General features: G+C 73.8%; 58 protein-coding genes and 1 riboswitch (1 of these 59 only partly in view). Of the genes, 13 read left to right on the forward strand and 45 right to left on the reverse strand.

Translation table 11 applies throughout. The annotated features are described in order from the left end of the window. Positions 1 to 491: 491 nt before the first annotated feature. Entirely contained in the window at positions 492 to 1775 is a 1284-nt protein-coding gene (gene tyrS / locus NFX44_RS31315; protein WP_262287265.1) for a tyrosine--tRNA ligase, read from the reverse strand. 103 nt (positions 1776 to 1878) lie between these two features. On the opposite strand from tyrS, the gene NFX44_RS31320 reads away from it, so the two are divergent. The 4 genes from NFX44_RS31320 to NFX44_RS31335 all read left to right on the forward strand — a co-directional run bounded on the left by NFX44_RS31320 (position 1879) and on the right by NFX44_RS31335 (position 4259). Next, a complete protein-coding gene (locus NFX44_RS31320) occupies positions 1879 to 2268 on the forward strand; it encodes a PaaI family thioesterase (protein ID WP_262287207.1) in 390 nt (129 codons plus the stop codon). Positions 2269 to 2351: 83 nt separating this feature from the next. Continuing rightward, positions 2352 to 3578 (forward strand): NRAMP family divalent metal transporter, encoded by a 1227-nt coding sequence (locus tag NFX44_RS31325; RefSeq protein ID WP_262287208.1) that lies wholly within the window; start codon positions 2352 to 2354, stop codon positions 3576 to 3578. Beyond that, positions 3575 to 3955 (forward strand): hypothetical protein, encoded by a 381-nt coding sequence (locus NFX44_RS31330; protein ID WP_262287209.1) that lies wholly within the window; start codon positions 3575 to 3577, stop codon positions 3953 to 3955. The genes NFX44_RS31325 and NFX44_RS31330 overlap by 4 nt, the downstream gene beginning before the upstream one ends. After that, positions 3942 to 4259, forward strand: coding sequence for a PRC-barrel domain containing protein (locus NFX44_RS31335; protein WP_262287210.1), 318 nt, complete (start codon positions 3942 to 3944; stop codon positions 4257 to 4259). The genes NFX44_RS31330 and NFX44_RS31335 overlap by 14 nt, the downstream gene beginning before the upstream one ends. A gap of 2 nt (positions 4260 to 4261) precedes the next feature. On the opposite strand, the gene NFX44_RS31340 is transcribed toward NFX44_RS31335, so the two are convergent. From NFX44_RS31340 to NFX44_RS31350, 3 genes are all read right to left on the reverse strand, one after another. Further along, complete coding sequence (locus NFX44_RS31340; RefSeq protein ID WP_262287211.1) at positions 4262 to 5632, reverse strand: hemolysin family protein; 1371 nt, start codon at positions 5630 to 5632, stop codon at positions 4262 to 4264. 125 nt (positions 5633 to 5757) lie between these two features. Continuing rightward, the gene (locus NFX44_RS31345; RefSeq protein ID WP_262287266.1) at positions 5758 to 6384 is read right to left on the reverse strand and encodes a YgjV family protein; all 627 of its coding nucleotides are present in this window, start codon (positions 6382 to 6384) and stop codon (positions 5758 to 5760) included. Positions 6385 to 6394: 10 nt separating this feature from the next. Further along, the gene (locus tag NFX44_RS31350; protein WP_262287212.1) at positions 6395 to 6898 is read right to left on the reverse strand and encodes a GNAT family N-acetyltransferase; all 504 of its coding nucleotides are present in this window, start codon (positions 6896 to 6898) and stop codon (positions 6395 to 6397) included. Between the two features lie 161 nt (positions 6899 to 7059). On the opposite strand from NFX44_RS31350, the gene NFX44_RS31355 reads away from it, so the two are divergent. Continuing rightward, the gene (locus tag NFX44_RS31355; RefSeq protein WP_262287213.1) at positions 7060 to 7356 is read left to right on the forward strand and encodes a hypothetical protein; all 297 of its coding nucleotides are present in this window, start codon (positions 7060 to 7062) and stop codon (positions 7354 to 7356) included. On the opposite strand, the gene NFX44_RS31360 is transcribed toward NFX44_RS31355, so the two are convergent. After that, positions 7326 to 7802: a cyclic nucleotide-binding domain-containing protein gene (locus NFX44_RS31360; protein WP_262287214.1), complete on the reverse strand. Its 477-nt coding sequence runs from the start codon at positions 7800 to 7802 to the stop codon at positions 7326 to 7328. The genes NFX44_RS31355 and NFX44_RS31360 overlap by 31 nt on opposite strands. 208 nt (positions 7803 to 8010) lie before the next feature. On the opposite strand from NFX44_RS31360, the gene NFX44_RS31365 reads away from it, so the two are divergent. Then, a complete protein-coding gene (locus tag NFX44_RS31365; protein WP_262287215.1) occupies positions 8011 to 8907 on the forward strand; it encodes a universal stress protein in 897 nt (298 codons plus the stop codon). Between the two features lie 107 nt (positions 8908 to 9014). Then, entirely contained in the window at positions 9015 to 9905 is an 891-nt protein-coding gene (locus NFX44_RS31370) for a universal stress protein (RefSeq protein WP_262287216.1), read from the forward strand. A gap of 48 nt (positions 9906 to 9953) precedes the next feature. On the opposite strand, the gene NFX44_RS31375 is transcribed toward NFX44_RS31370, so the two are convergent. The 5 genes from NFX44_RS31375 to NFX44_RS31395 form a co-directional block, all read right to left on the reverse strand. Beyond that, positions 9954 to 10580, reverse strand: a complete 627-nt coding sequence (locus NFX44_RS31375; protein WP_262287217.1) for an FMN reductase — start codon at positions 10578 to 10580, stop codon at positions 9954 to 9956. Then, positions 10577 to 11716 carry an LLM class flavin-dependent oxidoreductase gene (locus tag NFX44_RS31380; protein ID WP_262287218.1) on the reverse strand — a complete coding sequence of 380 codons (1140 nt, stop codon included), beginning with the start codon at positions 11714 to 11716 and terminating at the stop codon, positions 10577 to 10579. The genes NFX44_RS31375 and NFX44_RS31380 overlap by 4 nt, the downstream gene beginning before the upstream one ends. Positions 11717 to 11854: 138 nt before the next feature. Next, complete coding sequence (locus NFX44_RS31385; RefSeq protein ID WP_262287219.1) at positions 11855 to 12130, reverse strand: ubiquitin-like small modifier protein 1; 276 nt, start codon at positions 12128 to 12130, stop codon at positions 11855 to 11857. Further along, positions 12131 to 13213: an exo-alpha-sialidase gene (locus NFX44_RS31390; protein ID WP_262287220.1), complete on the reverse strand. Its 1083-nt coding sequence runs from the start codon at positions 13211 to 13213 to the stop codon at positions 12131 to 12133. Between the two features lie 82 nt (positions 13214 to 13295). After that, on the reverse strand, positions 13296 to 13913 hold the full coding sequence (locus NFX44_RS31395) for a DNA-3-methyladenine glycosylase (RefSeq protein ID WP_262287221.1): 618 nt from the start codon (positions 13911 to 13913) through the stop codon (positions 13296 to 13298). A 91-nt stretch (positions 13914 to 14004) separates the two neighbouring features. Between NFX44_RS31395 and NFX44_RS31400 the strand changes: the two genes are divergently transcribed. Together NFX44_RS31400 and NFX44_RS31405 are read left to right on the forward strand one after the other, a co-directional pair. Further along, positions 14005 to 14430: a DNA-binding protein gene (locus tag NFX44_RS31400; RefSeq protein ID WP_262287222.1), complete on the forward strand. Its 426-nt coding sequence runs from the start codon at positions 14005 to 14007 to the stop codon at positions 14428 to 14430. Positions 14431 to 14437: 7 nt separating this feature from the next. After that, positions 14438 to 14791, forward strand: a complete 354-nt coding sequence (locus NFX44_RS31405; protein WP_262287223.1) for an MmcQ/YjbR family DNA-binding protein — start codon at positions 14438 to 14440, stop codon at positions 14789 to 14791. Between the two features lie 27 nt (positions 14792 to 14818). Here the strand turns inward: NFX44_RS31405 and NFX44_RS31410 are convergent, their stop codons facing one another. From NFX44_RS31410 to NFX44_RS31520, 23 genes are all read right to left on the reverse strand, one after another. Beyond that, on the reverse strand, positions 14819 to 16648 hold the full coding sequence (locus NFX44_RS31410; RefSeq protein ID WP_262287224.1) for a glycoside hydrolase family 15 protein: 1830 nt from the start codon (positions 16646 to 16648) through the stop codon (positions 14819 to 14821). 40 nt (positions 16649 to 16688) lie between these two features. Continuing rightward, the gene (locus NFX44_RS31415) at positions 16689 to 17498 is read right to left on the reverse strand and encodes an SDR family oxidoreductase (RefSeq protein ID WP_262287225.1); all 810 of its coding nucleotides are present in this window, start codon (positions 17496 to 17498) and stop codon (positions 16689 to 16691) included. Between the two features lie 202 nt (positions 17499 to 17700). Next, positions 17701 to 19164 carry an argininosuccinate lyase gene (gene argH / locus NFX44_RS31420; protein WP_262287267.1) on the reverse strand — a complete coding sequence of 488 codons (1464 nt, stop codon included), beginning with the start codon at positions 19162 to 19164 and terminating at the stop codon, positions 17701 to 17703. Positions 19165 to 19178: 14 nt separating this feature from the next. After that, positions 19179 to 20384, reverse strand: coding sequence for an argininosuccinate synthase (locus NFX44_RS31425; RefSeq protein ID WP_262287226.1), 1206 nt, complete (start codon positions 20382 to 20384; stop codon positions 19179 to 19181). After that, on the reverse strand, positions 20381 to 20896 hold the full coding sequence (locus NFX44_RS31430; RefSeq protein WP_262287227.1) for an arginine repressor: 516 nt from the start codon (positions 20894 to 20896) through the stop codon (positions 20381 to 20383). Before NFX44_RS31430 ends, NFX44_RS31425 begins: the two co-directional genes overlap by 4 nt. Next, complete coding sequence (gene argF / locus NFX44_RS31435) at positions 20893 to 21816, reverse strand: ornithine carbamoyltransferase (protein WP_262287228.1); 924 nt, start codon at positions 21814 to 21816, stop codon at positions 20893 to 20895. Before argF ends, NFX44_RS31430 begins: the two co-directional genes overlap by 4 nt. Then, positions 21813 to 23024: an acetylornithine transaminase gene (locus NFX44_RS31440; protein WP_262287229.1), complete on the reverse strand. Its 1212-nt coding sequence runs from the start codon at positions 23022 to 23024 to the stop codon at positions 21813 to 21815. The genes argF and NFX44_RS31440 overlap by 4 nt, the downstream gene beginning before the upstream one ends. Further along, positions 23021 to 23908: an acetylglutamate kinase gene (gene argB / locus NFX44_RS31445; protein ID WP_262287230.1), complete on the reverse strand. Its 888-nt coding sequence runs from the start codon at positions 23906 to 23908 to the stop codon at positions 23021 to 23023. The genes NFX44_RS31440 and argB overlap by 4 nt, the downstream gene beginning before the upstream one ends. Further along, on the reverse strand, positions 23905 to 25077 hold the full coding sequence (gene argJ / locus NFX44_RS31450) for a bifunctional glutamate N-acetyltransferase/amino-acid acetyltransferase ArgJ (RefSeq protein ID WP_262287231.1): 1173 nt from the start codon (positions 25075 to 25077) through the stop codon (positions 23905 to 23907). The genes argB and argJ overlap by 4 nt, the downstream gene beginning before the upstream one ends. Beyond that, positions 25074 to 26075: an N-acetyl-gamma-glutamyl-phosphate reductase gene (gene argC, locus NFX44_RS31455; RefSeq protein ID WP_262287268.1), complete on the reverse strand. Its 1002-nt coding sequence runs from the start codon at positions 26073 to 26075 to the stop codon at positions 25074 to 25076. Before argC ends, argJ begins: the two co-directional genes overlap by 4 nt. 92 nt (positions 26076 to 26167) lie before the next feature. Further along, the gene (locus NFX44_RS31460; protein ID WP_262287232.1) at positions 26168 to 27361 is read right to left on the reverse strand and encodes an MFS transporter; all 1194 of its coding nucleotides are present in this window, start codon (positions 27359 to 27361) and stop codon (positions 26168 to 26170) included. Continuing rightward, positions 27358 to 28779, reverse strand: a complete 1422-nt coding sequence (locus NFX44_RS31465; RefSeq protein ID WP_262287233.1) for a hypothetical protein — start codon at positions 28777 to 28779, stop codon at positions 27358 to 27360. Before NFX44_RS31465 ends, NFX44_RS31460 begins: the two co-directional genes overlap by 4 nt. Then, on the reverse strand, positions 28776 to 29876 hold the full coding sequence (locus tag NFX44_RS31470) for an ABC transporter substrate-binding protein (protein WP_262287234.1): 1101 nt from the start codon (positions 29874 to 29876) through the stop codon (positions 28776 to 28778). The genes NFX44_RS31465 and NFX44_RS31470 overlap by 4 nt, the downstream gene beginning before the upstream one ends. Before the next feature lie 165 nt (positions 29877 to 30041). Next, on the reverse strand, positions 30042 to 32591 hold the full coding sequence (gene pheT, locus NFX44_RS31475; RefSeq protein ID WP_262287235.1) for a phenylalanine--tRNA ligase subunit beta: 2550 nt from the start codon (positions 32589 to 32591) through the stop codon (positions 30042 to 30044). Positions 32592 to 32631: 40 nt separating this feature from the next. Further along, complete coding sequence (gene pheS / locus NFX44_RS31480) at positions 32632 to 33705, reverse strand: phenylalanine--tRNA ligase subunit alpha (RefSeq protein WP_262287236.1); 1074 nt, start codon at positions 33703 to 33705, stop codon at positions 32632 to 32634. Between the two features lie 171 nt (positions 33706 to 33876). Continuing rightward, positions 33877 to 34761, reverse strand: coding sequence for an RNA methyltransferase (locus NFX44_RS31485; RefSeq protein WP_262287237.1), 885 nt, complete (start codon positions 34759 to 34761; stop codon positions 33877 to 33879). 32 nt (positions 34762 to 34793) lie between these two features. Then, positions 34794 to 35186: a 50S ribosomal protein L20 gene (gene rplT, locus NFX44_RS31490; RefSeq protein ID WP_030335718.1), complete on the reverse strand. Its 393-nt coding sequence runs from the start codon at positions 35184 to 35186 to the stop codon at positions 34794 to 34796. Positions 35187 to 35218: 32 nt separating this feature from the next. After that, on the reverse strand, positions 35219 to 35413 hold the full coding sequence (gene rpmI / locus NFX44_RS31495) for a 50S ribosomal protein L35 (RefSeq protein WP_262287238.1): 195 nt from the start codon (positions 35411 to 35413) through the stop codon (positions 35219 to 35221). A gap of 19 nt (positions 35414 to 35432) precedes the next feature. Further along, positions 35433 to 36083: a translation initiation factor IF-3 gene (infC, locus tag NFX44_RS31500; RefSeq protein ID WP_262287239.1), complete on the reverse strand. Its 651-nt coding sequence runs from the start codon at positions 36081 to 36083 to the stop codon at positions 35433 to 35435. Between the two features lie 317 nt (positions 36084 to 36400). Further along, a complete protein-coding gene (locus tag NFX44_RS31505) occupies positions 36401 to 36874 on the reverse strand; it encodes a PH domain-containing protein (RefSeq protein WP_262287240.1) in 474 nt (157 codons plus the stop codon). Then, positions 36871 to 37833, reverse strand: a complete 963-nt coding sequence (locus NFX44_RS31510; RefSeq protein ID WP_262287241.1) for a DMT family transporter — start codon at positions 37831 to 37833, stop codon at positions 36871 to 36873. The genes NFX44_RS31505 and NFX44_RS31510 overlap by 4 nt, the downstream gene beginning before the upstream one ends. Then, positions 37830 to 38675: an ATP phosphoribosyltransferase gene (hisG, locus tag NFX44_RS31515; protein WP_262287242.1), complete on the reverse strand. Its 846-nt coding sequence runs from the start codon at positions 38673 to 38675 to the stop codon at positions 37830 to 37832. Before hisG ends, NFX44_RS31510 begins: the two co-directional genes overlap by 4 nt. Before the next feature lie 44 nt (positions 38676 to 38719). Continuing rightward, positions 38720 to 39001 (reverse strand): phosphoribosyl-ATP diphosphatase, encoded by a 282-nt coding sequence (locus NFX44_RS31520; RefSeq protein WP_315974656.1) that lies wholly within the window; start codon positions 38999 to 39001, stop codon positions 38720 to 38722. A gap of 86 nt (positions 39002 to 39087) precedes the next feature. On the opposite strand from NFX44_RS31520, the gene NFX44_RS31525 reads away from it, so the two are divergent. Together NFX44_RS31525 and NFX44_RS31530 are read left to right on the forward strand one after the other, a co-directional pair. Beyond that, on the forward strand, positions 39088 to 39660 hold the full coding sequence (locus NFX44_RS31525) for a helix-turn-helix domain-containing protein (protein WP_262287243.1): 573 nt from the start codon (positions 39088 to 39090) through the stop codon (positions 39658 to 39660). Beyond that, positions 39657 to 40922, forward strand: a complete 1266-nt coding sequence (locus NFX44_RS31530; RefSeq protein ID WP_262287244.1) for an MFS transporter — start codon at positions 39657 to 39659, stop codon at positions 40920 to 40922. Before NFX44_RS31525 ends, NFX44_RS31530 begins: the two co-directional genes overlap by 4 nt. 139 nt (positions 40923 to 41061) lie before the next feature. On the opposite strand, the gene ribH is transcribed toward NFX44_RS31530, so the two are convergent. From ribH to rpe, 7 genes are all read right to left on the reverse strand, one after another. Beyond that, on the reverse strand, positions 41062 to 41559 hold the full coding sequence (gene ribH / locus NFX44_RS31535; RefSeq protein WP_262287245.1) for a 6,7-dimethyl-8-ribityllumazine synthase: 498 nt from the start codon (positions 41557 to 41559) through the stop codon (positions 41062 to 41064). A gap of 2 nt (positions 41560 to 41561) precedes the next feature. Next, positions 41562 to 42830: a bifunctional 3,4-dihydroxy-2-butanone-4-phosphate synthase/GTP cyclohydrolase II gene (locus NFX44_RS31540; protein ID WP_262287246.1), complete on the reverse strand. Its 1269-nt coding sequence runs from the start codon at positions 42828 to 42830 to the stop codon at positions 41562 to 41564. After that, a complete protein-coding gene (gene pnuC, locus NFX44_RS31545) occupies positions 42827 to 43525 on the reverse strand; it encodes a nicotinamide riboside transporter PnuC (RefSeq protein ID WP_262287247.1) in 699 nt (232 codons plus the stop codon). Before pnuC ends, NFX44_RS31540 begins: the two co-directional genes overlap by 4 nt. Next, on the reverse strand, positions 43522 to 44133 hold the full coding sequence (locus tag NFX44_RS31550) for a riboflavin synthase (protein ID WP_262287248.1): 612 nt from the start codon (positions 44131 to 44133) through the stop codon (positions 43522 to 43524). The genes pnuC and NFX44_RS31550 overlap by 4 nt, the downstream gene beginning before the upstream one ends. Before the next feature lies 1 nt (position 44134). Then, on the reverse strand, positions 44135 to 45196 hold the full coding sequence (gene ribD / locus NFX44_RS31555; RefSeq protein ID WP_262287249.1) for a bifunctional diaminohydroxyphosphoribosylaminopyrimidine deaminase/5-amino-6-(5-phosphoribosylamino)uracil reductase RibD: 1062 nt from the start codon (positions 45194 to 45196) through the stop codon (positions 44135 to 44137). Between the two features lie 170 nt (positions 45197 to 45366). Then, positions 45367 to 45539: riboswitch (FMN riboswitch) on the reverse strand. A gap of 81 nt (positions 45540 to 45620) precedes the next feature. Continuing rightward, a complete protein-coding gene (locus NFX44_RS31560; RefSeq protein ID WP_262287250.1) occupies positions 45621 to 46577 on the reverse strand; it encodes a response regulator in 957 nt (318 codons plus the stop codon). A gap of 1 nt (position 46578) precedes the next feature. Next, complete coding sequence (rpe, locus tag NFX44_RS31565) at positions 46579 to 47259, reverse strand: ribulose-phosphate 3-epimerase (RefSeq protein WP_262287251.1); 681 nt, start codon at positions 47257 to 47259, stop codon at positions 46579 to 46581. Positions 47260 to 47518: 259 nt separating this feature from the next. On the opposite strand from rpe, the gene NFX44_RS31570 reads away from it, so the two are divergent. Next, a complete protein-coding gene (locus NFX44_RS31570; protein WP_262287252.1) occupies positions 47519 to 48406 on the forward strand; it encodes a septum formation family protein in 888 nt (295 codons plus the stop codon). An 88-nt stretch (positions 48407 to 48494) separates the two neighbouring features. Then, positions 48495 to 49385, forward strand: a complete 891-nt coding sequence (locus NFX44_RS31575) for a septum formation family protein (protein ID WP_262287253.1) — start codon at positions 48495 to 48497, stop codon at positions 49383 to 49385. Between the two features lie 43 nt (positions 49386 to 49428). Here the strand turns inward: NFX44_RS31575 and NFX44_RS31580 are convergent, their stop codons facing one another. The 5 genes from NFX44_RS31580 to NFX44_RS31600 form a co-directional block, all read right to left on the reverse strand. Further along, positions 49429 to 51171, reverse strand: coding sequence for a M28 family peptidase (locus NFX44_RS31580; protein ID WP_262287254.1), 1743 nt, complete (start codon positions 51169 to 51171; stop codon positions 49429 to 49431). A 213-nt stretch (positions 51172 to 51384) separates the two neighbouring features. Further along, on the reverse strand, positions 51385 to 52941 hold the full coding sequence (locus tag NFX44_RS31585; protein ID WP_262287255.1) for an RsmB/NOP family class I SAM-dependent RNA methyltransferase: 1557 nt from the start codon (positions 52939 to 52941) through the stop codon (positions 51385 to 51387). After that, entirely contained in the window at positions 52938 to 53864 is a 927-nt protein-coding gene (gene fmt, locus NFX44_RS31590; RefSeq protein WP_262287269.1) for a methionyl-tRNA formyltransferase, read from the reverse strand. Before fmt ends, NFX44_RS31585 begins: the two co-directional genes overlap by 4 nt. Positions 53865 to 53869: 5 nt before the next feature. Next, the gene (gene def, locus NFX44_RS31595; RefSeq protein WP_262287256.1) at positions 53870 to 54430 is read right to left on the reverse strand and encodes a peptide deformylase; all 561 of its coding nucleotides are present in this window, start codon (positions 54428 to 54430) and stop codon (positions 53870 to 53872) included. 42 nt (positions 54431 to 54472) lie between these two features. Beyond that, a protein-coding gene (locus NFX44_RS31600; RefSeq protein ID WP_262287257.1) for a cytochrome P450 crosses the window boundary here: on the reverse strand, positions 54473 to 55011 show its 3' end. It continues 736 nt past the right edge of the window; only the last 539 of its 1275 coding nucleotides appear in the window; the start codon falls outside the window, past its right edge; the stop codon is at positions 54473 to 54475.

Raw genomic sequence — 55011 nt, forward strand, 5'->3', positions numbered from 1 at the left:
ACCCTGTTGAGTTCTCAAAGAACAACCACACACCATCCGGAAACCCCACATCCGCGGAGCCACCATCCGGGGCATTTCGTTCAACCACACCCGCCGCTCTCGCGCCGGGCACTTTTACTACGTTACCCGGTGGTTTCTGCCGTGTCAAACCGCTGTTTCGCGGTTTGTCGCGCCTTCCACCCTTCTGCCGGGCACCACTATTCGACCGGCTCGCGCCGGGCGCCTCGTGGAATTCGGCAGGACGGCCGCTGCGGTTTCCCGCTCGCTCGTCCGTGTCCCTGCCGGCCGATAACCTTACCCGGTCGGTTCCGCCTCGCCAAATCCGCCTCCCGGCGAATTCGGGGCACCGCCCGTCTTCGGTCCTGCGCTCCGGCCTTCCAGGTCTTTCGCCTGTTTCGTCCGTTCCGCGCTGGCAGAGAGAAAGTTACGCGCCCGGCGGATTGATCGTCAAATCCGCCGGGCGCGTCCCGCGTCACATCGTCGACGGAGGGCTATCTGCCCAGCTCGACGCCGGCGAAGTTGCGCTTGCCGCGGCGCAGCACCAGGTAGCGGCCGTGCAGCAGGTCCGCCGGCGACACCGTCGCGTCCACCTCGGCGATGCGCACGTTGTTGACGTACGCGCCGCCCTCGGCGATGACCCGCCGGGCCTCCTTCATGCTCGGCACGAGACCCGACGCCTTGAGCAGGCCCGCGACGTCGGGCAGCTCGTCGAGGTGCACGAGGCCGGCCTCGGTGAGCGCGGCGCGCAGGGTCTCCGGCGCCAGTTCGTCGAGCGAGCCACGACCGAAGAGCGCCTGGCTCGCCGCGACCGCCTGGGCCATCTCCCGCTCGCCGTGCACCAACGCGGTCAGCTCCTCGGCGAGGGCCCGCTGGGCGAGCCGCGCCTGCGGGCGTTCCGCCGTGGCCTTCTCCAACTCCTCCAGCTCCTCCCGCGAGCGGAAGCTGAAGTACCGCAGGTAGCGGGTGACGTCCCGGTCGTCGGCGTTGACCCAGAACTGGTAGAAGGCGTAGGGGCTGGTCATCTCCGGGTCGAGCCAGACCGCGCCGGTCTCGCTCTTGCCGAACTTCGTGCCGTCCGACTTGGTCACCAGCGGGGTGGTGAAGGCCTCCACCGGCCCGGCGCCACGGCGCCGGATGTAGTCCACCCCGGCGGTGATGTTGCCCCACTGGTCGGATCCGCCGTACTGGAGCTGGCAGCCGTGCCGGCGGTGCAGCTCGAAGAAGTCGTTGGCCTGGAGCAGCTGGTAGCTGAACTCGGTGTAGCTGATCCCGGTCTCGAGCCGGGCCTTGACGACCTCCCGGGCCAGCATCTTGTTCACCGGGAAGTGCTTGCCGACGTCCCGGAGGAACTCGACCACCGACATCTCGCCGGTCCAGTCCAGGTTGTTGACCAGCTGGGCCGCGTTCTGCCCCTCGTACGTCACGAAGGGCGCGAGCTGGTCGCGGATGCGCTGGACCCAGCCGGCGATGACCTCGGGCGGGTTCAAGGTGCGCTCGGCGCTCTCCTTCGGGTCGCCGATCTGACCGGTGGCGCCGCCGACCAGCAGCAGCGGCCGGTGCCCGGCGAGCTGGAGCCGGCGCGCCATGACGACCTGCATGAGGTTGCCGACGTGCAGGCTCGGCGCCGTCGGGTCGAAGCCCACATAGAAGGTGGTGCTCCCGCCGTCGAGCAGCGCGCGCAGCTCGTCGAGGCCGGTCGAGTCCTGGATCAGGCCCCGCCACAGCAGGTCTTCGGTCAGGGAGTCCCGCCCCTGCGGGAGGTTGCTGTCGGTCACGGTCACCGATTCTCCCCCATCAGCGGCCCGCACCCGTACCGGGTTTGCCGACGTGGGCGCCGACTAGGCTGGCGACGCCGTCGCGCGAGAGGGAGGGGTCGCCGTGGAGGAGCCGGATCTGACCGGGGGCTTCGTCGCCCTGCTGGGCCTGAAGTTCGACGAGGTGAGCGGGGACCGGGTGGTCATCCGCTGGCAGGTCCGTCCGGACCTGCACCAGCCGTACGGGATCCAGCACGGCGGGGTCTACTGCTCGGTCGTGGAGACGGCGGCCAGCATCGGCGGCGCCCTGTGGCTGGGTGACAAGGGCAAGGTCGTCGGGGTGTCCAACCAGACCGACTTCCTGCGCGCGGTCCGCGACGGGGAGCTGACCGCGGTCGGGACCCCGATCCATCGCGGTCGCAGCCAGCAGCTCTGGCTCGTGGAGATCACCGACGAGGGTGGCCGGCTGGTGTCGCGCGGCCAGGTGCGGCTGCAGAACCTCACCTCCGCCTGATCGCGGGCTGCTCGATTCGCCCCAGATCGGGGATCTGACACCGATATCGTCGCGTCGATGAGCCCGGCCACTCCCGACCCGACGTGAGGAAACTCTTCGCGGCCACGCTCGGCGTGCTGTCCGCCGTCGGCGGCTTCGTCGACATCGGCGACCTGGTGGCGGCGAGCCAGGCCGGCGCCCGCTTCGGGATGGCCCACGCCTGGGTGCTGCTCGTCGGGGTGGTGGGCATCTGCGCGTACGCGGAGATGGCCGGCCGGATCGCGGCGGTGAGCGGCCGGGCGGTGTTCGACCTGGTCCGGGAGCGGCTCGGGCCGCGGGTGGCGCTGCTCAACCTGGTCGCCTCCTGGCTGGTCACGGTGATCACCCTGGCCGCCGAGCTGGGTGGGGTGGCGCTGGCGTTGCAGCTCGCGACCGGGTTGAGCCATCTGCTCTGGGTGCCGGTGGCCGCGGTGGCGGTCTGGCTGGTGCTGTGGCGGATGCGGTTCGAGCTGATGGAACGGGTCTTCGGCCTGGCCGGGCTGGCGCTGCTGGTCTTCGCGGTCGCGCTGTTCGCGCTGCCCACGGACTGGGCCGAGCTGGGGCACGGCGCCCTGCGCGTCAGCTCCGCCGGCGAGAGCTGGTCGGTGTACTGGTTCGTGGCAGTGGCGCTGTTCGCGTCGACGGTCAGCCCGTACGAGGTGTTCTTCTTCTCCTCCGGCGGGGTCGAGGAGCGGTGGAGCGCCGCCGACCTGGCGCACGCCCGGTCGAACGTCCTGATCGGGTTTCCCGTCGGGGGCTTCCTGGCGCTGTCGCTGATCGCCGTGGCGACGGTGGCGTACCACCCGTCGGGGGCGTCGCTGGACACCCTCGACCAGGTGGCCCGGCCGGTGGTGACCGCGCTGGGCGGGGCCGGCCTGGCCGCCGCGGTGCTGGCGTTCTTCGCGGTGACCTTCGGCGCGGCGTTGGAGACCGGCCTGTCCGCCGCGTACGCGGCGGCGCAGTACTTCGGCTGGCAGTGGGGCAAGCGGGTCAGCCCCCGGGAGGCGGCCCGGTTCCACAGCGTGCTGCTGGTCGGGCTGCTGCTCGGGGTGCTGCTGCTGATGACCAGCGTGGACCCGATCCGGCTCACCGAGTACATGCTGGTGCTCAGCGCGGTGGTGCTGCCGCTGACGTATCTGCCGATCCTGGTGGTGGCGAACGACCGCAACTACCTCGGCGACCGGGTCAACGGGTGGTGGACGAACCTGCTCGGGGCGCTGTTCCTGCTGCTCATCGTCGCCGCCTCGGTGGCGGCGCTCCCGTTGGCGATCATCACGAGGATGGGGCGATGAGGATCCAGCTCGCCAAGCAGTTGCTCGACCGGCAGATCGTCGACGTCGACGGCCGGTTGGTCGGGCGGGTCGACGACATCGCGTTCGCCGTCGACGAGGAGGGCTACCCGTACGTGGACTGCCTGCTCACCGGGCAGGCGGCGCTCGGGCAGCGGGTCGGGGGCCGGATCGGGCGGCTGCTGGTGGCCGTCGCCGACCGGTTCACCGACGACCCGCCGGTGCCGCCGCTGCGGATCGCCCTCACCCAGGTCGACCGGGTCGACAGCATGGTGCGGCTGCGCTGCACGGCGGCCGACCTGCCGCCCTCGCCGGTGGAGTCCTGGCTGCGCCGGCACCTGATCGACCGGATTCCCGGAGCGGGCCGTGCGAGCGGGTGAGCTGCTCGGCCGGACCGCGTACGACCTGCGCGGGCGACGGTTGGGCCGGGTCGTCGACGTGGTGGTGCGGGGCGGCTGGCCACCGGAGCGGCTGCGGATCACCGATGTGATCGTCGCCGGCCACTGGTGGACCCGGGTCACGAGCCGGCTGATCGGGCCGGAGCGGCACCCGTCGGGGCCGTGGCTGCTGCGCGCGATCACGCGGGTGCTGGGGCGCAGCACCCTCCAGGTGCCCGCCGACGCGGTGCAGCTGCTGCCACCGGTGCCCGGCTTCCCGTTCGGCCCGCCGGCGGGGCGCCGCTGAGGTCAGCCCCGGGCCTCGTCGAGGACCGGCGTGCCGTCGGCGTCGGCGCGCTCGGCGTGCTCGGCGCGCTCGGCGTGCTCGGCGTCCGCGGCGTGGTCGCGGCGGGTGTGCCGGCGGACCCGGACCTCGGTGATGGCGTGGTGGTCGACGCCGCCCACGGCCAGGTCCCAGCCGTCGACCCGGACCTGCTCCCCGGCCACGGTGGGGATGTGCCCGAGGCAGATGAGCACGAGCCCGGCGATCGTGGTGTAGTCGCCCGGCGGCCGGTTGGGCAGCTCGACGCCCAGGTCGGTGAGGTCGTGCACCGGGAAGGTGCCGGGCAGCAGCAGCGTCCCGTCCTCCTCCGTGCGGACCGAGCCGAGGTCCCGGTCGGTCTCGTCGTAGATCTCGCCGACGATCTCCTCGAGGATGTCCTCCAGGGTGACGATGCCGTCCACGGCGCCACGCTCGTCGACCACCAGCGCGATGTGCTGGCGTTCCGCCTTGAACTGGCGCAGGGCGTCGACCACCGACAGCGAGTCGGGCAGCAGCATGGGGGGTCGCGCGATCTCGTCGACCGGCCGGTCGTCGGGAATGCCGACCAGGTCGCGCAGGTGGATCACCCCGACCGCGTCGTCCAGGCCGCCGTGCCGGACTACCGGCGCCCGGGAGTGGCCGGTCGCGGCGAGGACCAGCCGGGCGGCCTCCGCGGTCGTCCCGCTGTCCAGGGTGAAGACCTGCAACCGGGGTACGAGCACCGCGCGCAACTGCCGGTCGGCGATCTCCACGGCGCCGGCGATGATGGTCCGCTGCTCCTTGGTGAAGCCGTGGTTGCCGGCCACGATGTCGCGCAGCTCGTCGGGGCCGATCTCGTCCGGCTCGTGCTTCGGGTTGAGCCCGAACAGGCGGACCACCAGGTCGCTGGTGGCGCCGAGCGCCCAGACCGCCGGCCGGGTCACGCTGGCCAGCACGTCGAGCGGGCGGGCCACGACGAGGGCCCACCGCTCGGCGGACTGCATGGCGATCCGCTTCGGGGCCAGCTCGCCGAAGACCAGGGTCACGAACGTCAGCGCCAGGGTGACCCCGACGATGGCGACCGTCTCGGCGGCGTCACCGAACACCCCGAGCAGCGGGACGAGGGGCTTCGCGAGGGACACCGCCGCGGCGGCGGAGGCCAGGAAGCCGGCCAGGGTGATCCCGATCTGGATGGTGGCCAGGAACCGGTTGGGGTCCTTGGCCAGCCGGGCCAGGGTGCGCCCGGCCCGGCTGCCGCGTTCCAGCCGCTGGAGCTGGCTGTCGCGCAGCGACACCAGGGCCATCTCGCTGCCGGCGAAGGCCGCGTTGACGATCACCAGAACTCCGACCAGGGCCAGTTGGCTCCAGTAGCTCTGCACGCGCGGTTCTCTCCCTCGGCCCGACCCGGGCCGGCCGCCGTGGCCGACCCGTCGCCGACCGTGGCCCGGGCGGCGTCGCCCCTCTGTGCCCCGCGGGCGGGCCGCGCAATCCTCCGGTCGAGGGGTCAGGCGGGCGCGGGCAGGTCCAGCACGTACGCGTCGCCCTCCGGGCGGAAGCCCAGCCGGTGGTAGTAGGGGGCGACCATGCCGCGCGGGCTGACGACCCGGCGGAAGCCGCGGTCGGTGAACAGCCGGCTGCGCCGGTAGACGAACTCACCGGGGGTGAAGTCGCGGAACGGCGGGGTCACGTAGTCGAGGTCGATCTGCGCCACCCCGCCGGCCTCGGCGTGCGAGACCACCACACCGACCACCTCGTCGGCGCGGACCACCAGAAACGCCGAGCGGTCGGCGGCGGCCGGGTCCCAGCGGAAGTCGGGATTGAACCGGGCGATGTCGGCGGCGTGCACCCGCAGGGTGTGGGCCAGGAACGCGTCGCCGGTGCCCACCTCGACCACCTCGTAGGTCTGCGCGTCGTGGCGGGTGGCGAGCATCGTCCGCAGGTACCAGACGTTGATCACGGCGAGCACCACGTTGAGCCCGACCATGGGCCACACGTGCACGGCGGCGTTGTAGCCGATCAGGATGAGGCAGCCGACCAGGTTGAGCGCGCGCAGCCGCAGGATGCGGGTCTGCAGCAGCGACCAGACCAGCAGCGCGGAGCCGGCCCAGCCGACGAGTTCCAGCCAGTTCACCCCGGGGAGACTAGTGGTCACCCAGGTCAGCCGGCACGGCGGGCAGCTCCAGCACGTATTCCTCGACCTCGGCGCCGCGGCCGACCGCGTACCCCGAGTCCTCGCCGACCACGACGAAGCCGCACTTGCGCAGCACGGCCAGGGAGGCGGCGTTGTCCTTGGCGGCGCGGGCGTGCACCGGCCGCTGCGGCAGCTCCCGCAGCAGCGCGGCGAGCGCCGCGGTGGCGTAACCCCGACCCCAGCGGGCGGGGTCGATCCAGTAGCTGACCTCGGTGCGCTCCCCCACCGGGAAGGCGGCCACGTGCCCGACCACGACGCCGTCGACCGTCACCGTGCGGTTCTCGATGCGCGGGTCGGCCCGGATGCGGGCCCAGTGGGCGTCGAAGGCGGCCCGGTCGGCCGGGTCCTTCGGGCCGAACGCGGCCATCCAGTTGGCCTGCGGATCCTGCTCGTGGGCGAAGAACGCCGGCAGGTCCTCGTCACGTACCGGGCGGAGCCGCACCTCACTGGTCATCGCCGGAGGATACGCGGACCCACCGACAGGACGGGGATGTCCGGACCCTCTCCCGTATCGCCGCGGGAGGAACCGCCGGCGGGCGGCGTCGCGTCACCCGGGCGATGGACCGGCGCCGAAGTCGGTGCCGGACCAACCGGGTGGGAGCAGAGGATCCACGGATGAACAGGATGCTGCACCGCCCGCGGCGCCGGGCGTTCCCGATGCGTACCGTCCGACCTTCCGTCGTCGGCCCGACGGCGGCCGGCCCGCGCGCCCTGGGCCCGACGGCGGCCGCGCCCCTGGCCCTCGCCGCGGCGGCGATCGGGGCCGTGGTGATCGGCCGGCTGATGATCGCGCACCTGGCCGTCCGCCGGGCGGTGATCCGGGAGCTGCGGATCGGCCGGCTGGAGGTGGACGACCTGGTCGTCCACCGGCACGCCGCGGGTCAGCCGGTCGGCGGGAGCGCGGCCGGGTAGCCGTACAGGTCCAGCAGCCGCACCCGGGACGCCTGCAGCCGGTCCACCACGACGCTCATGAAGCGGGTGGTGAGCTGCCGTCCGACGGCGTCGTCGGACTCCATCAACCGGCGCACCCCCGCGGCGCTGAACTCGACAGCGGTGCTCCGCTGGACGGCGACCGCCCCGAACTGCCAGCGGTAGGGCGGGAAGAGCCACGACCACCCGAGCACCCCGCCCGGGCCGATCGTCTCGATCCCCACGTCGCCGCGGCCGGGCACCGGGAAGTCCAGCGCCACCTGGCCGCCGCGGACCAGCCAGAACCGCTCGGCCGGCTGCCCCGCCCGAAACAGCCGGTGCCCGGGGTGCCAGACCACCGGGCGGGCGAAGCCGGTCAGCGGGGGCAGCCACTCATCGGGCAGCCCGGCGAGGAAGGGGTGTACGCGGAGCATCTCCAGCGGGGTCATCGGTCGCTCGCCTCCCAGGGGTCGGACGGGGGACCCGGCCGCCCACCGGGTCGCGGTGCGCACGCGGCACGGGCGGATCGTCCCGACTCCATCGGACACCCGTCCGGCCCGGACCGTCAGGGCCGTTGGTCCCGAACCGGCCGGGTGCAAGGCCTCTGCCGGCGAGACGCCGACCGGAGAACCCTGGAGGTGACCGAAGGAGGACGTGATGACCGACAGATCCGGTGCTCCCGTCGTGGTGGGCGTGGACGGTTCCCCCACCGCTCTGGACGCGGTCCGGCTGGCCGCGCGGACAGCGACCACCCGGCACCGGCCGCTGCGGGTGGTGCACGCGTTCCAGTGGCCGCTGCTCGGCACCCCGCTCGGCCCGGTGGCGGCCGCCCTGCCGCACGAGGAGCTGCGGCAGGAGGCGGAGCAGGTGGTCGCCGAGGCGCTCGACGAGGCCCGCAAGGTCGACGCCGAGCTGCCGGTGACCGGCGCGGTACGCGAGGGCGCCGCCGTCCCGGTGCTGCTGGACGAGAGCCGGGACGCCGCGCTGCTGGTCCTCGGTCACCGCGGGCTCGGCGGGTTCGCCGAGCTGCTGGTCGGCTCGGCGGCCGTCGGGCTCTCCGCCCGGGCGGACTGCCCGGTGCTGGTGGTGCGGGGCGAGCCGCGCGCCGACGGCCCGGTCGTCGTCGGGGTGGACGGCTCGGCGCTGTCCACCGAGGCCATCGGCTTCGCGTTCGCCGAGGCGGCCCGGCGCGGCGCCGACCTGGTGGCGGTGCACACCTGGCTCTACCCGGCCCCGGTCGGCCCCGGCGACATCGTGCCGCTGGCGTACGACCCCGAGGAGCTGCGCGCGGAGGAGGAGCGAGTGCTCGCCGAGGCGGTCGCCGGCTGGGCCGAGCGCCACCCCGAGGTGCGGGTCCGGCGCAAGGTGGTCGCCGCTTCCCCGGCGGCGGCGCTGGTGGCGGAGTCCGCCGACGCCCAGTTGGTCGTCGTCGGCGCGCACGGCCGGGGCAGCCTGGGCGGGCTGCTGCTCGGCTCGGTCAGCCACGCGGTGCTGCACCACGCCCGCAGCCCGCTGGCCATCGTCCGGCACCGCCGGGGCCCCGCCGCGGGCTGACCGTCCCCCGTCCGCGCCGGCCCCTTCCCCCTCGGCCGGCGCGGACGGCCGCGTTCGGGCTCGGCGGGCGGGGTCGTCGTCGACAATGGGCGGAGCCGACCGGAGGGATGCCGATGAACCGACCTGTCGTGGTGGGTGTCGACGGATCGTCGACCAGCCTCACCGCCGCCGAACACGCCGCGCGAGCCGCCGTGGCGCGGTCCCGGCCGCTGCACGTGGTGCACGGCTACCTGCACCCGCTCGGCTACGGGGTGCCGCTCAACCCGTACGACCTCGGGGTGCCGGCGCCCACCGAGGAGTCGCGGAAGATGCTGGAACAGGTGGCCGCGGATCTGGTCGACCGGCATCCGGGCCTGCGGGTGGAGGTGCGCCAGGTGGCCGGTGGCCCGGGGGTCACACTCATCGAGGAGTCCCGCCGGGCGGAGCTCGTGGTGGTGGGCAGCCGCGGTGTGGGCGGCTTCGCCGGGCTGCTGCTCGGCTCGGTGAGCAACCAGGTGGCGCAGCACGGGCACTGCCCGGTGCTGGTGGTCCGCCCGGCGGAGCAGCCCATCCCGGTGCGGGGTCCGGTGCTGGTCGGGGTGGACGGGTCCGAGTCGGCCGCGTACGCCGTCCGGCTCGCCGCCGACGAGGCGGTCCGCCGGGACGTCGAGCTGGTGCTCGTGCACGTCCGCACGCCGGAGCGGGGCGCGGTGGCGCCGGACGCCGCGGCGGAGGCCACTGCCGCCGCGCAGGCCGAGTCGGCGGAGCTGCTGGCCGGGGCGGCCGCCCGGATCCGCACGGACCACCCCGTGCTGAGCGTGGTCGAGCGGCCCCTGCGGGGCGAGTCCCCGGAGCAGGCGCTGATCGAGGCGAGCGGCGAGGCGGCGCTGGTGGTCGTCGGCTCCCGGGGCCGGGGTGGCTTCGCCGGGCTGCTGCTCGGCTCGGTCAGCCAGGCGCTGGTGCAGCACGCCCACTGCCCGGTGCTGGTGGCGCACCCGTACGAGCCGGACGGCGACTGAGGTTGCCGGCCGGCCGCCGGGTGACCGGCCGCCGGGTCGCGGCCGGGCTCAGGCCGGGTCGCGGCCGGCGAGCAGGTCCTCGAAGCTGGTGGTGAGCGCGAACGGGTCGGCCGGCCCGGTCGCCGCCGGACGGCGGTCGATCTGCTCGGCCAGCTCGATGCCGGCCCGGCGGATCCGGGAGCGCAGCGCGCGGTCGGCGCCGTCGCCGGCCCAGTCCTCGGGCGCGGCGAACACCGCGGTCGGCAGCACGACCGCCCGCAGGTACGCGAACATCGGCCGGACCGCGTGCTCCAGGGCGAGCGAGTGCCGGGCGGTGCCACCGGTGGCCCCGATGAGCACCGGCCGGTCGGCCAGCGCCTCCTTCTCGACGACGTCGAAGAACGACTTGAACAGCCCGCTGTAGGACGCGTTGAAAATCGGGGTGACCGCGATCAGGCCGTCCGCGCCCGCGACGGTGTCCAGCGCCGCCCGCAGGGCGGCCGGCGGGAAGCCGGTGAGCATGTGGTTGACGACGTCGTGGGCGTGCTCGCGCAGGTCCACCGTGTTGATCTCCACCTCGGCGCCGCGCCGGACCAGCTCGTCGCGGGTGGCCGCGGCGAGCTGGTCGGCGAGCAGCCGGGTCGACGAGGGCTGGCTGAGGCCGGCCGAGACCACGGCCAGGGTGCGGCGGGTCATCGGGCCTCCTCCGGCGCCTTGCCGGTCACGTCGTCGACGGCGTGGACCGTGCTGTCCTTGGCGCCACCGGCCGCGGCCAGCAGCGACGCGTGGGTCGGCGCCTCGGGCACGTGCGCGGGGCGCAGCGAGTCGAACTCCTTGCGCAGCACCGGGACGACCTCCTCGCCGAGAAGGTCGAGCTGTTCCAGCACGGTCTTCAGCGGCAGCCCGGCGTGGTCCATGAGGAAGAGCTGGCGCTGGTAGTCGCCGACGTACTCGCGGAAGCTCAGCGTGCGGTCGATGACCTGCTGCGGGCTGCCCACGGTCAGCGGGGTCTCCCGGGTGAACTCCTCCAGCGACGGCCCGTGCCCGTAGACCGGGGCGTTGTCGAAGTACGGCCGGAACTCACGGACCGCGTCCTGCGAGTTCCTGCGCATGAAGACCTGGCCGCCGAGGCCGACGATGGCCTGGTCGGCGGTGCCGTGCCCGTAGTGCGCGTAGCGCTGCCGGTAGAGGGCGACCATCCGCTGGGTGTGCTCCTTGGGCCAGAAGATGTGGTTGGCGAAGAAGCCGTCGCCGTAGTACGCGGCCTGCTCGGCGATCTCGGGGCTGCGGATCGAGCCGTGCCAGACGAACGGCGGCACGCCGTCGAGCGGGCGCGGCGTCGAGGTGAACGACTGCAACGGGGTGCGGAACCGGCCCTTCCAGTCGACCACGTCCTCCCGCCACAGCCGGTGCAGCAGGTCGTAGTGCTCGATGGCGAGCGGGATGCCGTTGCGGATGTCCTGCCCGAACCAGGGGTAGACGGGGCCGGTGTTGCCACGGCCCATCATGAGGTCGACCCGCCCGTCGGCCAGGTGCTGGAGCATCGCGTAGTCCTCGGCGATCTTCACCGGGTCGTTGGTGGTGATCAGCGTGGTCGAGGTGGACAGCAGCAGCCGCTCGGTGCGGGCCGCGATGTGGCCGAGCATGGTGGTGGGAGACGACGGCACGAACGGCGGGTTGTGGTGCTCGCCGGTGGCGAACACGTCGAGCCCGACCTCCTCGGCCTTGAGCGCGATGGCCACCATGGCCTTGATCCGCTCATGCTCGGACGGCAGCCGCCCGGTGGTCGGGTCGACCGTGACGTCGCCGACGGTGAAGACTCCGAACTGCATGACCAGCTCCTCGGGTGGGTCCGGACCGCCCCCGGCCCGGAATCGCTCCGCACAACATATTTGACGAAGCAACTATTCCGGTCGGCCCCCACCCCGGCGTGGCCCACGCCACCCCGCACCGCACGCCACGCGGGTGGGTCAGCCGCCGGCCACCGACGGGAGGATCTGGATCTCGGCGCCCTCGGGCACCCTGGTGTCGAGGGCGCCGGTGTGGCGGCAGTCCTCCCCGTCGACGTAGACGTTGACGTAGCGGCGCAGGTCGCCGCGCTCGTCGCGGATCCGGCGGGCCAGCCGGGGCCACGTGGTGGCCAGCTCGTCGAGGACCGCCCGCAGCGTGCCGGCGGCGGCCACCGCGAGGCGGCCCTCACCGCCCGTCTCGGCGCGCAGCGGGCCGGGCAGCAGCACGGTGACCACTCAGACCTCCGCGGCCCGGACGCAGAGCACGTCCGGCAGGTGCGCGGCGACAAGCGACCAGGAGTCGCCCTCGTCGGCGCTGGCGTAGACCTCGCCGGAGCGGGTGCCGAAGTAGACGCCGGCCGGGTCGTGGTCGTCGGCGCACATGGCGTCGCGCAGCACCGCGGGGTAGAACGGCCCGTCGGGCAGGCCGGCCGTCAGCGGCTCCCAACTCGCGCCCGCGTCGGCCGAGCGGTAGACCCGGCAGCGCCGGTCGGTGGGGAACCGCTCGCCGTCGGCGGTCAGCGGAAAGGCGTAGACGGTGCCCGGACGGGACGGGTGGGCGACGATCGGGAAGCCGAAGTCGCTGGGCAGGCCCGCGGCGATCGAGGTCCAGCTGCGCCCGTCGTCGTCGGAGCGGTAGACCCCGTGGTGGTTCTGCGCGTACAGCCGCTCGGGGTCGCCGGCGTCCCGGGCGATCTTGTGGACGCACTGGCCGAACTCGGGCCACTCGTCGGGCAGGAAGTAGGCCCGGATCCCGGTGTTGCCCGGCGCCCAGCTCGCTCCCGCGTCCTCCGTGCGGTAGACGCCGCCGGTGGACATGGCCACCGCCATCCGACCCGGGTCGCCCGGGTGCGGGAGCACGCTGTGCACGGCCTGGCCGCCGAAGCCGGCGCCCCACTGCTCCCGGTGGGGGTGGTCCCAGAGCGCCCGGACCAGGCTGAAGGTGCGCCCGCCGTCCTCGGAGCGGAACAGCGCGGACGGCTCGGCGCCCGCCCAGACCACGTCGGGCTGGTCCGGGCCGGCCGGGGTGAGCTGCCAGACCCGCCCCAGGCTGGCCCCGGTTTCGGCCGGGAACGCGACCGGCGCCTGCTCCGGCTCGTGCCAGGAGCCGCCCAGGTCGTCGCTGGTGGCCACGCTGGGGCCGAAGTGCGAGCTGGTCATGCCGGCCAGCAGCCGGGGCCGGCCCGGGCGCTTGTCGACGGCGACCGCGTAGACCCCGGTCATCGGGAAGTGCGGGCCGCTCACCGCCCAGTCGCGCCGGTCCGAGCTGGTGGCCAAGAAGAGTCCCTTGCCGGTGCCGATCGCGAGCAGCGTCGTCATGCCGGTCCTCCCTCATCGACGGGTGCGGTGATTATGGCCACACCCACCGACAGGATTCAGCCCCGGCGCGCCGCGCCCCCGGTCAGCGCCGGGTCCGGGGCACGTGCCGGCGGTACGCGCTCACCGTCTCCTCGCCCGTGAGCCAGAAGCGCCACGGCACGTCGTGGGCGCCGGTGACGCCGACCCGGGGGCCGGCGGAGACCGCCGCCTCGGGCACCGGCGCGAGCGGGGGCCGCAACCGCACCGGACCGTCGCCGAGCAGGTCGGCGCCGTAGACGGACCGGTCGATGCCGAGCGCCGCGCAGAGCCGGGCCGGGCCGCGCGCGAGATCCACGTCCCGGCGTACGGCCGGGCGGCGCTCCCGCGCGACGTCGAGGCCGTCGACCACCTCGCCGGCGCGCAGCAGCACGGCCGAGGCTTCGCCGTCCGGTCCGGTCACCACGTTCACGCACCAGTGCATGCCGTAGGTGAAGTAGACGTAGGCGTGCCCGGCCGGACCGAACATCACCGCGTTGCGCGGCGTGCGGCCCCGGTGGGCGTGCGAGGCCGGGTCGCCAGCCGTGCCGGCGTACGCCTCGACCTCGGTGATCCGGACGGTGACCCCGTGCCCGGTGAGCCGGCAGCCGAGCAGTCCCCGGGCGGCGGGAACCACCGGCCCGGCGAGCAGGTCGGAGAGGGCGGAGAGGTCAGTCGCGGTCACCGGGAAACCCTAGCGGGATCCGCGCGGCAGGCACGAATTGCTTTCAACGGGCTGTTGACAAAGTGTCGTTCAAGGGTGTGGAATCGACGACATGGTCACGATGGACAACGACCCGTTCACCGCTCCGGATGCTGCCCAGGCCCGGGCGCATCGCAACTACGCGGCGCTGCTGCGGATCGCCGAGCGGCACGCCGGCAGCGACGCCCGCCGCCGGCGCTACGCGCACCCCGACGTCCCCGACGCCTACGAGGCGGCGACGCTGGTCATGGCGCTCGCGGGCGGGGCGGAGCTGGCCGAGGGCGAAGAGCCGGTCGACCAGGCCGACCTCATGGCCGCGCTGACCCTGATCCCGCACGTGCGCACCGAGGTCGACGCCCTGGAGGCGGGCCTGCTGCAGGTGGCCCGCGGCCGGGGTCTGACCTGGCAGGCCATCGCGTTCGGGCTGGGACTGGGCAGCGCGCAGGCGGCGCGGCAGCGCTACGAGCGGCTCACCCTGCGCACCGGCACCGGCGACTGAGGACGCGATGACGCGCGAGGAGATGCTGACCTACTGCCTGGCGAAACCGGGCGCCTGGCTCGACCAGCCGTGGGAGGGCGACGAGGTCGTCAAGGTGGGCAGCCGGATCTTCGCCTTCCTCGGGTCCGCCGACGGCGAGGCGCGGGTGGGGGTCAAGTGCGGACCGTCCCGCGAGGTTGCCGACGAGTGGGTGCACCGCTTCCCCGAGGACGCCCGCCCTTCCCCCTACATCGGCCGCGCGGGCTGGAACACCCTCCGGCTCGACGGCGGCATCCCCGACGACGAGCTGCGCGAGGCGCTCGACGGGTCGTACGACGCGGTGGTGGGGAAGCTGCCCAGGCGCGAGCGCCCCACGGCCTGACGGCTCCGGCCACGGTGATCACCGGGGTCATGCGGTCACGCCGGACGTGGCTCGGGCCAGACTCACCCCGCTGGCGATGATCCCGATGTGGCTGAATGCCTGCGGGAAGTTGCCGAGGAAGGCGCCCGTGGCGGGGTCGATCTGTTCGGACAGCAGACCGAGCGGGCTCGTCCTCGCGCACAGGGATCCGTACAGCTCGTGCGCCTCTTCGAGGCGTCCCTGCAGGACGAGGTTCTCGACCAGCCAGAAGCTGCACAGCACGAAGGCGCCCTCGTCGCCTGCGATCCCATCCGGCGCGTCCTCGTGCAGGTAGCGGTAGAGCAGCCCGTCCGCGGCGGACAGCCGTTGGGCGACAGCGGCGGTGGTGGCGACCATCCGTGGGTGGGTGGCGGGTATCACCCGCCGCAGTGGCAGGGCCAGCAGGCTCGCGTCGAGCACGCCGCCGCCGTCGAGATGAGCGCTGAGCGTCTGTGCCTTCTCGTCCCAGGACCCCTCGAGGATGCGTCGGGTCAGCTCGGCGGCCGCCGCACGCCATCGGGCTGTCGATCCGGGCAGGCCGAGCTGTTCGGCGAGGGCCGCTCCCCGATCCAGCGCCACCTGGCACATCCCGGCCGAGTAGGTGAACACCCGGCCGCCGCCTCGGATCTCCCAGAGCCCTTGATCCGGTTCCCGCCACGCCCACTCGGCGGCATCAGCGAGCCCGCGCAGTTGGGCCCACAGGGCTGGCTGGAGCTCGCCTCCGCCACGTACCCATTGATCGGCGCAGTCGAGCACCTCTCCGTAGACGTCGTGCTGGCGCTGGTCGGCCGCGCCGTTGCCCCAGTGCACCGGGGCCGAGCCGCGGTAGCCTTCCAGCCCCGGGTCCTCGACCTCGTCGGGCACCGGGCCGCCGTCGAGGGTGTACATGATCCGTGGTTGCCGGCTGCGCTCGAATGCGTCGAGCACCCATCCGAGGAACGCGTCCGCTTCGTTCCGGAATCCGACGCGGCGCATGGCGAACACGGTGAAGGCTGCGTCGCGGATCCATGCGTAGCGGTAGTCCCAGTTGCGGACGCCGCCGATCGGTGCGGGCAGCGAGGACGTGGGTGCTGCGACCATGCCGCCGTTGACCCAGTCGTCGCACAGCTTGAGAGTGATCGCCGAGCGACGGACCAGGGGCTCCTGGGGACCGCTGTAGGTGAAGTGGGCCATCCAGCGTCGCCACGCGTCCGCCGTCGTCGCCAGCATCTCCTCGGCGTCGAAGCGGTGGTGGCGGTGGACCCGGCCCCAGGAGAGCACCAGGTCCAGGTGTTCGCCTTCCCGCAGGTCGAAGGCGGCCGGCAGGCTGGTCAGCGGGCGATCGGCGCGCAGGTGCAGCCGCAGGTCAGGTCGCCGAGCGGGTCGAATTTCCAGGCCGTCGAACGCGGCATGAGTCTGGCCGCCGTCGCGGGGCTGCACATCGACGTCCAGCCGGACGGTGCCGTCGAGGACGCGCGCCGAGCGGACGAGTTCCGCGCGGCCGGCCGGCGCGTCGTCGGTGAGATCGGCGCCGGGGCGCACCACGATCGCATCGGTGATCTGGAGCCGGCCGGTGGCGGTGCGCAGCTCGGTGACCAGGACAGCGGTGTCCGGGAGGTAGTGCTGTCGCGCCTCGCGCAGGTCCTGGGCGGTGACGGTGAAGTGCCCGCCGCGCCGGTTGTCGAGCAGGCCGGCGAGAACCGGTTCGGCGTCGAAGCGGGGTACGCACAGCCAGGGGATCGAGCCGTCGACGCCGACCAGCGCCACGGCCGCGCCCTCCCCGATCAGCCCCATGTCCTCCAGGCGAAGGTAGCCGTCGGGCCGGTGTACGGGCCGCAAGGGAGGGTTCACATCAAGCATCGGCTCTCCTCACCGAGCCCGGCACCAAGGGCCGCCTCGTCTACCGGGCGAGAACCCGGCCGCCGAACAGGGCCAGCGTCTCACCTGTGACGTAGCTGCTGTCCGCGTTGCTGGCGAAGAACAGGAAGGCGGCTGCGATCTCCTCGGGCTGCGCCGGCCGGCCCAGCGGCACGCCGTCGGTCTGGTCCCCGTATCCCGCCAGCTGCTCCGGACTGCGGCTGGAGGCGTTCAAGGGCGTCCATACCGGTCCGGGCGCCACGCAGTTCACCCGGATTCCCCGCCCGATCAGTTCCGTCGCCAGCGACTTGGTGAAGGTGTGAATCGCTCCGTTGGTTTCCGCGTACCCGATGAGCGACGGGTTGCCCTCGAAACCGGCGACCGAACCGCAGTTGACGATGCACCCACCCGCGGGGAGGTGCCGCAGCGCCGCACGTGCCATGTAGAAGTAGGCCGACACGTTGGTGCGGAACAGCTCGTCAAGATCGTCGTCCGGAACGTCCGCCAGCGACGAGTACTGGAACAGGATGGCGGCATTGTTCACCAGGATGTCCAGCCGGCCGAACTCCGCGACGGTGCGCTCCACCGCCGAGTCGCAGAACGAGGAGTCCTTCACGTCTCCGGTCAGCACCAGGCAACGCCGTCCCTCTTTCCCCACCAGCTCACGAACGTGGTCCGCGTCCTCCTGCTCCTCGGGCAGGCACACGATGGCAACGTCCGCCCCCTCCCGGGCGAACAGGATCGCGACGGCGGCGCCGATGCCGCTGTCCCCTCCGGTGATCAGCGCGGCGCAATCAGTGAGCTTTCCGGATCCGCGCAGCGCTTTCGCCTGGTTGCGCGGCCGCGGATCCATCCGGGCATCCAGTCCCGGCCTCGACTGGGACTGTCCGGGAAACGGTGGCGTGGGCTGTTCGACAACTCTGTCCGTCGCGTCGCCCCCTAGGTCCCGCCGCGCATGCCCCTTGCCGCACCGGCTAAACGTGGCCAGGCCCCCAGCGTGATGCTGGGGGCCTGGCTCTGTGTCACCCGAGACCGTCGGCCGGGGACCTGATGGCTCAGCGGGGCACGACCCGCTCGGCGGTCCAGTCCCGCCAGCCGGCCAGCTTGTCCGCGGCCGTGGCGAGCTGGTCGGCCACCGGCCCGGGGCCGGTCGAGCCGGGGGTGATCCGGGCGGCCAGGGCGGAGCGCACCGAGAGCACGTCGCGCACCGACGGCTCCAGGTGCTCGCTCACCGCGGCCAGGTCGGCGTCGGACACCTCGTCCAGCGCGCAGTCCCGGGCGGCGCAGAGCGCCACGAGCTTCCCGGTGATCTCGTGCGCGTCCCGGAACGGCACGTTGCGCCGGACCAGCCAGTCGGCCACCTCGGTGGCCAGCGAGAAGCCCGACGGCGCGGTGGCGACCAGCCGGTCCACCCGGACCGTCATCGTGGAGATCATCCCGGCGAGGGCGGGCAGCAGCAGCTCCAGGGTGTCGACCGCGTCGAAGGCCGGCTCCTTGTCCTCCTGCATGTCGCGGTCGTAGGTCATGGGCAGGCCCTTGAGCATGGTGAGCACGCTCATGAGGCCGCCGACCAGCCGGCCGGACTTGCCCCGGGCCAGCTCGGCGATGTCCGCGTTCTTCTTCTGCGGCATGATCGACGACCCGGTGGCGAAGGCGTCGTCCAGCTCGACCCAGCCGAACTCCTGCGACGTCCAGAGCACCACCTCCTCGCCGAGGCGGGAGAGGTGCACGCCGATCATCGCGGTGACGAAGAGGAACTCGGCCACGAAGTCCCGGTCGGCCACCGCGTCCATCGAGTTGGCGAAGGACGTGCGGAAGCCCAGCTCCTTGGCGACCGCCACCGGGTCCAGCGGCAGGCCGGAGCCGGCGAGCGCGCCGGCGCCCAGCGGGCTGACGGCACACCGGTGGTCCCAGTCGCGCAGCCGTTCCAGGTCCCGCAGCAGCGGCTGCACGTGGGCCAGCAGCCAGTGCCCGAAGGTGACCGGCTGGGCGTGCTGGAGGTGGGTCATGCCCGGCGCGGCCGTGTCCACGTGCCGCTCCGCCTGCTCGACCAGGGCCTCGGCCAGCTCGACCAGCCGGGCGGCCACGCCGCGGGCGTGGTCGCGCAGGTAGAGCCGCAGGTCGGTGGCGACCTGGTCGTTGCGGGAGCGGCCGGCCCGCAGCTTGCCGCCGAGGCTGCCGAGCCGCTCCAGCAGCCCACGCTCCAGCGCGGTGTGCACATCCTCGTCGTCGATCGTGGGCCGGAACGTCCCGGCGGCGCAGGCGGCCTCCAGGTCGTCCAGCGCGGCCAGGATCCTCCCCAGCTCCTCGGGGTCGAGCAGGCCCGCGCCGGCCAGGACCCGGGCGTGCGCCCGGGAGCCGGCGATGTCGTACGGGGCGAGGCGCCAGTCGAACTGGACGCTCACCGACAGCCGCGCGAGCGCCTCGGCGGGACCGCCGGCGAACCGGCCTCCCCAGAGGCTCGTCCGGTTGGCGGGGGCGCTGTTCTCGGTCAGGCTCTTGTCGTCCACCCCACCCATTGTGCTGTTCACGATCAGGAACCGCTCAGCCGGGCGTTCCGCGCGGCGGCCATCTTGCTGGGCAGGCCCCAGAGCTGCACGAAACCCTTGGCCAGGGACTGGTCGAAGGTGTCGCCGGTGTCGTAGGTGGCCATGCCGAAGTCGTAGAGGCTGGCCTCGGAGCGCCGGCCCGTGACGGTGGCCCGGCCGCCGTGCAGGGTGAGCCGCACCTCGCCGGAGACGTGCTGCTGGGCGTCGTCGATGAACGCGTCGAGCGAGCGCTTGAGCGGTGAGAACCAGAGGCCGTCGTAGACCAGCTCGCCCCAGCGCTGGTCGACGCCGCGCTTGAACCGGGCCAGGTCCCGCTCGACGGTGACCGCCTCCAACTCCTGGTGGGCGGCGATCAGCGCGATCGCGCCGGGGGCCTCGTAGACCTCGCGGCTCTTGATGCCGACGAGGCGGTCCTCGACCATGTCGAGCCGGCCGACGCCCTGGGCGCCGGCGCGTCGGTTCAGCTCCAGGATCGCCTGGTACGGGGTGACGGTCTCGCCGTCGACGGCGACCGGCACGCCGGCGTCGAAGGTGATGACCACCTCGTCGGCGTCCCGCTCCTGCGCCGGGTCGGCCGTGTAGGAGTAGAGGTCCTCGATGGGGCCGTTCCAGATGTCCTCCAGGAAGCCGGTCTCCACCGCGCGTCCCCACAGGTTCTGGTCGATGGAGTACGGCGACTTCGCCGACACGTCGATCGGCAGGCCCTTCTCCTCGGCGAAGGCGATCGCCTTGTCCCGGGTCCAGGCGAAGTCGCGGGCCGGCGCGATGATCTTCAGCTCGGGGGCGAGCGCGCTCAGGCCGACCTCGAAGCGGACCTGGTCGTTGCCCTTGCCGGTGCAGCCGTGCGACACGATGGTGCCGCCGTGCTTGCGCGCCGCGGCCACCAGGTGCTTGACGATCAGCGGCCGGGACAGCGCGGAGACCAGCGGGTAGCGGTCCATGTAGAGGGCGTTGGCCCGGATCGCCGGCAGGCAGTACTCGGCGGCGAACTCGTCGCGCGCGTCGACCACCTCGGACTCGACGGCGCCGCAGTCCAGCGCGCGCTGCCGGATGGCGTTCAGGTCCTCGCCGCCCTGGCCGACGTCGACCGCCACCGCGATCACCTCGGCGCCGGTCTGCTCGGCCAGGTAGGGAATGGCGACGGAGGTGTCGAGACCCCCGGAGTACGCCAGGACGACCCGCTCGGTCATGGTGTGGTGCTCCCTTCAACGTTCTCTTCCCGGCGGGCCCACGCGGCGAGCTTGTCGCCCAACGCGGCGCCGCCGTCGGCCTCGCGGGCCACGACGAGGATGGTGTCGTCGCCGGCGATGGTGCCGACGATCTCGGACAGGCCCGCTCGGTCCAACGCGCTGGCCAGGTACTGGGCTGCGCCCGGCGGGGTGCGCAGCACGGCGATGTTGCCGCTGGAGTCGACCCCGTTGAGCAGCTCGCGCAGCAGCCGGACGAGGCGGGCCGGTGCGGCCTCGGCCTCGCGCAGCGGCCGGTGGCCGTCCTCCGGGATCAGGTAGACGCCCCGGCCGTCGCCGCCGCGCGCGGTGACCGCCCCCAGTTCCTTGAGGTCCCGGGAGAGGGTGGCCTGGGTGACCTGGATGCCGTCACCGGCGAGCAGGTCGGCCAGCTCGGTCTGCGAGTGGATGGCCTTGTCGCGGATCAGCTCGACGATGCGGCCGTGCCGCGCGGCCCGGGTCAGCGGGGCGGTCATGATGCCTCCAGGAGAAACGTCAGCAGCGCCTTCTGGGCGTGCAGGCGATTCTCCGCCTGGTCGAAGACGGCGCTGTGCGGCCCGTCGAGCACCTCGTCGGTGATCTCCTCGCCCCGGTGCGCGGGCAGGCAGTGCAGCACGATCACCTCGGCCGCGGCGTGGCCGAGCAGCGCGTCGTCGACCCGGTACGGCAGGAACGGCGTGATGCGGTCCTGCCCGTCGGACTCCTGACCCATCGAGGTCCAGGTGTCGGTGGCGACCACGTCGGCGGCGCGGACCGCCTCGACCGGGTCGGTGAGCACCCGGACCGAACCACCGGTGCCGGCGGCGATCTTCTCGGCCCGCGCGACGATCTCGGCGTCCGGCTGGAAGCCGGCCGGCCCGGCGATCCGCACGTGCATCCCGGCGGTCGCCCCGGCCAGCAGGTAGGAGTGCGCCATGTTGTTGGCCGCGTCCCCGACGTACGCCAGGGTGCGCCCGGCGGTGCCACCGCAGCGTTCCCGGACGGTGAGCAGGTCGGCGAGGAGCTGGCAGGGGTGGTAGGTGTCGGTGAGCGCATTGACCACCGGCACGGTGGCGTGGCTGGCGACCTCGGCGATCCGGTCGTCGCCGTGGGTGCGGAGCACGATCGCGGCGACGTAGCGGGACAGCACCCGGCCGGCGTCGGCGAGGGTCTCGCCCCGGCCGAAGTGGGTGACCTGGGTGTCCACCACGAGCGGGTGCCCGCCCAGCTCGGCGATGCCCGCGTCGAACGAGATCCGGGTGCGCAGGCTCTGCTTGTCGAACAGCACCGCCACCGACCGCGGGCCGGCCAGGGGCTTGTGGGCGAACCGGTCGGCCTTCATCCGGGCGGCGAGGTCGAGCACGGCGGCCTGCTCGGCGGGCGCGAGGTCGTCGTCCCGCAGGAAGTGGCGGATCATGCGGGGACCTCCGTGGCGGCGGGTGCGGGGGCGGCGGGTGCGGGGGCGGCGGCGTCGAGGGCGGCCGGCAGCGCGGCGAGGAAGGCGTCGACCTGCCCGGCGTCCAGGATCAGCGGCGGGGCGAGCCGGACCACGCCCGGCTGCACCGGGTTGACCAGGAAGCCCGCCTCCCGCAGGGCGCCGCTCACCGCGCCGGAGACCGGCGCGGCGAGCACGATGCCGAGCAGCAGGCCGGCGCCGCGGACCTCGGCGACGAGCGGGTGCCCGAGCCCCTCGACGCCGCGCCGCAGCCGCTCACCGACTCGCTTCACGTGATCGAGCAGCCCCTCGTTGGCAATGGTGGCGACCACGGCGAGCGCGGCGGCGCAGCTGACCGGGTTTCCCCCGAACGTGGTGCCGTGCGAGCCGGGCGTGAGCAGGTCGGCGGCCCGCCCGAAGGCCAGGCAGGCGCCGAGCGGCAGCCCGCCGCCGAGCCCCTTGGCCAGGGTGACGACGTCCGGCTCGACGCCGTCGGCCTGGTGGGCGAACCAGTGCCCGGTGCGGCCGACCCCGGTCTGCACCTCGTCGAGCACCAGCAGCGCGCCGTGCGCGGCGGTGATCCGGCGGGCCTCGGCCAGGTAGCCGGGCGGCGGCACGACGACGCCGTTCTCCCCCTGGATCGGCTCGACGATCACCATGGCGGTGGCGTCGGTGACCGCCCCGGCCAGGGCCGCGGCGTCGCCGTACGGGACGTGGGTCACCTCACCGGGCAGCGGGCGGAACGGGTCGGCCTTGGCGGGCTGGCCGGTCAGCGCCAGGGCGCCCATGGTCCGGCCGTGGAAGCCGCCGTGCGTGGCCACCACGTGGGTGCGGCCGGTGAGCCGGGAGAGCTTGAACGCGGCCTCGTTGGCCTCGGCGCCCGAGTTGGCGAGGAACACCCGGCCGGGGCGGCCGGCCAGCGCCAGCAGCAGCTCCGCCAGGGCCACCGGCGGCTCGGCGACGAACAGGTTCGACACGTGCCCGAGGGTGGCGACCTGCCGGGACACGGCGGCCACCACGGCGGGGTGGGCGTGGCCGAGGGCGTTGACCGCGATGCCGCCGAGCAGGTCGACGTACTCCCGGCCGGCCTCGTCGACCACGACGGCGCCGGAGCCGGAGACGAGCGCCAGCGGCGGGGTGCCGTAGTTGTCCATCATGGCCTGGCCCCAGCGCTCGACCAGCGTGCTCATGACGAGATCACCATCGTGCCGAATCCTTCCGACGTGAACACTTCGAGGAGCGTCGAGTGGGCGACCCGGCCGTCGACGACGTGCGCGGCGGGCACTCCCCCGCGCACCGCCCGCAGGCAGGCCTCCATCTTCGGGACCATCCCGGACTCCAGGGACGGCAGCAGCTTCGCCAGGTCGTCGGTGGTGATCTCGCTGACCAGGCTGGCCGTGTCGGGCCAGTCGGCGTAGAGGCCGGGCACGTCGGTGAGGACGACCAGCTTGCGCGCGTCCAGGGCGACGGCGAGCGCGGCGGCGGCCGTGTCGGCGTTGAGGTTGTGCAGCACCCCGTCGGCGTCCGGCGCGACCGTGGAGATGACCGGGATCCGGCCGGCCGCGATGAGGTCGGCCACCGCCGAGACGTCCACCGACTCCACGTCGCCGACCTGCCCGACGTCGACCGGCTCCCCGTCCACGTACGCCGGGCGGCGCACCGCGGTGAACAGGCCGGCGTCCTCGCCGGAGAGGCCGACCGCGAACGGACCGTGGGCGTTGATCAGGCCGACCAGCTCGCGGCCGACCTGCCCCACGAGGACCATCCGGACGACGTCCATGGCCTCGGGGGTGGTGACCCGCAGGCCGCCCTTGAACTCGCTGGCGATGCCGAGCCGGCCGAGCATGGTGGAGATCTGCGGGCCGCCGCCGTGCACGACGACCGGCTTGAGGCCGGCGTACCGGAGGAAGACCATGTCCGCGGCGAACGCCCGCTGCAGCTCGGGGTCGACCATGGCGTTGCCGCCGTACTTGACCACGACGGTGGCGCCGGAGAGGCGGGCCAGCCAGGGCAGGGCCTCGATCAGCGTCTCGGCCTTGGCCTGGGCCCGGGTGAGGTCGGCGGTGAGGCTCATGACGAGTACGCCGAGTTCTCGTGCACGTACGCGTGCGACAGGTCGTTGGTCCAGATCGTCGCCTCCGCGTCGCCCGCGTGCAGGTCGATCCGGATGGTGACGTCGCGGCCGGCGAGGTCGACCTTGGCCCGGTCCTCGGCGGCGGCGCCGCCCCGGCACACCCAGATCCCGTTGACGGCGACGTCCACGCCGTCCGGCTCGAAGGCGGCGGCGGTGGTGCCCACGGCGGCGAGGATCCGCCCCCAGTTCGGGTCGTTGCCGAACAGCGCCGTCTTGACCAGGTTGTTCCGGGCCACCGAGCGGCCCACCTCGACCGCGTCGTCCTCGTCGGCGGCGCCGGTCACCTCGATGGCGATCTGCTTGGTGGCGCCCTCGGCGTCGGCGATCAGCTGCTGGGCGAGGTCGTGGCAGGCGGCGGTCACCGCGGCGGTCAACTCGGCCGCGGTGGGCTCGATGCCGGCGGCGCCGCTGGCCAGCAGCAGCACCGTGTCGTTGGTGGACATGCAGCCGTCGGAGTCGATCCGGTCGAAGGTGACCCGGGTGGCGGCCCGCAGCGCGGCGTCCAGGGTCTCCGGCCCGGCCACCGCGTCGGTGGTGAGCACGCAGAGCATGGTGGCCATGGCCGGGGCGAGCATCCCGGCGCCCTTGGCCATGCCGCCGACCGCCCAGCCGCTGCCCCGGGCCACGGTGGTCTTGGGCCGGGTGTCGGTGGTCATGATCGCCTCGGCGGCCGGGTGACCGCCCTCGCGGGACAGGCCGCGCACCGCCCCGCGGACGCCCGGGAGGAGCTTCTGCATGGGCAGGCGCTCGCCGATCAGGCCGGTGGAGCAGACCGCCACCTCGCCGGCGCCGACCATGAGCCGGGGGCTGCTGGCGGTGAGCGCGGCGGCGGTGTGCTCGGCCGTGGCGTGGGTGTCCTGGAAGCCGGCCGGACCGGTGCAGGCGTTGGCGCCGCCCGAGTTGAGGACCACGGCGCGGACCACGCCGCCGCGGACGACCTGCTGGGTCCAGAGCACCGGGGCGGCCTTGACCCGGTTGGCCGTGAAGACGCCGGCGACACCGGCGTCGGGGCCGTCGTTGACGACGAGGGCGACGTCGCCGGCGCCGCTGGCCTTGAGGCCGGCGGCCACGCCGGCGGCGCGGAAGCCCCGGGGGGTGGTGACGGTCATGGGGCTACTCCAAACACGGGCAGTCCGGTGGTCTCGGGGAGGCCGACCATCAGGTTGGCGTTCTGCACGGCCTGGCCGGCCGCGCCCTTGCCCAGGTTGTCGATGGCGCTCACCACGATCACGCGGCCGGAGTCGGCGTCGACCGTGACCTGGAGGTGGCAGGAGTTCCCGCCGGCGGTGGCGGCGGTGTGGGGCCACGTCCCCTCGGGCAGCAGGTGCACGAAGGGCGCGTCCGCGTACGCCGCCGCGAGCACCTCGCGCGGGTCGGCCGCGCCGGTCGGGACGGCGGTGACGGTGGCCAGGATGCCCCGCGGCATGGGGGCCAGGACCGGGGTGAAGGTGAGGCTGGTCGCCCCGGTGGCCTGCTTGATCTCGGGCACGTGCTGGTGGGCGCCGACCTTGTAGGGCGACAGGTCGCCCATCACCTCGCTGCCGAGCAGGTGGGCCTTGGCGGCCCGGCCGGCGCCGGAGGTGCCGGAGGCGGCGACCACCACCACGTCGGTGGGGAGGACGGCGCCGGCGGCGATCAGGGGGGCGAGGGCCAGGGTGGTGGCGACCGCGTAGCAGCCGGTGCTCGCGACCCGGTCGGCCGCGGCGATGGCCGCCCGCTGGCCGGGCAGCTCGGGCAGGCCGTAGGTCCAGGCGCCGGCGTGGTCGCCGCCGTAGTAGCGGGCCCAGGCGTCGGCGTCGCGCAGCCGGTGGTCCGCGCCGAGGTCGACCACCTTGACGGCGGCGGGCAGGGTCGCGGCGAGGGCCGCCGACTGGCCGTGCGGCAGGGCCAGGAAGACCAGGTCGGAGTCGGCCAGGGTGGCCGGGTCGGTCGCTCCGAGGACCAGGTCCAGCCCGGCGAGCTGCGGGTGCACGGCGGCGACGGGCCGGCCGGCCGAGGCGTGCGCGGTGGCGGTGACCAGCTCGAATTCGGGATGCCCGGCGAGCAGCCGGAGCAGTTCGCCGCCGGCGTAGCCGCTCGCGCCGGCGACCGCGACCCGGATGCCCATACTCACCTCCGCATGACTATGCAGAGAAGGTATCAGGCCATCCGGTTCGGCTGCAAGTATATGCAGCGCTCAGCATGACCAAACATAAATGGTCAGTGCGCCGGAGGCGGGTCGCTCCGTCGCGGCCCCGGCAATTTCCGGATCTTCCACAACGCCAGGGCCACCACCGCGACACCGAACCCGGCCCAGATCCCGGCGGCGTACGGGGTGGAGTGGCTCTCCGCCAGCACGCCGAGGAAGGGGCGGGCCAGCGCGATGCCGACGCCGGCCAGGCAGGAGACCAGGCCGAAGATCATGGCGCGGACCGGCCGGGGGCTGACCTCGTTGGTGAACACCTCCAGCAGCGTCATGCCGAGGGCATATCCGAAGCCCATCACCGGCAGGAACACGAACGGACCCAGCCGGGCGGCCTGGCTGAGCGCGGCCAGGGCACCGAGCACGAGCAGGAACGCGCAGGTCAGCGCCGTTCGGCGGTGTCGCGCACCAAGGTGTCCGGCGGCCAGTCCACCCAGCACGGAGGCGGCCGCGAAGGCGGCGTACATCCAGCCGGTGACCTGGGCCGACAGGCCCAGTTCCAGCGCCAACGGCTGAAACAGGATCCGCGCGCTCCAACCGAACAGCAGCAGCAGAGCCCCCAGCCAGACCGCCTGCCGGACGCGAACCTCGGCCATCGCGCCCCGGACGCCCGCCAGCACCGAGGACAGCCGGGCCACCAGCCGCGGCCCGGTGATCTCGGGCAGGGTGAGCGCGAGCAGGAAGGCGCCCGCGGCCAGGGCGGCCGTGACCGCGAACGGCAGCCGCGGGTCCGTCTCGTACAGGTAGCCGGCAGCTAACAGCGAGAGCAGCACCGAGACGTTGCCGGCCGCCCGCGACAGGCCGAACGCCTTCGACGGGTCGATCTCCCGATCACCCCGGGTGCAGAGCTCGTACAGGTAGGTGCTGGCCGCCCCGGACGTCAGGGCCCAGAGCACTCCCCAGAGAATCCAGGCCGCGAACAGCATCTGCACCGAGTGGATCTGGGTGATCAGCACGAACGTGAGCACGGTGCCACCGGCCAGCGCCAGGTACGTGCGCCGCCGCCCCAGCAGGTCCGCGAGCGCCCCGACCGGGAACTCGCAGAGCACCGAGACGATCCGGAAGACCCCGTCGGCGAGCACCGCCGTGGTCAGCGGGAACCCGAGGTCCAGCAGGTAGATCAGCCAGATCGGAAACCAGAACTGCACCTCGAGCAGGAACTGGGTGACGATGAAGGTTCGGACCGGGCGGCTCCGCAGCGCCGCTCTCATGAACTCTTGTCGCGGCGGAAGAAGAGGTAGAGGGTCACCAGCAACGCCGACACCACCCCGGAACTGACCAGGATCGCATCCGCCGGCTGCGCCGCGACCCAGTCCACCAGCCCGGACCGCCCCAGGTCGTAGGCCGCCATCTCCGGGTCGCTGGCGATCGACCGCCCGAACTCGGTCAACGCCAGGGCCGTGCCGAGGACCGAGGTCATCGCGATGCCCAGGAGGATGAGATCGGTGAACATCGCGGACCGGGCCGTACGTCGGGCGGCCAACTCCGCCAGCCGGCGGGAACAGGCTTCGATCTTGTACCGTACCGGTTCCTCCAGGAGCTGGGCGTAGTCCCAGAACTGAAGGATCGCGTCCATCTCGGCCCGTACCGCACGCGTGAGGTACTTCGACAGGTCCCGCCGCTCCATGATGGCCAGCTCCGCCCGCTGACTCAGACTGGTCAACTGTCCCTTGAGCCGCTCCAGCTCCCACCGGGAGCCCGCCGCCGCCGAGTCCGCGAGGATCTGCGACAGCCGGTTGTCGATCCGGTCCAGCACCCCGTAGAAGACCTGGGCGTAGCGCAACGCCTCCCACGGGTCGTGGAACGGGTCGCCGGGCGCCATCCGGCCGCCCACCCGGGTGTGGTCCAGGAAGAGGTAGTTCAGCCACCGGACCAGGTGGTTGACCTCGCCGTCGAGCAGCCGCTCCGCAGGGGCGCGGTCGTCCCCCGGAATCACCACGTCCTTGAGCCAGTGCCGCACCGCCTGCGCGGCGCCCGGTTCACCCGGATCCACCACCAGGCTGCGGGTGACCCACAGCGGCTCGCCGAACTCCGCGGTCACCGGGTCGTGCTCCGGGGTGGCTGCGAGGATGATCCGCTCGTCGGGGTCCGCGCGGCGCAGCAGCGCCAGCACCGGGTGCAGATACCGCCGCACGGTCTCCCGCGCCACCCGCTCACCGGTCGCCACCGCCCGAGCCTGCAGGTCGTCGAGGCTGGCCGGCACGTCTCCGGCGCCCCCCGCGAGCGCCGACGAGACGTCCGCCAGCAACTCCAACAGCAGCAGGCCGTGGTCGTACAGCCGGAAACTGATCTCCGTGATCCCGGTCAGGCCGTCGGTCCGTCCGCACAGCGCCGTCGGCAGATGCTCCGGGCGCAACGTGCCGGCGAGCACGTGCACCGGCCGCTCCACCGCGTGGTCGCTGATCGTCCGATACCGGTTCAGCGTGCTGACGGCCCAGACGTGTGCCAGCACAACCGCCGGGGGCGGGACGGGCTCGTCGCCGCCGGGCGCCAGCCGCGCGACCAGGTCGTCGACCGCGGGTTGCTGCCCGGCCCAGAAGTCGGCGTACCCGGTCGGGTCGCGCAACGCCGCGCCGGGCACGGCGTAGTAGTCCACCACCACCGGGGCGAGGATCCGAAGCTGGGTCACGGCCCCTCCGGCGTGAGCAGCAGGGCACGGGCATCGACGTACAGCGCCCGCCCCTGCGCCGGGCCGTTTGTGATCTTCACCTGCACCAGGATCCGTTGCGCCGGGGCCTGGCCGGCCGGGGTGCGGGCGGAGCTGACGAACGACTCCGGCCAGCTGATCACCCGGGCCCGCGTGCCCCGCGGCGCCAGCAGCAGCACGTCGCCCTTGTCGTCGAGCAACTCCACCAGCCCGCCGCCACCGGTGGGCTCCAGTGTCACCTCCTGTGTCGCCGACGGCTCCAGCTCGGCGACGATCTCCTCGTAGTCACTGCTGCGGCGCATCTGTGCCAGCTCCGCGTTGAACTCCCTCATCACGGTGGCGGCCTCGCGGGTCTTCGGCATCATGAAGTACAGGCCCTCCACCGAGTGCACCAGCGGGTCGTCGCCGGGGAGGTGGCCGAAGTCCCCCGCGTCGGCGGCCAGGGAGGGATCGGCCAGCGCCGCCTGCCCGGACAGCAGCCCCTCGGCGAGCACGTCGATCTTGCCGTCGGCCAGCGCCTGGAAGCCCTGCACCGTCGAGTCGAACTCCACCAGCCCGGTCACCGCGGACTCCAGCTCGTCCCAGTAGTCGTAGCCGGCGATGCCGCCCACCCGCAGTGCCGACAGGTCGGTGGCTGAGGAGATCCGCGGCTCGCCCTCGCGGCGGTCGTAGAACAGGACGTACTCGAAGTCGACGAGCCGGTCGGAGAGCAGGAAGCGGTCGCGTCGCGACTGGCTACCGACCAGGGGAAACATGCCGATGGAGGCGCCGGAACCGAGCTGGTCCTCGGTCAGCGCCCACGACGAGGCGTACCGGATCTCGGGCCGGTAGCCGGATCTGCTGAGGACCTCGACGACCAGCTCGGTCATCGGACCTCCGTGCGGCAGGTCCGGACCGACGAACGGGGCCCAGTCTCCACTGGAGATCAACACCGGCCGGGGCGGCGACGTGGGCGAGGAACGCACCCCGACCGCCACGATCGCCGCGGCGACCAGCACCGTCGCGACCAGCGCCACCACCGGTCCCCAGGTACGCAGCCGTCGGAGCACTGTGGACAGCTGGCGAGGATTCCGGGTCACGCTCGGTTCCCATCCGGAGAAAGTGGACGAGGCGCCGTCGGCGGCACCGCGGTCGCACCGTGTCTGAGGAACCCGTAGCGTACAAGATCCGATCATCCGGCCCGGGTACGCGAAATCCCCGCCGGGCGCGGTACACGACCGCACCCGACGGGGACTCGCCGACGCTCAGGAACCTCGCAGCGTGGCGCCGAAGCGTTCCGCGGCCCGGGCCACCGCCGCGTCCCGGGCGGCCACCGCCTCCTCGCCCGCCAGGGTGCGGTCCGGGGCCCGGAACGTCAGCTTGTACGCCAGCGACCGGCGGCCTGCGCCGAGCTGCGCGGACGCGTACACGTCGAAGAGCCGGACGTCCTCCAGCAGCGGGCCGGCCCCCTCGACGAGGGCCCGTTCCACCTCGGCGGCCGGGACCGACTCGTCCACCACGAGCGCCACGTCGATGAGGGCGGGCGGGAAGGTGGAGACGGCCGGACCGGCCACCACCGGCGCGGCGGGCAGCGCGTCCAGGTTCAGCTCCATGGCGCTGGTCCGCCGGGGCAGCTCCAGGGTCGCCACCACGGTCGGGTGCAGCTCACCGGCGTAGCCGACCACCGTGTCGTCCACCCGCAGCTCGGCGCAGCGGCCGGGGTGCCAGGGGGCGCGCTCGGCGGCCCGGACGGTGACCCGGTCGGCGGGGATGCCGGCGGCGGCGAGCACCGTCCGGCCGGCCTCGACGGCGTCCGCCCAGCCGGCCGGGCGGCCCGCGCCCCACCAGCCGGTCGGCTCCATCTCCCCGGTGAGGGCCACCGCGACGTGCCGCGGCTGGTCCGGGACCACCGCGTCGGCGCGGGCGAACTCCTCGTCGGTCGGGCGCCGGTCCACGCCCATGGCCGGCGGGGCGCCGGCGCCGGGACGCGGGTGGAACACCGTACCGATCTCGTAGATCGCCACGTCCCGCTGGCCCCGGCCGACGTTGCGCTTGAGGATGCCGAGCAGCGGGCCGAGCAGCGTGGTGCGCAGCAGCGGCTCCTCCTCGGACAGCGGGTTGGCCACCCGCACCGCGGGGCGGCGCGGGTCGTCGGCCGGCAGGCCGAGCTGGTCGGCCAGCTCGGCGGAGACGAACGGGTGCGCCAGGACCTCGACGTACCCGCGCTCGGCGAGCGACCGGGCGACGGCCCGGCGGCGCTGCTGCGGCGCGGTGAGGCCACGGCCGGGGGGCGCGGTGGGCAGCACCGACGGCACCCGGTCGTAGCCGTCCAGGCGGACCACCTCCTCGACCAGGTCGGCCGGGTCGGTGAGGTCGGGCCGCCAGCTCGGCGGGGTGACGCTCAGCACCGCACCGCCGCCCGCGGCGGCGACACCCGTCTCGCCCGGGTCGTCGCCGAGCCGGTCGGCGCCGCGGGTGACCGCGCAGCCGACCTGCTCCAGCAGCTCCACCACCCGCTCCGGCGGGTACGCCACGCCGACCCGCCGCGACGGCAGGTCCACCGGCAGGGCCACCGGGGTACGCGGGCGGACGTGGTCGAGGTCGAGGATCTCGGCGCCGACGGTGCCGCCGGCGTGCTCGGCGAGCAGCCGGACGGCCTTCTCCAGCGCGACCAGCGGCAGCGCCGGGTCGACGCCCCGCTCCCAGCGCTTGGCCGCCTCGCTGAACAGCTTGTGCCGCCGCGCGGTGCGCCCGACCATGGCCGGGTCCCAGTGCGCCGCCTCGAACAGCACGTCCGTGGTGGAGGCGACGACCTCGCTGGTCTCGCCCCCCATCACGGCGGCCAGGGAGATCGGCCCGGTGTCGTCGCAGATCACCATGTCCTCGGCGACCAGCGTGCGGGTGACACCGTCCAGCGTGGTCAGCTTCTCCCCCGGCTCGGCCCGGCGAACCACCAGCGGGCCGCTGATCCGGTCGGCGTCGAACGCGTGCATCGGCTGGCCGAGCTCGAGCATCAGGTAGTTGGTGATGTCGACCGGCAGGGAGATGCTGCGAACGCCGGCCACGCCGAGCCGCCGGGACATCCAGCCCGGCGTCCGCGCGGTCGGGTCGACGCCGCGGACCATCCGGGCGGCGAACCGGTCGCAGCCGACGGTGTCGCGCACGTCGACCGGGTACGCCGGCTCGGCGGTCCCGCCGGGCGCGGGGATGTCGGCCGGGTCGCGGAACGGCACCCCGAGGGCGTGCGACAGCTCGCGGGCGATGCCCCGGACGCTGAGCGCGTACCCGCGGTCCGGGGTGATCTCCAGCTCGACCACGACGTCGTCGAGGCCGACCACCGGGCGCGCGTCGTCGCCGGGCTTGGCCGGGCTGTCCTCGGGCAGCACGATGATGCCCGAGTGGTCGTCGCCCAGGCCCAACTCCTTCGCCGAGGTGATCATGCCGTTGGAGTTGCGTCCGTAGGTCTTGCGCGCGCCGATGTGGAAGTCGCCGGGCAGCACGCCGCCGGGGAGGATCACCACGACCCGGTCGCCCGGGGCGAAGTTGCGCGCCCCGCAGACGATCTCCTGCGGCTCACCGGTGCCGTTGGCGGCGCCGACGTCCACCCGGCAGAACCGGATCGGCTTCTTGAAGCCGGTCAGCTCCTCGATCTCCAGCACCTCACCGACCACCAGGGGGCCGGTGACGGTCTCCCGCAGGTCCACCACGGAGTCGACCTCGATGCCGAGGTCGACCAGCGCCTGCTCCAGGTCGCCGGTGGGCAGGTCGGCCGGGAGGTCGACGTACTCCCGCAGCCAACTGACAGAAACTCGCATGACTGTTAAACCACCGTCTCCGTAACTCGTGCCCGCACCGTCAGACCCCGAACGCGCGGGTGAACCGCACGTCGCCCTCGGCCATGTCCCGCATGTCGCTGACCCCGTGCCGGAACATCACGGTCCGGTCGATGCCCATGCCGAAGGCGAATCCGGAGTAGACCTCCGGGTCGATGCCGCAGGCGCGCAGCACCCGCGGGTTCACCATGCCGCAGCCGCCCCACTCGACCCACTGCGGACCGTCCCGGTGCTCCGGGAACCAGACGTCGAACTCGGCGGACGGCTCGGTGAACGGGAAGTAGTGCGGCCGGAACCGGGTCTTCGCGCCCTCGCCGAACATGGCCCGGGCGAAGTGGTCCAGCGTGCCGCGCAGGTGCGCCATGGTGATGCCCTTGTCGACCACCAGGCCCTCGACCTGGTGGAACACCGGGGCGTGGGTGGCGTCCAGCTCGTCGGTGCGGTAGACCCGGCCCGGCACCACCACGTAGATCGGCGGCTTGCGGGTCAGCATGGTGCGCGCCTGCACCGGCGAGGTGTGGGTGCGCAGCACCAGGCCCGAGCTGTCCGCGCCGGCCTGCGGTGCGATGTGGAAGGTGTCCATGAGGCCGCGCGCGGGGTGGTCCGCCGGGATGTTCAGCGCGTCGAAGTTCGTCCACTCCAGCTCGACCTCGGGGCCCTCGGCCACCTCGTAGCCCATCCCGACGAACAGGTCGCTGATCTGCTCCATGAGGGTGCTCAGCGGGTGGCGGGCGCCGCGCGGCCGGCGGTCGTAGGGCAGGGTCACGTCGACCCGCTCCTCGACCAGCACCCGCTCGGCCTGCTCGCGCTCCAGGATCTCCTGCCGGGCCGCGTACGCGGACTCGATGGCGCGGCGGGCCTCGTTGACCCGCTTGCCGGCGTCGGACTTCGCGGCCGGCGGCAGCGCGCCGATCTCCCGGCGCGCGAGCGACACCGGGGACCGGTCCCCCAGGTGCGCGGGGCGCAGCGCGGTCAGCGCGTCCGGGTCGGCGGCGGCGGCGAACGCCTTCTCGGCGTCGGCCACGGCCGCGGCCAGGGCGTCCGGGTCGAGCAGGGCGACCTGCTTCGGGTCGTACGGATCGTTGCGGTAGCTCATGGCGTACGGGCACTCCCTCACGGCGGCGCCGGCCCTCACGGGCGGCTAGGCGAGTCTACGGACGCGCGGCTTCGCCGCAGCCCGCCGGTGGGAGATCGCGCAGGAGGAAGGGTCAGGCCCGCCGCCCGCCGACACCGGCGGGCTGGCTAAACGAACGCCGTGGCGCGTTCATCATCCGGCTGACTCCCCTGCTGTGTGGCCGCGCGGACCCGCGGGTCGGCGCAGAGCTCTCGCTGAAGCGTACAGGCAGACGGCCGCGGCCGCAGCCAGGTTCAGGCTCTCGGCGCGCCCGTGCAGCGGCACCCGGACCCGGGCGTCGGCCGCGGCGGTCAGCTCCTCGGGCAGCCCGTGCGCCTCGGAGCCGAAGAGCCAGGCGGTCGGGGCGGCCAGCCGGCCGGCGTCGGTGAGGTCGTCGAGGTCGCTGTCGCCGTACCCGGTGGTGGCCAGGACGGTGAGCCCGGCGGACCGCAGCGCCGCGACCACGGCGACCGGTTCGGTGTGGCGGACCACGTCAACGTGGAACAGGCTGCCGGCGGAGGCCCGCACGCACTTGCCGTTGTAGGGGTCGACCGCGTCACCGGCGAAGATCACCGCGCCGGCGCCGGCCGCGTCGGCGGTGCGCAGCACGGTGCCCGCGTTGCCGGGGTCACGGATCTCGGCGAGCACCGCGACCAGGCGCGGTCCGCGCGCCAGGGCGTCCTCCAGGGGTACGTCGAGGTGCCGGCAGACCGCGACCAGGCCCTGCGGGGCGACGGTCTCGGCGAGCGCGGCGAGGGCCTCGTCGGTGACCTCGGAGACCGGCACGTCGGCCCGGGCCGCGAGCGCGGCGAGGTCGGCGTGCCGGTCCAGGGCGGCCGGGGTGCCGAACAGCTCGACCACGGTGCCGGCGCGGGTGAGCGCCTCGCGGACGGCCTGCGGCCCCTCGGCCAGGAACCGGCCGGTGGCCTCCCGGTCCCGCCGGCGCTGGAGCCGGCGGGCGGCGACCACCCGCGGGGTACGCGGGGTGAACGGGCCGGGAACAGCGTCGAGGCGCCTCCCGTGCGGTGCTGACGGCATGGGAGACGCCTCGATCTGCTGGTGCGGGTGGATCAGGCGGCCTGGGCCGCGGCGCCACCGGTGCCCTCGGCCGCCACGGCGGCGCGGGCCAGCTCGACGATCGCGGCGAACGCCGCGGCGTCGTTGACAGCCAGGTCGGCCAGGATCTTGCGGTCGACCTCGATGCCGGCCAGACGCAGGCCCTGGATCAGCCGGTTGTAGGTCATGCCGTTGGCCCGGGCGCCAGCGTTGATCCGCTGGATCCAGAGCTGCCGGAAGTCGCCCTTGCGGTCGCGACGGTCCCGGTAGGCGTACTGCATCGAGTGCAGCACCTGCTCCTTGGCCTTGCGGTAGAGCCGGGAGCGCTGACCACGGTAGCCGCTCGCGGTCTCCAGCAGGGTACGACGCTTCTTCTGGGCGTTCACAGCCCGCTTGACGCGTGCCATCTCAACTCCTTCTTCGGTTCAGGTGGCGCGCGTCAGCGGCCGAGCAGCTTCTTGATGCGCTTGACGTCAGCCTTGACCAGCTCGACCGTGCCGGTCAGCCGGCGGGTGTGGGTGGAGGGCTTCTTCTCCAGCTTGTGGCGGAGGCCGGCCTGCTGGGCAACGATCTTGCCCTTGCCGGTCACCTTGACCCGCTTGCCCATACCCGTGTGGCTCTTCATCTTCGGCATGTGGAACGTATCTCCCCTGTTACTGGCCGCTGGTGTCAGCGGTCGTGCCGGCATCGCCGGCTGCTGCGGTCTCGCCGGCCGCCGGGGTCTCGCCACCTGCCGGGGCGGCCGACTCCTCCGCGGCCCGGTCGCGGGGCCCACCGCGGGACGCCGTGGCGGCGACTGCGGAGGCCTTCACGGCCCGGTGCGGAGCGAGAACCATGATCATGTTTCGACCGTCCTGCTTCGGAGCGGCCTCGACGTATCCCAGGTCCGTGATCTCGGACTCGAGCCGACGCAGGAGCCGGTAACCCAGCTCCGGGCGGCTCTGCTCGCGACCGCGGAACATGATCGTCACCTTGACCTTGTCGCCCGCCTTGAGGAACCGCACCACGTGACCCTTCTTGGTCTCGTAGTCGTGCGGGTCGATCTTCGGCCGGAGCTTCATCTCCTTGATGACGGTCTGCTGCTGGTTACGCCGCGCTTCGCGCGCCTTGAGTGCGCTCTCGTACTTGAACTTGCCGAAGTCCATGAGCTTGCACACCGGCGGGCGCGCCATCGGCGCAACCTCGACCAGGTCCAGGTCGACGTCCGCGGCCAGCTGCAGGGCGCGCTCCAGCGGGACGATGCCCACCTGCTCACCCTCAGGGCCGACCAGTCGGACCTCACGTGCCCGGATCTGTTCGTTCACGCGTGGTTCGACGCTGATGGGGCCTCCTCGAGTCGAGTCTTCCGTGGTGCCGACTCCGCGGGCTCCCAGACGGGAGCCGACCCGGAAAGCAGAAGGCCCCGGCGCATGCCAGGGCCCACTCGACCGGTCGGCACGATCACAGGATCGCGCATCCGGAACCGGGACGTGCCCGGAACCGGGAGACCGGGACCCGGCCACCTACGGGGGCGACTCGGGTGGGAGCAGGCGCTCCGCTTCAGGACCGCCCACAGGACGGTCTGGTCGACTCCGCAACACTACACCCTCGGACCAGCCCGCCCCAAACCGGGGCGCGGCGGTCAGTGGGGGGCGGCCGGGTCGCCGACCAGGGCGGCCAGGTGGGCCTGGTGCAGGCGGCGCAGGGCGCGGACCGCCTCGACGGCGCGCTCCTTGTCGGCGGCCTGCAGGGCGACCATCGGCAGCAGGTCGTCGTCGTGCAGCTCCAGGCTGGCCCACGGGGCGCCCCGGTCGAACCGGACCCCGCGGATCACCTCCCAGGGCAGCTCGTACGAGCCGATCACGTTGCGGACCCGGACACCCCGGGCGTCGGCCATCACCCGGGGGCGGGTGAAGAGCAGGAAGCCGAGGGCCCCGAAGACGCCCAGCCCCACCATGGCGAGCTGGTCGCCCCGCTGGAAGCTGCCGTAGCCGTCACCGGTCGCCCCGCTCAGGGAGGTGGCCACCAGGCTGAACACCACCAGCAGCGTGACGGCCGACGCCCAGCAGACCACCCGGACCCGCCGCGGCCGCACGGTCACCACTGAATCGCTCACGAAACCAGTCTGCCATCCGGCTCGGGCTCACGTTCCGCCGCCACACGGAGCGGGCGGCGACGCCGCACCCCGGCCACGACCACCGCCGCGCCGGTGAGCACCGCCCCGGCCAGCACCGGCAGCCGCACCCCGGCGCCGCCGGGCACCGCCACGTCCAGCACCAGGGCGCCGCCGAGCTGGCCGGCCACCAGCGCCAGACCGGTGCGCAGCACCCCGGCGGCCCGGACGCCGACCAGCAGGGCGAGCACGATGCCGACCCCGAACAGGCCGCCGACGTAGAGCCACCACTGGGTGGGCCACGTCGGGCGGGTGGCCAGCGCCCCGGCCAGCGCCGCCACCGCGGCGATCACCGAGGTGCTGACCGCGAAGTTCACCGCCAGCCCGGCGGCCGGACCGACCGCCGCGGCGACCCGACCGTTGAGCGCGGACTGCAGCGCCACCGCCAGGCCGCCGGCCACCGAGAGCAGCACCAGACCGACCGCCAGGTCGCCGACCGGCCGGCCGAGCTGGGCCATGGTCACCGCGGCGATCCCGAGCAGCGCCCCGACGACCCGGGGCAGGGTGAGCGCCAGCCGGCCGGTCGCGGCCAGGCCGACCCGGTCGACGGCCAGCCCGCCGAGGCTGCCCCCGGCCACCTGGGCGATCGTGAAGACCGCCACCCCGAGCGCCGGCACCACGAACGGGCCGATCACCACGATGGCGGCGCCTCCCAGCCCGCCCAGGTAGGCCCACCAGGGCAGGCCGGAATGGCGCAGGCCGGCCAGCCCGGCGCGCATGGACGGGACGGCGACCAGCCCGAGCAGCACGATGAGGCAACCGCCGAGGTTGTTGACCATGGCGCCCACGAGAGGGTCGCCGGCCCGCTCCCCCAGCTCGGCGTTGACCACGCCCTGCGCGGCCGAGGCCACTCCGCCCAGGACGACCACGGCCAGGGCGGCCGGGACCGGCAGCGGCCTCACAGCCGGCAGGCGTGGATGTTGGTGACCAGGATGGCCCGGGCGCCCAGCTCGTAGAGCTCGTCCATGATCCGGTGCACGTCGTCGCGCAGCACCATGGCCTGCACGGCCACCCAGCCCTCCCGGTGCAGCGGGGAGACGGTCGGCGACTCGATGCCCGGGGTCAGCGAGCTGGCCCGGTCCAGCAGACCGGCCGGCACGTCGTAGGCGAGCATCACGTAGCGGCGGGCGACCAGCACACCGTGCAGCCGGCGCAGCAACTGCTCCTGCTGGGCGGAGCCGGCGGCGCCGGCCCGGCGGACCACCACCGCCGAGGACCGCAGCAGCGGGTCGCCGAAGACCACCAGGCCGGCCTGGCGCAGCGTCGCCCCGGTCTCCACCACGTCGGCGACCACGTCGGCCACGCCGAGCCGGATGGCGTTCTCCACCGCGCCGTCCAGCCGGATCACCTCCGCCTTGACGCCCAGCTCGGCCAGGTGCCGCTCGACCAGCCCCGGGTACGCGGTGGCGATCCGGTGCCCGCCGAGCTGCTGGACCGAGTCCACGTCGCCGGGGCGGGCGGCGAACCGGAAGGTGGCCCGGCCGAAGTTGAGGTCGACGACCTCCTCGGCCGGCGCGCCGGAGTCGACCAGCAGGTCCCGGCCGGTGATGCCGACGTCCAGGTCGCCGGAGCCGACGTAGGTGGCGATGTCCTTGGGGCGCAGGTAGAAGAACTCGATGTCGTTGGGCTCGTCCCGGCAGACCAGGTCCTTCGGGTCGGTGCGCTGGCGGTAGCCCGCCTCGCGCAGCATCCCGGCGGCCGACTCGGCCAGGGCGCCCTTGTTGGGTACGGCGACACGCAGCATGGGAGTGCTCCTTCGATCGACGAGATGATCAGCGGGCGGGGCACTCACAGATGTCGGTAGACGTCCTTCAGCTCGAGGCCGGTGGCCAGCATCAGCACCTGGGCCTGGTAGAGCAGCTGGGAGATCTCCTCCGCGGCCCGCTCCGGGCCCTCGTGCTCGGCCGCCATCCACGACTCGGCCGCCTCCTCGACGACCTTCTTGCCGATGAAGTGCACGCCCTTCTCCAGGGCGGCGACCGTGCCCGAGCCCGGGGCGCCGGCGGCGGCCTTGGCCTGCAGCTCGGCGAACAACTCCTCGAACGTCTTCACGGAAGGCGATTCTTCCAGCCGCCCAGGATTACGGGTCCGCCCGGGGTCCGGACCACGAGGAAAGGACTCTTTCGAAAGGGTCGTTTCTAAAGTAGTCTTTCGACATGACCGAGCAGCATCCTCGCGAGATCACGGACGTCGACACGCTCCGCGCCTTCGCTCACCCGCTGCGGCTGCGCATCCTCAACGTCGTCGGCCTGTACGGCCCGTTGACCGCCACCGAGGTGGCCGAGCGGGTCGACGAGAGCCCGGCCAACTGCTCCTGGCACCTGCGCCAGCTCGCCAAGTACGGCTTTGTCGCCGAGGCCGGCGGTGGCACCGGCCGGCAACGCCCCTGGCGGCTGGTCACCGACGGGCACCGGTGGGGCGACGGCGACGAGAGCCCCGAGCTGGCTCGGGCGGGCGACGCGGCCGCCCGGGTGCTGCTCGACCTGGAGTACCGCAAGCTCTGGGACTGGATGGCCGCCCGCCGCCAGGAAACCCCCGAGTGGCGCGACGCGGGCTTCTTCAACCAGTTCATCGGGTGGTACACCGCCGAGGAGCTGGCCGAGCTGCGCGACGAGCTCCGATCGCTGTACGCGCGCCACCTGCACCGGCTCGAGGACCCGGACGCGCGGCCACCCGGCTCACGCCCGGTACGGCTGATGGCCTGGGGCGTGCCGGAGGTGGAGCGGTGAGAGGTCTGCTGCGCCGGCCGGACTTCCGACGCTTCTTCCTGGCCCTGACCGTCAGCATGGTCGCCGAGTCGGTGCTCCTCCTGGCCCTCGCGGTGTGGGTCAAGGAGCTGACCGGCTCGGACGGGCTGGCGGGCGCCACCTTCGTCGCACTGACCGCGCCGATGGTGCTCGCCCCGCTGGTGGGCTGGGTGGTCGACCGGGCGCCCCGCCGGGTGCTGTTCGTGGCGCTCAACGCCGTCACCGCCGTGCTGCTGCTGCCGCTGCTGACGGTCCACGACGCCGGCCGGCTCTGGGTGGTCTATGCGGTCGCCGCCGGCTACGGGCTCTCCTACATCACGATCGGTGCGACGGTCACCGCGCTCGTGCAGGAACTTGTCCCCGTCGGCCTGCTGCCCGACGCCAACGGTGCGACCCAGACCGTCAAGCAGGGGCTGCGGCTGGCCGGTCCGCTGCTCGGCGCCGGCCTCTACGTGCTGCTCGGCGGCCCGGCGCTGGCCGCCGCCTGCGCGCTCGGGTTCCTGGTGGCCGCCGCCGTCGGGCTGGCGGTGCGCCCGGCTCCGGCGCCGAGGACGCCGGGCGTGAACGGGCCCACCGAAACGGCCGCGGTGCGGGCCGCCGGCGGCTGGCGGGCCGAAGTGGTCGCCGGCGTACGGCACCTGGTGCGGGAGCCGGCGCTGCGACGGGCCCTGTTGGCGGTCGTGGTCGCCACCGTCGGGCTCGGCTTCGGCGAGACGCTCTGGTTCGCGTACGTCGACCAGGGGCTCGGGCGGGAACCTGCCTTCCTGGGGGTGCTGGTCTCCCTGCAGGGCATCGGTGGCCTGCTCGGCGGGCTGGGCTCGGCGGCCGTGGTGCGCCGGTTCGGCGAGTTGGGCGGCATGGCGCTCGGCGTCGGCAGCATCGCGGTGGGCTTCCTGGCCCTGGTCTGGCCCCGGCTCGGGTTCGCCGTCGCCGCCGCCGTGCTGATCGGGCTGGGGCTGCCGGTCGCCCTGGTGGGCACCGTGACGCTGCTGCAACGGCACACCCCGCCGGCCCTGCTCGGCCGCGCCTCGGCCGCGCTGGACGCACTCGCCAGCGGGCCCCAGTCGCTGGCCATTGGTCTCGGCGCGCTGCTGGTCGGGCTGGTCGACTACCGACTGCTGTTCGCGGCGGTCGGGGCACTGCTGGTGGCCGCCGGCGGCTACCTGCTCACCGGCCGCCACCTTTCCGCACCGCCCACCGGGGCGCCGATCGAGACAGCTTCCGCTCCCACTGCTCAGGCCTGACGGAATCGGTACGAGCGCGTGGCCGGGCCGGAAGGGGAAATCTGACCGCCGCCTCGCCCGCCGAACCGCGGACCGACGGGTGGCCCGGCGAGCGGGCGACAGCACGAGCACCCGGCCGAAGTGCGGTCCGGGAGGGCGGTCAGGCGAAGCCGACCCGGTGGCCGCTCGCGGCGTCCAGGCCCCGGACGGCCAGCGCGGCGTCCAGCGCCGCCACCGTGGCCGCCCAGCCCTTGTCCTCGGCCGAGCCGGGCAGCCCGGCCCGGTCCCGGGCCTGCTCGATGTTCTCCACGGTGAGCACACCGTGGGCCACCGGCTTGCCCTCGTCCAGCGCCACCCGGGTCAGCCCCTCGGTGACCGACTGGCAGACGTAGTCGAAGTGCGCGGTCGCGCCCCGCACCACCACGCCGAGGGCGACCACCACGTCGAACCGCCGGGCCATCGCCTGGGCCACCACGGGCAGCTCGACCGAGCCGGCCACCCGGGCCACCACGGACCGCGCGCCGCACGCCTCGGCGGCGGCCACCGCCCGGTCGACCATGTGGTCGGTGAGGTCGCCGTGCCAGCGTGCGGCCACGATGCCGACGGTCACCCCGCCGGCGTCCACCACGGTCACGCCCGGTTCGCCGAATCCCGCCATGTCTACGCTCCGATCTCGTCGCCGGCGACCGGGCGGCCCATCGGCGCCTCGGTCACCTCGTCCAGCCCCTCCAGGAGGTGGCCCATCCGGTCCCGCTTGGTCCGCAGGTAACGCACGTTCTCCGGGTTCGACCGCACGGGCAGCCCCTCCCGGCCTGTCACCGTGAGGCCGTAGCCCTCCAGGCCGGCCCGCTTGGCCGGGTTGTTGGTCAGCAGCCGCATGGAGCGGACGCCGAGGTCGTAGAGGATCTGCGCGCCGGTCCCGTAGTCCCGCGCGTCGGCGGGCAGCCCCAGGTCGAGGTTCGCGTCCACCGTGTCCCGGCCCTGGTCCTGGAGCTGGTACGCCTGGAGCTTGTGCAGCAGGCCGATGCCGCGCCCCTCGTGCCCGCGCACGTAGAGCACCACCCCGCGCCCCTCCTGGGCCACCCGGGCCAGCGCGGCCTGCAACTGCGGGCCGCAGTCGCAGCGCAGCGAGCCGAAGACGTCACCGGTGAGGCACTCCGAGTGCACCCGCACCAGCACGTCCCTGCCGTCGCCCAGGTCGCCCATGACGAGCGCCACGTGCTCGGCGGTGTCGTGCTCGGCGCGGTAGCCGAGCGCCTGGAACACTCCGTACGGGGTGGGCATCCGCGCCTCGGCGACCTGCTCGACCTGCTTCTCGGTGCGCCGCCGGTAGGCGATCAGGTCGGCGATGGTGATCAGGGTGAGCCCGTGCTCGGCGCAGAACTTCTCCAGGTCGGGCAGGCGCATCATGGTGCCGTCGTCGTTGACCAGCTCGCAGAGCACCCCGGCGGGGCGCAGTCCGGCCAGCCGGGTCAGGTCCACGGCCGCCTCGGTGTGCCCGGGGCGGCGCAGCACGCCGCCCTGGCGGGCCCGCAGCGGCACCACGTGCCCCGGCCGGGCCAGGTCGGTCGGGCCGGTCGACGCGGCGGCGAGCAGCCGGATGGTGTGCGAGCGGTCGGCCGCGGAGATGCCGGTGCCGACCCCCTCGCGCGCGTCCACGGTCACCGTGTACGCGGTGCCCCGCCGGTCCTGGTTGGTGTGGTGCATGGGCGGCAGGTCCAGCCGGTCGCACTCGCTCTCGGTGAGCGGCACGCAGATGTAGCCGGAGGTGTAGCGGACCATGAACGCGACCAGCTCCGGGGTGGCCAGCTCGGCCGCGAAGATCAGGTCGCCCTCGTTCTCCCGGTCCTCGTCGTCGACCACCACGACGGGCCGGCCGGCGGCGATGTCCGCCACCGCCTGCTCGATGCTGCCGAAGGTGCTGCTCATGCCACGGCCTCCGAGTACGTCGGCGGGATCGGGGTGCGGGCGGGCGGGGTCGCCCGGGAGGTGCGCCACCAGGCGTACAGGCCGGCGAGGCAGAACCCGCCGTAGACCAGGTACATGGCGGCCGAGGGGTAGAAGCCGCCCTGGAGCAGCAGCGGCACGCCGACCGCGTCCACGGCGATCCAGATCAGCCAGAACTCCACCCAGCCGCGGGCCATGCCGTAGGTGGCGAGGAGGCTGCCGACCAGGATCCAGGCGTCCGGCAGCGGCCCCCACGAGCCGAGGGCGGCGAGCACCGGGTAGGCGGCCGCGGTGCCGACCGCCGCGGCGGCGAGCAGGCCGAGCCGCTCCCGCCCGGTGGCCCAGCGCGGGACGACCGCCGGCTGCTCCCCGCCGCCGGAGCGGCGGTTGCGCGACCAGCGCCACCAGCCGTAGACGCTGACCGCGAAGAAGAAGACCTGCCGGCCCGCCTGGCCGTAGAGGTCGTGCGCCTGCGGGGTGGCGAACACCCCGCCCAGGAAGACGGTGAACAGCAGCGCGTTGCCGATCATGCCGACCGGCCAGGCCCAGACCACCCGGCGCAGCCCGAGCAGCGCCGAGGCGAGGCCGAAGACGTTGCCGACGATCTCCCGCACCAGCACCGGCGAGCCGGCCACGTGCACCTGGGCGTCGAGCAGCCAGCCGAGCGGGCCGGTCACCGGGCACCTCCGGCCGCGCGCTCGCCGAGCAGCCGCTCGACGTACTTGGCCAGCACGTCCACCTCGAGGTTGACCGGGTCGCCGACGCCCTTGGCGCCGAGGGTGGTGAGCTTGAGGGTGGTGGGGATCAGCCCGACCGAGAACCAGTCGTCGCCGACCTCCGCGACGGTCAGCGAGATGCCGTCGACGGTGATCGAGCCCTTCTCCACCACGTAGCGGGACAGCCCGGCGGGCAGCCGGAAGCGGACCGTCTCCCACTGGGCGGCCGGCTCCCGGGACAGCAGCTCGCCGACGCCGTCGACGTGCCCCTGCACCAGGTGGCCACCGAGGCGGCTGTTCAGCGCCGCGGCCCGCTCCAGGTTGACCGGGTCGCCGGGGCGCAGCGCGCCGAGCGCGGTGCGGCGCAGCGTCTCGCCCATCACGTCGGCGGTGAAGGTCCCGCCGTCGACGTCGACCACGGTGAGACAGACCCCGTTGACCGCGATGGAGTCACCGTGCCGGGCGTCCGAGGTGACCAGCGGGCCGCGGACCGCGACCAGCGCCGAGTCACCCCCGGTCTCCGTGGTCCGGACGATCTCGCCCAGTTCCTCGACGATGCCGGTGAACATGTCAGGCCTCCCTCTTCCGGGGCAGCGCGGTGATCCGCAGGTCGGGACCGATCTGCGTAACGTCGGTGAGCTCCAGGTCGATGGCGTCGGCGATGGTGGTCACGCCGGCGTCCAGCAGCGCGGTCGGGCCGGCGCCGAGCAGCTTCGGCGCGACGTACCCGACGATCTTGTCGACGAGGCCGGCGGCGAGGAACGCGCCGGCCAGGGTGGGGCCGCCTTCCAGCAGCGCGGCCCGCACGCCGCGGTGGTGCAGCTCCGCGAGCAGCGCCGCGAGGTCGACCCGGCCGTCCGGGCCGGCGCCGACCTCCGCGGCGGTCGCCACCCAGGTGCGGGCGGCGCCGTCGCGGACCCGGGCCTGCGCCGGGGTACGCCCCGAGCTGTCCACCACCACCCGCAGCGGCTGCCGGATGGCCATGGTGCCGTCGCGCAGGTTGCGGGCCGTGAGCCGGGGGTCGTCGGCGAGCACGGTGCCCACCCCGGCGATCACCGCGTCGACGGTGCCGCGCAGGGCGTGCACGTCGATCCGGGCCGCCTCCGAGGTGATCCACATGCTGGTGCCGTCGGCCGCGGCGGAGCGCCCGTCGAGGGTGGCCGCGTACTTCCAGATGAGGTACGGCCAGCCGCGGCGCATCGAGGTGAGCCAGGCGATGTTGCCGGCCTCGGCCTCGTCGGCGCGTACCCCGACCTCGACCTGGACGCCGGCGGCGCGCAGGGTGGCCGCGCCGCCGGAGGCGACCGGGTTGGGGTCCGGGACGGCGACCACCACGCGGGCGACGCCGGCGGCGATGAGCGCGTGGCTGCAGGGGCCGGTGCGGCCGGTGTGGTCGCAGGGTTCCAGGGTGACCACGGCGGTGCCGCCGTCGGCCCGCTTGCCGGCCTGGGCCAGCGCGACGATCTCGGCGTGCGGGCCGCCCGCGTAGGCGTGGAAGCCCTCGCCGACGACCTCGCCGTCGGCGTCCAGCAGGACGCAGCCGACGACGGGGTTGGGGCTGGTGGCGCCGAGCCCGCGGGTGGCCAGCGCGATCGCGCGACGCATCGCCTCGTCCACGGAGACGCTCGCCATCGCCAGCCCTGCCCTCTCGCTCGCCGGTAGCGCGCGGGCGGGTCGGGGACAGAACGGCACGGGTGCCGCGGACACGCGGCGGCGGAGATCCGGGGACGGCAGAGCCGACCCCGGGGAGCCCACGCGGCGGCTGAGGGTACTCAGCGCCCGGTAGGGCTCTCCCCCGTCCCGCGCGCTGTCTCCCATCCGGACTTTCTGGGGGCGGACGAGCCGCACCCCAACCGTCGGCCCCGGATTCTCACCAGGTCCACCGTCCGGCCGAAGCCATCCGGGTCGCGGGCTTACCACGGTCGGACCGTGGATCACCGCCGGTTCGGAATTTCACCGAGCCCCGCCAGCGCGTGGTGGGTACACCGGAAGTCTTACACGGCGGGCGGCGGGTCGCGCCACAGACGCGAGCTACCTCACAACGAAGGACGGATCGTCACGTCACGCCCCGGCGGCGGTCGACCGCGACGTACGAGCCGGGTTGGCTCTTGGCGACCGTCTTCATCTCGGAGGCCACGGCGATCGCCTCCAGGGGATCCGTGAAGCGTTTGCCCGCGTCGGAGAGGGAGACCCCGATCGAGAGGGTCACCAGCGCGGCCCGGCGGATGTTGCCCCGGCGGTCCTTGAGCTCGACGAAGCCGCGCTCCCGGTCGGTCGGGTCGTAGAGCGCGTCGGCGGCCTTCTCGAAGTCGACCACGGCCCGGCTGGTCAGCGGCCGGACCTGGGACGGTGTGCACACGATGACGAAGTCGTCGCCGCCGACGTGGCCGAGGAAGGCCGGCGGCAGGCCGATCGAGACCACCGCCCGGTGCAGGCTGCGGGCCAGGGCCGAGATGAACTCGTCACCGCGGACGAAGCCGTAGCGGTCGTTGACGCTCTTGAAGCGGTCGATGTCGATGTAGCCGACGGCGTAGTCGACGCCGCTGCGCACCCGGTCGCTGATCTCCCGCCGGATCCGGCTGTTGCCGGGCAGCCCGGTCAGCGGGGAGACCTCCCGGAACTCCTTGTTGCGGCGCAGGGTGGAGCTGACCCGGGCGACCAGCTCGGCGGTGTCGAAGGGCTTGACCAGGTAGTCGTCGGCGCCCGCGCTGAGGCCGTTGACCTTGTCGGAGGTCATCCCCTTGGCGGTCAGCATGATCACCGGCAGGGCCGAGGTCATCGGGTCGGCGCGCAGCCGGCGGGTCAGCTCCAGGCCGTCGATCCGCGGCATCATGAGGTCGACCACGGCCAGGTCCGGCCGGTGCCGCTCGATGACCTCCAGGGCCTCCTGGCCGTCGCCGGCGTGCAGCACCTCGAAGCCGTGCAGCCGGAGGTTGAACTCGACGAAGCGGGCGATGTCCTCGTCGTCGTCGACGACCAGGATGACGTCGGGTCGGTCGCCGGCCGGCTCCATGTCAGGCTCCGGTCGCCGCGCGTTCCGCCAGGCCGCGCAGCCGGCGGACCGCCTCGGCCGGGTCGTCGGCGCCGTAGACCGCGGTGCCGGCCACGAAGGCGTCGGCGCCCGCCGCGGCGGCCTGTTCGATGGTGTCCGCGGCGATCCCGCCGTCCACCTCGATGCGCAGCTCCAGGTGGCCGCTCGCGACGTGCCCTCGGGCGGCGCGCACCTTGTCGAGCAGTTGGGGGATGAACCGCTGGCCGCCGAAGCCGGCCTTGATCGTCATGATCAGCAGCGTGTCGAAGCTAGGCAGCAGGTCCAGGTACGGCTCGATCGGGGTGTCCCGGTCGATCGCCAGCCCCGCCTTCGCACCGGCCGAGCGCAGGTCCTTGGCCAGCGCCACCGGGTCGTCGCACGCCTCGGCGTGGAACGTCACGTTGTACGCCCCGGCGTCGGCGTATCCGGGCGCCCAGCGGCGCGGATCCTCGATCATGAGGTGCACGTCGAAGGGAAGCTGGGTGGCCGCCCGCAGGCTCTGCACCACCGGCAGCCCGATGGTCAGGTTGGGCACGAAGTGGTTGTCCATGACGTCCACGTGCAACCAGTCCGCGGCGTGCTCGACGGCGCGGACCTCGTCGGCGAGGCGTGCGAAGTCGGCGGCCAGGATGCTGGGCGCGATGATCAGCGGCGGTACGGTCACCGGGCCAGTGTACGAAGGCGGTCACCCGGCGTCCGCAGCGCGGCTCCGCCGGCATCCCGCTGTGACCCGGCCGTGACCCGGCGTGCAGAATCGGCCGGCCGGGCGCGGAAAGTCGGCACGAAAAGCCATCCGCGACTGGCCGAACGATCGAAACAGGACGAAACTCCTACAGGGACTGTCACATATGCTGCACGCCCGGTCGCGCGGAACACCGCACGGACCGCGGCGACCGGCTGTCATCTCCCGGGAAGGGCGGACGATGCGACGGTGGCTCCTGGCGCTGGCGCTGGCCGGCACGGCGACGGTGGTCCTGACCGGCTGTGTCCCACCGCACCGGGCCGACGGGGACCTCACCGACGACTGGGCCGCGCTGCCGGCGCCGCGTCTGTTCGTTCCCGCCACGGACGCCTGCCTGTCCCGGCTCACCCCCGTGGTGCAGGCCGCCACCTACGAGACGGTCGACTGTGCCGGCAGCCATCTGGCCGAGACCGTGCACGTCGGCACCTTCACCGGGCCGGCGGCGCAGGGCGCGCGGCCGGAGCCGGGCTCGCCCGGGCTGCGCACCGCCCGCGCCGAGTGCGACCAGCGGGCCCGGGAGGTGATCGGCGGGGACTGGCACTCGGCCCGACTCACCCTGAACATCGCGCTGCCCTCGGTGACCGCGTGGGTGAGCGGGGCCCGCTGGTTCCGCTGCGACCTGGCCGAGACTGACAGCATCGACAACACCCGGCCCGTCAACCGGGTGGGCAGCCTGCGGGGCGCCATGGTGGGCGACAGCCCGCTGGTGCACCGCTGTTTCGACCCGAAGCTGATCGGCGACAACCTGAACTACATGGCCCCGGTGCTCTGCACGGAGCCGCACCGGGCCGAGTTCGTCGGCGTCTTCGAGGAACGCGACATGAGCTGGGCGGACTTCAGCCGGTCCGCCGCGCAGGTACACCGCCGCTGCATGGCGCTGATCGCCGCCTTCGCCGCGGTGCCGAACAACGCCGACCTGCCGTACCGGGCCGGTTCGATCTTCTACCCGCCGTCGCAGCGGGAGTGGGAGGAGGGCGACCGGGGGGTGCGCTGTTTCCTGTGGAGCGACGACCGGAAGCTGACCCGGTCGATGCGCGGGGCCGGCCCGGAGGGACTACCCGTCAGCTGAGCCCCCGGTGTCGTATGCTGCACCGCCGAGGCGTACCCGGTGCTCCGCGCCGGTCGGGCGACCACGGACGACGGGGAGGTCGGTCGGGATGCGGCGATGGTGGGCGGCGGTCGCCGTGGGTGTCACGGCGGTGTTGGCGCTCGGCGGCTGCGGCGCGCCGGCCGGGGTCGACCGCGACCTGGCCGACGACTGGCCCGCCCTCGGCGCCCCGGTGGCCTTCGTGCCCCAGGCCGGCGCCTGCCACCCCACCGTCCAGGACGTCGGCTACCTCAGCGGCTGGAACCCGGTGGACTGCGCCGCCGCGCACCGCGCCGAGACGCTGTACGTGGGCACCCTGACCGGCCCGGACGCCGGACGCGGCACTCCCCCGCGGGCCGGGTCGTCCGGCGCCCGGACCGCGCACGCCGCGTGCGCCACGCAGGTCAACAAGGCGGTCGGTGCCGAGTGGCGCTCGGGGCGGCTGCGGCTGTCGGTGGTCTTCCCCTCGGCCCTGGCCTGGACGGGCGGGGCCCGCTGGTTCCGTTGCGACGCCTCCGAGGTGGCCAGCCTGGACGACGGCAGCGTCATCGCGCGCCGCGGCAGCCTGCGCAACGCCTTGAAGCCGGGCTCGCCGCTGGCGCTGGGCTGCTTCAACCCGAAACTCAGCAAGGACGACGTGGAGGAGATGCGGCCGGTCGCCTGCACCGCCAAGCACCACGCCGAGTTCGTCGGGGTCTACCGGTTCCCCGACCTCAGCTACGCCGAGTTCCAGCGCACCACGCTGCGGGCGCACAAGGGCTGCCGGGGGCTGATCGCGAAGTACGTGAAGGTGCCGAACAACAGCGACATGGCCTACCGCGCCGGCACGATCATCTACCACCCCTACGAGGAGGAGTGGCAGGACGGCGACCGCGGCGTGCAGTGCTTCCTCTGGGTCGAGGACCGGACGCTGACCCGCTCCCTCAAGGGCGGCGGCAGCAAGGCGCTGCCGGTCACCTGAGCGGGAACGGGGTGGGCCCGCGGGCCCACCCCGCCCGGGTCGCTCAGCCGACCTGGAGCGTCACGTCGTCGACGACGAAGCTGGTCTGGAGCGAGGAGTCCTCCACCCCGGTCCACTTCAGCGTGACGGTCTGCCCGGCGTACGCCGCCAGGTTGAAGCTGCGCTGGGCGTAGCCGCCGGCCGCGTTGAGGTTCGAGTACGTCGCCAGCGTGGTGGTGCCGACCTGCACGGTCAGCTTGTCGTACGCGGTGCTCGTGGTGGTCTCCGCGGTGTCGACGTGCAGCCAGAAGGACAGCGTGTAGCTGGCGCAGCCGGCCGGGATGCTCACCGACTGCGACAGCGTGTCGGTGTGGGTGCTGCCGTAGCCGTCCAGCCACGCCTTGTAGGAGCCGGTCCGCGCCGCCTGGCTCGACGAGTTCGTGATGACGCCCGAGCTGGCCGTCCACGGCGTGCTGCCCGACTCGAAGCTGGTGTTGCCGATGAGCTGACCGCCGGCGCAGCCGCCGGTGCCGGTCACCGTGAGGGTGTAGCCGGTGGTGCGGGTGACCGAGCCGGCGCCGGTGACCGTGATGGTGAAGGTGCCGGTGGTCGCCGTCGCGGAGGCGCTGACCGTCATGGTGGCCGAGCCGCCCGAGGTGACCGAGGACGGGCTGAAGCTCACCGTCACCCCGCTGGGCGCGCCCGTGGCCGACAGGCTCACCGTCTGGGCGCTGCCGCTGGTGGTGGCGGTGCTGACCGTCGCGGTGGTGGAGCCGCCCCGGACGACGCTGCCGGAGCTGGGGCTCACCGCGACGGAGAAGTCGTTGGTCGGGGTGCCGCCGCCGACCGCGAGCTGCCAGATCGCGTACGCCACGCCGTCGGCGCTGCGGTTGAGCACCGTGGCGCTGACGTTGGCGGTGGTGTCGCAGGAGCGGTGGTAGCAGGAGTCGTACGCCGAGTTGGCCGTGCCGCCCCACTTGCTCGCCTGGGCGCTGGTCTTGCGCGCGCTGGCGCCGGCGGCGTACCCGGAGGTCGGGATGCCGGCCTGCTGGAAGGAGTAGTCGTCGGAGCGGCCCTGGCCCTCGACGTTCTCCTCCGGCTGGAGGTTCAGCGAGTCCCAGTACGCCTTGAGCGGCGCCGCCGTGGTGGAGGTGAGCCGGTTGATGAAGTAGCCGCCGTTGGTCGAGCCGACCATGTCGAAGTTGTAGTAGCCCTTGATGGCGCTCTTCTGGGTGGCGGTGAGCGAGTTGACGTAGAACTCCGAGCCGTTGAGGCCCTGCTCCTCGTCGGTCCACCAGGCGAACCGGATCCGCTTCGTCATGCTCGGGTTCTGGCTCGCCAGGACCAGCGCGTTCTCCAGCAGGGTGGCCGAGCCGGAGCCGTTGTCGTTGATGCCCGGGCCGGCGGAGACGCTGTCCAGGTGCGCGCCGAACATGACCACCTGGTCGGCGGGGCCCTGCGGCCACTCGGCGATCAGGTTGTTCGACCGGTAGGTGCAGGTGGTGCAGACCTGCTCGGAGACCGTGTAGCCGGCGGCCTGGAGCTTGCCCTTCACGTAGGCGACCGAGGCGGTGTAGCCGGCCGAGCCGGCCCGCCGGTTGCCGCCGTTGCTGCTCGCGATGGTGTTGAGCTGGGTGAGGTGGGCCTGGACGTTGGTCACCGAGATGTCCGGTGCCGCGGCGGCGAGCGCGGGGGCGGCGCTGATCGGGGCGGGGGCGGCGCCGGCCGGGGCGGGGGCGGCCAGGGTCGCCGTCACGGCGGCGAAGAGGGCGAGCGCGAGGCCCGCGGTCGGCGTTCTGCGTCTCATGGTGACTCCTCGTGGGGGTCGGCGGGACGTGCTGGCGGGGGTGGCGCGACCCGTGGGCCCCGGTGGGAGCCTCGGCGTCGAACTGATCGGAACAGTTACATGTATCGATGTAAGAGTCAACGGTGCCGTCACATGACACAAAGCGGGACCGGCGTCGCCGGTCCCGCTTTTGTGTTCACCTGTGGACATTCGACCCGTCGACCGGGCCCACCCTCAGCCCCGGCGCAGCACCGCCAGGAACATCGCGTCCGTGCCGTGCCGCTGCGGCCACAGCTGGACCGTCGGGCCGTCCCCCAGCCCCGGCATGCCGGCGGGCAGCAGCGGGCGGGCGTCGACGAAGTCGACCGGGAAGCCGCACCGGCGGGACGCCTCGGTCACCGTCACGTGCGTCTCGACGGTGTGCGGCGAGCAGGTCACGTACGCGACCAGGCCACCCGGCCGGACCGCGCGCAGCGCGGCGGTGAGCAGCTCCCGCTGCAACCGGGTCAGCGGCGGCAGGTCCGACGGCTGGCGGCGCCAGCGCGACTCCGGCCGGCGGCGCAGCGAGCCGAGGCCGGTGCAGGGGGCGTCGACAAGCACCCGGTCGAAGTGCCCCTCGGGCAGCTTCGGATCCGCGCCCACCGTGCGCCCGTCGGTGTTCAGCACGGCGACCGGCAGGCCGCGGGTGGCCTGTTCGACCAGCCGGGCCCGGTGCTCGGCCACCTCGACCGCGGTGAGCCGCGCGCCACGCTCCGCGGCCAGGGCGCCGAGCAGCCCGGCCTTGCCGCCGGGGCCGGCGCACAGGTCGAGCCAGCGGCCGTCCGGGCCGTCCAGCGGCGCCACCGCGAGGGCGTTCGCCACCAGCTGGGAGCCCTCGTCCTGGACGTGCGCGCGCCCCTCGGTCACCGCCGCCAGCTCACCCGGCGCGCCGCCGGAGAGGTAGACGGCATACGGCGAGAAGGCGCCGGGCGCCCCGCCGACCTCGTCGGCCAGCGCCACCGGGTCGGCCAGACCGGGCCGGGCGCACAGGTGCACCGGCGGGCGCTCGTTGTCCTCCATGAGCAGGCGGGCCGTCTCGCGCAGGTCGCCGCCGAGCGCCTCGGCGAAGGCCCGCACGATCCACTGCGGATGGCTGTACGCCAGCGCGAGGTGGCCGATCGGGTCGGTCTCCTCGGACGGGGCGAGCTTCGCCACCCAGCCGTCGACGTCGCGGCTCGCCACCTCACGGAGCACCGCGTTGGCGAAGCCGGTGGCCCCGGGCCCCACGGTCCGCACCAGGTCCACGGTGGACGACACGGCCGCGTGCGCCGGCACCCGCGTGTGCAGGAGCTGGTACGTGCCGAGCCGCAGCGCGTCCCGCACCGGCGGGTCGATCCGCTGCACGTCCCGGCCGGCCGCGTCGGTGATGATCGCGTCCAGGGTGCCGGTGTGGCGGAGCGTGCCGTAGGTCAGCTCGGTGGCGAAGGCGGCGTCCCGGCCGGTGAGCCCCTCGTCGCGGAGCATGGCCGGCAGCACCAGGTTGGCGTACGCGTCGTCCCGGTGCACCGCCGCGATCGCCTCGAACGCGACCTGCCGGGGCAGGTCGACGGCCGGCCGGACCGGACGCCGGGCGCCACCGCGCCGCTCGGCGCCGAAGCGCCCCTCGCGCGGCGGGCCGTCGCCCCGGCGGCCCGGACGCTCACCACGCTCCGGCCGGCCACGGTCCCGGGACCGCTCGCCGCCGGTGAACCGCCCGGCGTCGTCGTTGCGGCCGCCGCGGGGACCGCCGGCGGACTCGGACGGCCCGGTCACGCGAGCACCTCGCCGGCGGCGACCCGGGCGCCGCGCGCCCAGTCGCCGGCCGACATGGCCTTCTTGCCGGCCGCGCGCACCTCGCCGAGCTGCACCGGGACGGTGCCGGTGCCGACCAGCACCCGCGACTTCTCCACCAGCAGCTCACCGGGCTTCAGCTCCGGGCCGTTGGCCACCGCGGTGACCGGGCCGAGCTTGACCCGGTCGCCCCGGAAGGTGGTCCACGGGCCGGGGGCCGGCGTGCAGGCGCGGATCCGCCGGTCGACCGCGAAGGCCGGGTCGGCCCAGCGGACGCGGGCGTCCTCGACGGTCAGCTTCGGCGCCAGCGAGACCCCGTCGGCCGGCTGCGGCTCGGCCCGGGCGGTGCCGGCCGCCAGCGCGTCGAGCACCGCGACCAGCAGCCCGGCGCCGGAGTGGGCCAGCCGCTCCAGCAGGTCGCCGGAGGTGTCGGCGGGCCGCACCTCGTCGGTGACGGTGCCGTAGACCGGGCCGGTGTCCAGCCCCTCCTCCAGCTGGAAGACGCTGGCCCCGGTCAGCTCGTCGCCGTGCAGCACGGCGTGCTGCACGGGCGCCGCGCCGCGCCAGGCGGGCAGCAGCGAGAAGTGCAGGTTGATCCAGCCGAGCCGGGGGATCTCCAGCGCCGCCGGCGGCACCAGCGCCCCGTACGCGACCACCGGCACGCAGTCCGGGGCCAGCTCGCGGAGCCGGTCGAGGAACTCGGGCTCGCGCGGCCGAGCCGGGGTGAGCACCTCGACGCCGTGCGCGTCGGCCCACGCCCCGACCGGGGAGCGGACCAGGCCCCTCCCCCGCCCGGCGGGCGCGTCGGGGCGGGTGACCACGGCGAGCAGGTCGTGACCGGAGGCGGCGATCGCGTCCAGCGCGGGGACCGCGACGGCCGGCGTGCCGGCGAAGACCAGGCGCATCCGGGTCACCGCCCCAGGCCGAACGGGTTGCCGGCGGCGTGCGGGCTGAGCTTGACGGTCGGCGGGGCGGCCTCGTCGTACCACTCGGCCTGGCGGATCGCCTTCATGGCCTCCTTGCGGCCGGCCGGGTCGAGCCGGTCGACGAAGAGCACCCCGTCGAGGTGGTCGGTCTCGTGCTGCACGCAGCGGGCCATCAGGCCGGTGCCGACGATCTGCAGCGGGTCGCCGTAGCCGTTGAAGCCCTTGGCGATGACGTTCTGCCGGCGCTTGGTGTCGAAGTAGAGCCCCGGGATGGACAGGCAGCCCTCGGGGCCGTCCTGCTCCTCGGAGTCGGGAAACTCCAGCACCGGGTTGACCAGGTGCCCCAGGACGTCGTCGACGTCGAAGGTGAACACCCGCAGGCCCACCCCGAGCTGCGGCGCGGCCAGGCCGGCGCCGCTTTGCTCGCGCATCGTGTCGGTCAGGTCGGCGATGAGCTTGCGCAGCTCCGCGTCGAAGTCGACGACCGGGTCGGCCGGCGTGCGCAGCACCGGATCGCCGAACAGACGGATGGGCTGGACGGTCACGCGGAGTGGCTCCTTGTCTGGGACGGCTGGTGCCGTACCAGTCTACGGAGTCGATCCGGTCGCCCCGGCCGGCGTACCGCGATCGGTGACCGGCGACGCCTCGTCACCCACGGTGACCGGCAGGGTGGCGTATCCGCGCAGGGTGAGCCGGACCCGCCGCTCCCCCGGCCCGGCCAGGGCGAGACCGGGCAGCCGGCGCAGCAGCAGCGGGAACGCCACCTGCGCCTCCAGCCGGGCCAGCCCCGCGCCGAGGCAGTAGTGCGGGCCGGCGCCGAACGACAGCGGGTGCACCTGCGGGCGCCACGGGTCGAACCGCTCCGGCTCCGGGTAACGGCCCGGGTCCCGGTTCGCCGCGCCGAGCATCACGATGAGCCAGCTCCCGGCGGGCAGGTCCACGCCGCCGTGCCGGCTCGGTTCGGTGCTCATCCGGGAGGTGAGCTGCACCGGGGAGTCGTAGCGCAGCAGCTCCTCGACGTAGCCGGGCGCGAACTCGGGGTGGTCGCGCAGCGCCGCCGCGTCGCGGGGATGATCGAGGAGCACCACGAGGCCGTTGCCGAGCAGGTTGGTGGTGGTCTCGAAGC

It is taken from the genome of Micromonospora sp. MA102, from assembly GCF_025460765.1.
GTDB lineage: Bacteria > Actinomycetota > Actinomycetes > Mycobacteriales > Micromonosporaceae > Micromonospora > Micromonospora halotolerans.

What these genes read in the sequence shown, in the direction of transcription:
- NFX44_RS31575 (WP_262287253.1), top strand. Translation starts at nt 48,495, where the DNA reads ATGCGGCGATGGTGGGCGGCGGTCGCCGTGGGTGTCACGGCGGTGTTG.
- argJ (WP_262287231.1), bottom strand. Translation starts at nt 25,077, where the DNA reads ATGACCGTCACCACCCCCCGGGGCTTCCGCGCCGCCGGCGTGGCCGCC.
- NFX44_RS31375 (WP_262287217.1), bottom strand. Translation starts at nt 10,580, where the DNA reads ATGACCCGCCGCACCCTGGCCGTGGTCTCGGCCGGCCTCAGCCAGCCC.
- NFX44_RS31410 (WP_262287224.1), bottom strand. Translation starts at nt 16,648, where the DNA reads ATGCTTGATGTGAACCCTCCCTTGCGGCCCGTACACCGGCCCGACGGC.
- NFX44_RS31580 (WP_262287254.1), bottom strand. Translation starts at nt 51,171, where the DNA reads ATGAGACGCAGAACGCCGACCGCGGGCCTCGCGCTCGCCCTCTTCGCC.
- NFX44_RS31390 (WP_262287220.1), bottom strand. Translation starts at nt 13,213, where the DNA reads ATGACGACGCTGCTCGCGATCGGCACCGGCAAGGGACTCTTCTTGGCC.
- NFX44_RS31485 (WP_262287237.1), bottom strand. Translation starts at nt 34,761, where the DNA reads ATGCCGTCAGCACCGCACGGGAGGCGCCTCGACGCTGTTCCCGGCCCG.
- ribD (WP_262287249.1), bottom strand. Translation starts at nt 45,196, where the DNA reads ATGGCGAGCGTCTCCGTGGACGAGGCGATGCGTCGCGCGATCGCGCTG.
- NFX44_RS31405 (WP_262287223.1), top strand. Translation starts at nt 14,438, where the DNA reads ATGACGCGCGAGGAGATGCTGACCTACTGCCTGGCGAAACCGGGCGCC.
- rpmI (WP_262287238.1), bottom strand. Translation starts at nt 35,413, where the DNA reads ATGCCGAAGATGAAGAGCCACACGGGTATGGGCAAGCGGGTCAAGGTG.
- argF (WP_262287228.1), bottom strand. Translation starts at nt 21,816, where the DNA reads ATGATCCGCCACTTCCTGCGGGACGACGACCTCGCGCCCGCCGAGCAG.
- fmt (WP_262287269.1), bottom strand. Translation starts at nt 53,864, where the DNA reads ATGCGCCTGGTCTTCGCCGGCACGCCGGCCGTCGCGGTCCCCGCGCTG.
- NFX44_RS31400 (WP_262287222.1), top strand. Translation starts at nt 14,005, where the DNA reads ATGGTCACGATGGACAACGACCCGTTCACCGCTCCGGATGCTGCCCAG.
- NFX44_RS31380 (WP_262287218.1), bottom strand. Translation starts at nt 11,716, where the DNA reads ATGCAGTTCGGAGTCTTCACCGTCGGCGACGTCACGGTCGACCCGACC.
- argC (WP_262287268.1), bottom strand. Translation starts at nt 26,075, where the DNA reads ATGGGCATCCGGGTCGCGGTCGCCGGCGCGAGCGGCTACGCCGGCGGC.
- NFX44_RS31365 (WP_262287215.1), top strand. Translation starts at nt 8,011, where the DNA reads ATGACCGACAGATCCGGTGCTCCCGTCGTGGTGGGCGTGGACGGTTCC.
- NFX44_RS31350 (WP_262287212.1), bottom strand. Translation starts at nt 6,898, where the DNA reads ATGACCAGTGAGGTGCGGCTCCGCCCGGTACGTGACGAGGACCTGCCG.
- NFX44_RS31540 (WP_262287246.1), bottom strand. Translation starts at nt 42,830, where the DNA reads ATGAGCAGCACCTTCGGCAGCATCGAGCAGGCGGTGGCGGACATCGCC.
- NFX44_RS31370 (WP_262287216.1), top strand. Translation starts at nt 9,015, where the DNA reads ATGCCGATGAACCGACCTGTCGTGGTGGGTGTCGACGGATCGTCGACC.
- NFX44_RS31570 (WP_262287252.1), top strand. Translation starts at nt 47,519, where the DNA reads ATGCGACGGTGGCTCCTGGCGCTGGCGCTGGCCGGCACGGCGACGGTG.
- ribH (WP_262287245.1), bottom strand. Translation starts at nt 41,559, where the DNA reads ATGGCGGGATTCGGCGAACCGGGCGTGACCGTGGTGGACGCCGGCGGG.
- NFX44_RS31525 (WP_262287243.1), top strand. Translation starts at nt 39,088, where the DNA reads ATGACCGAGCAGCATCCTCGCGAGATCACGGACGTCGACACGCTCCGC.
- NFX44_RS31355 (WP_262287213.1), top strand. Translation starts at nt 7,060, where the DNA reads ATGAACAGGATGCTGCACCGCCCGCGGCGCCGGGCGTTCCCGATGCGT.
- pheS (WP_262287236.1), bottom strand. Translation starts at nt 33,705, where the DNA reads ATGAGCTACCGCAACGATCCGTACGACCCGAAGCAGGTCGCCCTGCTC.
- argB (WP_262287230.1), bottom strand. Translation starts at nt 23,908, where the DNA reads ATGAGCCTCACCGCCGACCTCACCCGGGCCCAGGCCAAGGCCGAGACG.
- NFX44_RS31415 (WP_262287225.1), bottom strand. Translation starts at nt 17,498, where the DNA reads ATGGATCCGCGGCCGCGCAACCAGGCGAAAGCGCTGCGCGGATCCGGA.
- hisG (WP_262287242.1), bottom strand. Translation starts at nt 38,675, where the DNA reads ATGCTGCGTGTCGCCGTACCCAACAAGGGCGCCCTGGCCGAGTCGGCC.
- NFX44_RS31360 (WP_262287214.1), bottom strand. Translation starts at nt 7,802, where the DNA reads ATGACCCCGCTGGAGATGCTCCGCGTACACCCCTTCCTCGCCGGGCTG.
- pheT (WP_262287235.1), bottom strand. Translation starts at nt 32,591, where the DNA reads ATGCGAGTTTCTGTCAGTTGGCTGCGGGAGTACGTCGACCTCCCGGCC.
- NFX44_RS31430 (WP_262287227.1), bottom strand. Translation starts at nt 20,896, where the DNA reads ATGACCGCCCCGCTGACCCGGGCCGCGCGGCACGGCCGCATCGTCGAG.
- NFX44_RS31330 (WP_262287209.1), top strand. Translation starts at nt 3,575, where the DNA reads ATGAGGATCCAGCTCGCCAAGCAGTTGCTCGACCGGCAGATCGTCGAC.
- NFX44_RS31425 (WP_262287226.1), bottom strand. Translation starts at nt 20,384, where the DNA reads ATGACCGAGCGGGTCGTCCTGGCGTACTCCGGGGGTCTCGACACCTCC.
- NFX44_RS31550 (WP_262287248.1), bottom strand. Translation starts at nt 44,133, where the DNA reads ATGTTCACCGGCATCGTCGAGGAACTGGGCGAGATCGTCCGGACCACG.
- rplT (WP_030335718.1), bottom strand. Translation starts at nt 35,186, where the DNA reads ATGGCACGCGTCAAGCGGGCTGTGAACGCCCAGAAGAAGCGTCGTACC.
- NFX44_RS31440 (WP_262287229.1), bottom strand. Translation starts at nt 23,024, where the DNA reads ATGAGCACGCTGGTCGAGCGCTGGGGCCAGGCCATGATGGACAACTAC.
- NFX44_RS31560 (WP_262287250.1), bottom strand. Translation starts at nt 46,577, where the DNA reads ATGGAGCCGGCCGGCGACCGACCCGACGTCATCCTGGTCGTCGACGAC.
- NFX44_RS31460 (WP_262287232.1), bottom strand. Translation starts at nt 27,361, where the DNA reads ATGAGAGCGGCGCTGCGGAGCCGCCCGGTCCGAACCTTCATCGTCACC.
- argH (WP_262287267.1), bottom strand. Translation starts at nt 19,164, where the DNA reads ATGGGTGGGGTGGACGACAAGAGCCTGACCGAGAACAGCGCCCCCGCC.